Raw genomic sequence first — 57671 nt, forward strand, 5'->3', positions numbered from 1 at the left:
GCTCGACTTCTGGCGCGGCGAACTCGCCGACCTCCCCGATGAGCTCGCGTTGCCGCTGGACCGCCCGCGCCCGGCGGTGCGTACCCTCGCCGGTGGGACCGTGCCGGTGACCCTGGACGCGGGCACCCACGCCCGGCTCAGTGCGCTGGCCAGGGAGTCCGGAGCAACGCTGTTCATGGTCGTGCACACCGCGTTCGCGGCGCTGCTCGGTCGCCTCTCGGGCAGTGCGGACATCACCGTCGGCACCCCGGTCGCCGGGCGCGGCGAGGCCGCACTCGAGGACCTGATCGGCATGTTCGTGAACACGCTGGTCTTCCGTACCCGCCTGCGGGCGGGAGAGTCGTTCCAGCAGTTGCTGATTCGCCAGCGCGCGACCGACCTCGCCGTCTACGCCCATGCCGAGGTGCCGTTCGAACGTCTCGTCGAGGTGCTCGATCCGACGCGCTCCACCGCCCGGCATCCGCTGTTCCAGGTCGGCTTCTCGTTCCAGAACTTCGAGCGTGCCGAGCTGGCCCTGCCCGGGATCACCGTGTCGGGGCTGGACACCGAGAACGAGCTGTCGCAGTTCGATCTGCACCTCATCGTCAGCGACGAGTACGCGGGCGACGGCGCGGCCGCGGGCGTCACCGGCGTCCTCACCTACGCCCACGACGTGTTCGACACCGAGACCGCGGTGGCGATCGCCGGACGGCTCGAACGCCTGCTCACCGCTGTCGCCGCCTCGCCGCGCACACCGCTGGATTCCGTCGAGGTGCTCGAACCGGTCGAGCGCACCCGCATCCTCACCGAGTGGAATGCCACCACCCACGAGATCGACAGCGCCGCCACGCTACTCACCCCGTTCCGTGCGCGGGTTCGGGCGACCCCCGACGCGACAGCTCTCGTGTTCGAGGACACGGCCCTGACCTATGCCGAACTCGATATTCAGGTCAACCGCCTGGCCCGGTACCTGATCGAGGAAGGTGTCGGCCCCGACACACTGGTGGGGCTCGCCATCCGGCGCTCCACCGAACTCGTCGTCGCCCTGTACGCGGTCCTGTCCGCGGGCGGCGCCTATGTGCCGATCGACCCGGACCACCCGGCCGACCGGATCACCCAGATCCTCGACACCGCGCGGCCACACCTCGTCCTCACCACCGCCGCAGCCGAATTCGACAGGCAGGCGCCGGCTGACCGGCCGACCAGGGTTGTCGCGCTCGATGACGTCGACACCGCCCGCTACCCTGGTCATCCGGTCGCCGAGTCCGAACTTCTCGCCCCTGTGCGGGATTCGAACCTCGCCTACGTGCTGTTCACCTCCGGCTCGACGGGCAAGCCCAAGGGCGTGGCGATGAGTCGTGCCGGAGTTCGCAATCAGATCGCCTGGCTGATCGAGCAGTACCAGATCGACAGCGACGATGTGTACCTGCAGAAGTCCGCGGCCGGGTTCGACTTGTCGGTCTGGGGCTTCTTCGCACCGCTCGCGGCGGGCGCGACCCTGGTGCTCGCTACCCCGGACGGTCACCGCGACCCGCAATACCTCGCCGAACTGGTGGCCGCGTGGCGGATCACCGTCGTCGACTTCGTGCCGTCGATGCTGGCGATGTTCGCCGCGCACGCTGACGCCCAGCAGCTGACGAGTCTGCGGCTCGTCCTCGCGATCGGTGAAGCGCTCACCCCGGAGACGGTCGGCACGCTGCGTGCGAAATCGCCCGCGGCGGTGCACAACCTGTACGGGCCGACCGAGGCTGCCGTGTCGGTGACGGCGTGGCCCGCCGACGGTGCGACCGGGCAGACGGTGCCCATCGGTGTGCCCGCATGGAATTCGCGCGTGTACGTGCTCGACGAACGACTGCGCCCGGTCGCCCCGGGGGTCGCCGGTGAGCTGTATCTGGCGGGGGAACAGCTCGCTCGCGGGTACCTCGGCCGCGCCGACCTCACGGCGGACAGATTCGTCGCCGACCCGTTCGTCGGTGCGGACACTCGCGTCGGCGCGGACTCGGGTCTCGCCGCGCATCCCGTCGGTGACGGCCGCGACCACGGTCCCCGGGGCGCGCGCATGTATCGCACCGGAGACCTGGTGAAGTGGACTCGCGACGGTGTGCTGGTCTATCTGGCGCGCATCGACTTCCAGGTGAAGTTCCGTGGTCAGCGCATCGAGCTCGGGGAGATCGAAACCGCGCTCGGTGGTCTGGCCGGGGTCGGTCAGGCCGCGGCGGTGGTCTCGGCGAGTGCGACCGGTGACCAGCTCGTCGGCTATGTCGTGCCGACGCCGGGCGTCGCACTGGATCCGGCGGCCCTGCGGTCGGGCGTCGGCGCGGTGCTGCCGTCCTACATGGTGCCGTCGGTGATCGTGGTGCTCGACGCGTTCCCGCTCAACACCTCCGGCAAGCTCGACCGCAAGGCGCTGCCCGCACCGGAATTCGTGGCCAGGCCGTTCCGGGCACCGGTCAGCACGGCGCAGCGGGCGGTGGCCGAGGTGTTCGGTGACGTGCTCGGGCGCGAGCGGGTCGGGCTCGACGACGACTTCTTCGAACTCGGCGGCAACTCCCTCATCGCGACCAGGGTCGCCGCCCGCCTCGGCGCGGCATTGTCGACGCGGGTGCCCGTGCGGACCCTGTTCGAAGCGACCACCGTGGCCGACCTGGCCGCCGCGCTCGCGACCACGGCCGGCAGCGGTGCGGGGATCGCGTTGACATCCGGCGAACGACCGGCCCGGATACCGCTGTCTGCCGCCCAGCAGCGCATGTGGCTGCTCAACCGCCTCGACCCCGAGTCCGCTGCGTACAACATCCCGATCGCGGTGCGGCTCACCGGCGATGTCGATGCGGGCGCGCTGGCCGCCGCGGTCACCGATGTGCTCGACCGGCACGAGGTGCTGCGCACGGCCTACCCTGCCGTCGACGGGATCGGGCACCAGGCGGTGTGGGAGTTCGTGCCGACGCCGGTGGTGGAGACCGTGGACCCCATCGCGGTACCGGCGATCGTCGCGGCCGAGATCGGGCGCGGATTCGATGTCACCGTCGCGCCGCCGGTGCGGGTGCGGGTATTGCGCTGTGCGGCGGACGAAGTCGTGTTGGTCGTGGTGATCCATCACATCAGCGCCGACGGGTTCTCCGCCGGGCCGCTCCTGCGTGACACCACCGCCGCCTACCTCGCCCGTCGCGCGGGCAGCGATCCCGGATGGGCGCCGCTGCCGGTGCAGTACGCCGATTACACGCTGTGGCAGCGTGCGGTGCTGGGCAGCGAAGACGATGCCGAGTCGGTCGCCGCACGGCAGCTGCGATTCTGGCGCACCGAGCTGGCCGGACTGCCCGGGCTGCTCGAATTGCCCACCGACCGGCCGCGGCCCGCTGTCGCGTCGCATCGTGGCGCGAGCGTCGACACTGTGGTGCCGCAGCCGGTGTGGCAGCGGGTGGCGCGGTTGGCGCGTCGCGCCGACGTGAGCGAGTTCATGGTTGCCCACGCCGCGCTGGCCGCGTTGCTCGCGCGACTCGGTGGCGCCGGCGACATTGCGATCGGCACCCCGGTGGCGGGTCGCGGTGAGCAGGCCCTCGACGATCTCGTCGGCATGTTCGTCAACACGCTGGTGCTGCGTACCGGTGTCGACCCCGCCGCCTCGTTCAGCTCGCTGCTGCGCGAGACCCGGCGGGTGGATCTGGATGCCTTCGAGAACGCGCAGGTGCCGTTCGAACGGCTCGTCGACGTCCTCGACCCGACCCGCTCGACCGCGCACAGCCCGCTGTTCCAGGTGATGCTGGCCTTCCAGAACCTGGCCGCGAGCCCGGTCGAGGTGGTCCTGCCCGGCCTCACCGTGACCGGACTGGACGCCGACGCCGCCATCGCCAAGTTCGACCTGGACCTGGTCCTCGCCGACACCGCCGACGGTGGTTGCACGGTGAGCCTGACCTACGCCACCGACCTGTTCGACGCCGAGACGGCCGCACGCATCGCCGACGGCTATGTGCGAATCCTCGACGCGGTCACGGCGAACCCGGATGGGGCGGTCGGCGATATCGACCTGCTCACCGACGGCGACCGCCGGATGCTCGAGAACTGGTGCGACACCGCGCATCCGGCCGGCGATGCGTGGCGGGTCGCGGCGACCTCGGATGCGCGGTCGCTGTCGGGTGACGTCGCTCACGCCGGCGCGATCGGCGTTCTGCCGACAGCGTTCGATTGCCTAGCCGCGGCGACACCGGACGCTGTCGCGCTCATCGACGGTGACATCGTTCTCACCTACGCCGAATTCGCGGCTCGGGTGAACCGGCTCGCGCGCCATCTGATCGAACACGGTGTCGGGCCGGATCACGCGGTGGCGGTGGGAGTTCGGCGCTCGGCCGAGCTGCTGGTCGGCGTGTACGCGGTGCTGGCGGCGGGTGGCACCTACGTGCCGATCGATCCGGATCATCCGGCGGAGCGGATTACCCGCGTCCTGCGGATCGCCCAGCCGGTCTGCGTGCTCACCACCAGCGGCGATGCCACGGAGCTCCCGCTGCGCGGGCACGAGGTGATCACGCTGGACACCGTCGATCTCGCGGGTTTCCCGGCGTCCCCGATCGCCGATGCCGAGCGGGTGTCGCCGTTGCTCCCGGAGCACACCGCGTACGTGATCTTCACGTCCGGCTCGACCGGTCTGCCCAAGGGCGTCGGTGTTCCGCATCGCGCGATCGTCCACCAGCTCGATTGGCTGGCACAGCAGTTCGGGTTCGCCGCCGGTGACGCCGTGCTGCACAAGACGCCGATCACCTTCGACGCCTCGATCTGGGAGCTGTTGCTGCCGCAGCGGGTGGGCGCCCGCACTGTCATCGCCCGGCCCGGTGGACACGGGGACCCGGCCTACCTGGCCGCACTGATCGCCGAACAGCACATCGACACAGTGCAATTCGCCCCGACACTGCTCGCGGCCTATGTGGCGCATGTGCAGGAGGCGGCCGCCGCGGGCAACAATCTCGCGGGTGCGACGCTGCGGCGGGTGTTCGCGGGTGGCGAGGCCTTGCCCGCCGCGCTGGCACAGCAGGTGCGTGCGCTGACCGGCGCGCAGGTGGTGAACCTCTACGGGCCGACCGAGACCACGGTGCAGGTGAGTGCGCACCGGGTGACCGATGACGATGTCGTCACGGTGCCGATCGGTGCGCCGGTGTGGAATTCGGGGCTCTACGTGCTCGACGCCAGGATGCGCCCGGTGCCGCCGGGGGTGACCGGCGAGCTGTATGTCGGTGGCGCGCAACTCGCACACGGGTACATCGGGGGCGCCGAACTCACGGCTGAGCGGTTCGTCCCGGACCCGTTCGGTGTGTCCGGTGCTCGGATGTACCGCACCGGCGATCTCGTTCGCCTGCGGGGAAACGGCACTCCGGCACTGGAATACGTCGGGCGTGCCGACCTGCAGGTGAAGCTCAACGGCCAGCGCATCGAACTCGGTGAGGTGGAAGCCGCGCTGCAGCGGCAGCCGGGGGTGGCGCAGGCCGCGGCCGCCGTGGTGTCCGGGGTCGGCGCAGATCGGCTTGTCGCCTACGTGGTGGCGTCGCGAAACCAGGAGTCCGACGGTGCCACTGCCGTCGGCGCCGGCCCCGGTGCCCGAGTGGGCGCGGCGGCCGATTCCGCGATGGCACAGGGTAGCTCGGCATTCGACACGGCGGTGCTGCGGACGGCGCTGGCCACGGAACTACCCGGCTACCTGGTGCCCTCCGTGGTACTCGAGCTGGACGCGTTGCCGGTCAACACCTCCGGCAAACTCGACCGCGGCGCACTGCCGCGCCCGGAACTGCGCCAAGCGAGCTATCGGGCGCCGATCACCGGGACCGAGCAGCTCGTCGCGGGCGCGTTCGCCCGGGTGCTCGGACTCGACCGCATCGGCATGGACGACAACTTCTTCGACCTCGGCGGCAACTCCCTCACCGCGGTCCAGCTGTCGTCTCGACTGAGCGAAGCACTGGGCAGCCCGGTGCCGGTGGCGTGGTTGTTCACCGACCCCACGCCCGCGGTCGTCGTGGAACGGCTACGCGCCGACGATGATTCGGGCGATGACGCGTTCGCGGTCCTGCTCCCGCTGCGCGCGGGCGGCACCGGCGCGCCGCTGTTCTGCATCCACCCCGTCGGCGGTGTGTCCTGGTCGTTCGCCGGCCTGACCCGCCACCTCGACCCGCAGCGCCCGATCTACGGGTTGCAGTCGCCCGCGCTCACCGCCGACGAACCGCTGCCCGCGACGATCGAGGACTGGGCGCGCCGCTACATCGCCGCCATCCGCGAGGTGCAGCCGGAAGGGCCGTACCACCTGCTCGGCTGGTCGCTGGGCGGGCTGCTGGCCCACGCCGTCGCCATCGGCCTGCAAGCCGACGGCGAACAGGTGGCACAGCTGGCCATGATGGACAGCTGGCTCGGCGACGGACCGGAACAGACTCCGATGCCCACCGTCGGCGACCTGCTCGGCGGGCTCGCCGGTGACGATCTCGCGTTCGACACCGACGGTCTCGCCGCCGCGGCCGCGGGTATCGGCGGACCACTGGCGGCACTCGATCGCGACCGCATCGCCCGCATCATCGACGCCGCCACGGCCTCGATGCGGATGGTCGACGAATACCGGCCACGTCGCTTCGGCGGCGACCTCGTCTACTTCGCCGCCACCGTCGACGATCCGAGCGGATCGCGCGGCGCGGCGAGTTGGGCCACCGCCGTCGACGGCACGGTCCACCGGCACGGCATTCCCGCCACGCACTGGGCGATGGCGGGCGAGGCGGCGCTGGCCCGGATCGCGGACGTTCTCGACGGGAGCGGATCCGATACGCGCGGGTTCGCCGGCGAGGACCCGGCGACGAGGGCCGATGCGCGGGCGGGGGCGATGGGCGCATAGAATCGCGGAGCCGGCCGTCGTGCCTGCTGCCTGCACAATGAGGCATTACGCGCACGTCGCCAGCTCCCGTTCGAGAGGTTGAGGAACCATGCCAGCACAGCCGTCCGGTGGGATCGGGTGACGAAGCCGAAGTTGACCGAGTCGAATACCGAATCCGCTGACGATGTCTCCACCGGGGGAGTGCGCCGCACCGTGCTTCCCGGTGGCCTTCGCGTGGTCACCGAACACGTGCCCGGCGTGCGCTCCGCCTCCATCGGGGTGTGGGTAGGCGTCGGTTCGCGCGACGAGGGCCCCACCGTGGCCGGCGCCGCGCACTTTCTCGAACACCTGCTGTTCAAGGCGACGCCCACGCGCACCGCCCTCGACATCGCGCAGTCCATGGACGCGGTCGGCGGTGAGCTCAACGCGTTCACCGCCAAGGAACAGACCTGCTACTACGCCCACGTCATCGACGAGGACCTGCCGCTCGCGGTGGACCTCGTCTCGGATGTGGTGCTCAACGGTCTGTGCCGCGCGATCGACGTCGACGTGGAGCGCCAGGTGGTCCTGGAAGAGATCGCGATGCGCGACGACGACCCCGAAGACCTGGTCGCCGACTCCTTCCTCACCGCCATGTTCGGCGACCACCCGATCGGGCGCCCGGTGATCGGCAGCGTCGAATCCATCGAGAACATGCAGGCAACCCAGCTGCGCGGCTTCCATCAGCGCCGCTACCGGCCCGAGCGCATGGTCGTCGCGGTGGCGGGCAACGTGGAGCACGAACGCGTCGTGGAACTGGTGCACCTCGCGTTCGGGCCACACCTGGACACCGCCGCCGAGCCCGCGCCGCGCCGCGAAGGGAAGTTCCGCGCGCAGGGCGCACCCGGCCTGATCAGGATCAACCGCGACAGTGAACAGACCCACCTCGCCTTCGGCGTGCGGGCGTTCGGCAGGCACGAAGGCCAACAGCGCTGGCCGCTGTCGATCCTCAACACCATCGTCGGCGGCGGCCTGAGTTCGCGCCTGTTCCAGCACATCCGGGAAGAACGCGGCCTGGCCTACTCGGTGTACTCGAGCGTCGACACCTTCGCCGACACCGGCGCGTTCTCGGTCTCGCTCGGCTGCCAGCCCGAAAACCTCGGCCAGGTCGCGACATTGGCACGCGGCGTGCTCGACGAAGTCGCCGCCAACGGTGTCACCGATGCCGAATGCGCCAGGGCCAAGGGCTCTTTGCGCGGCGGACTGGTCTTGGGCCTCGAGGACTCGGCCTCCCGGATGAACCGCATCGGCCGCAGCGAACTCAGCTACGGCAACCACCGCAGCGTCTCGGCGACGCTGGCGCGCATCGACGCCGTCACCACCGACGAGGTCAGCGAGATCGCCCGAACCCTGCTCGCCCGTCCTTACGGTGCCGCGGTGTCCGGCCCGTACCAGCGCACCCGCGATCTGCCCGCCTCGGTGCGAAAGCTCGTCGAACGCTGAGCGATTCGGCTCCCGCTGTCCGGGCGATCAGCGCAAGGACCGCTCGTCGCGGTGGGTGGCATCCGCGTCCACGCGGTTGGCGGCGTCGACGATCGAGGGGAGCAGGCCGGGCAGGGCGTGCTCCACGGCGTCGGTGCGCAGTGTCTGGAAGGTCTGACCGTCGATGGTGAGCCGTTCGATCAGGCCCGCTTCGCGCAGGATCTTGAAGTGGTGGGTCGCGGTGGATTTGTTGATCGCGTCGTAGAGCGCCGCACAGCGGACGGGGGCGGCCGCGTTGCTCAGCCGACGGACCATCTCCAGGCGGACGGGGTCGTGGAGGGCGCCGAGGACGGTGGGGAGCGCGGCCACGGGTATGGTCGGCGCCGGGGTCAGATCTTTAGCCTGTGTCATGAGTTACCTCACTCGGGGGTTTGATAGTCATCATACTCGGCGTAGCCTGATCATCGTTCGATGGTTATCAAACTCTGCTGATGGGGGCTGCTGTGGCAGCGACAACGATGGCGCCGGTCGAGGCCGGGCAGCGCTGGGCGTACGGGCTAGTCTTGGCCGCGAGCGCGGTGGCGCTCGGGGTTTCCGGGGCGCCCGCTCCGCTCTACGGGATCTATGAGACCGAGTGGCATCTGTCCCCGCTGACCACGACGATGGTCTTCGCCGTCTATGCCTTCGCGGCGCTCGGCGCGGTGCTGGTCTCCGGCCGGATCTCCGATGTGGTCGGCCGCAAGCCGGTGATGATCGGCGCCTTCGCCACCATGATCCTCGGGCTGGTCGTCTTCCTGCTCGCCGATTCGGTGCCGATGTTGTTGCTGGCCAGGGCACTGCACGGGGCAGCCGTCGGCGCCACCGTCGTCGCGGGCGCGGCGGCGCTGCTGGATCTGCGGCCCGAGCGTGGTGCGCGATCCGGGCAGCTCAGTGGCGTGGCGTTCAACGTCGGCATCGCGGTGGCGGTCCTCGGCACCGCGGTCCTGGCGCAGTACGCGCCCTCGCCGCTGCGCACGCCGTACGTCGTGATCGCCGCGGTGTGCCTCGCCGCGGGGGCGGGCATCCTCGCGCTGCGTGAACCACACACCGCTCGCGTGAAGGCGCGCATCACCATCGCGAAACCGTCTGTCCCGCACGAGATCAGGGCCGACTTCTGGTTCTCCGCGATCGGCGTGATGGCCGCCTGGTCGGTGCTGGGCGTGCTGCTGTCGCTGTACCCGTCGCTGGCCGCGGCGGAGACCGGCATGCACAACCTGGTGTTCGGCGGCGTCGTCGTCGCGAGCACCGCGCTGTCCGCGGCCCTGGCGCAGCTGTTCGCCACCCGCATCCCCGCCCGGCGCGCCGCGGTGATCGGCGACCTCGGCATGGCCGCGTCGCTGCTGGCCACCATCCCGGCGCTGGCCACGAAACAGCCCGCCGTCGTGATCGTGGCGGGCCTGGTGCTCGGCGCCACGTTCGGGCTCGGATTCGGCGGCTCGCTGCGGCACCTCGCCGAAGTGGTTCCGCACGATCGCCGCGGCGAAACCATGTCGGCCTACTACCTGCTGGCCTATTCGGCGATGGCGCTGCCGACCCTCGCGGCGGGCTGGGCGGCGACGACCTGGGGGATCGCGACGGTGTTCCCGTGGTTCATCGTGATCGTCTCGGTGGCGTGTGTCTGCGCCGCGCTGCTCGGACTGCGCGGGACCAGGGCCGCCACGCGAACGGCGTAGAACGCAGGCCGGTCCCGAGGGAATCGGGACCGGCCTGGGCACTCACTCGGGCCAACCGCCGTACGGAACGGTGATCAGTTCCAGGAAGTGGCCGTTGGGGTCGAGGAAATAGACACCGCGACCACCGTCGTTGTGATTGATCTCGTTGACCCCGTGTTGCTGCGGGTCGGCCCAATGGTCCAGCTTGTAGCGCTGGATCTTGGCGTAGGCCGCGTCGAACTCGGCCTCGGAGACCAGGAACGCGTAGTGCTGCGGCTGGATCTCGGAAACGAAGGGCGGGACCTCGGCGAAGTCGAAGGCCGCACCGTGCTCGAGGGCGATCGGAATGAACGGCCCCCACTCTTTTCCTACGTCCAACCCGAGGATGTCCGCCCAGAACTCGGCGGTCTCCCGATTATCGCGGCATCCGACAATGGTGTGATTGAACTGCACTGACAGGGGATTTCTCCTTGTTCGTGATGGCGCCGACCCTGGGCACGGTACGAGGCGGCCGACAGGAGCACCATCACCGAGATCGAGGTTAGCGACAGATCCCGGAACCTGTAAAGGGCACTCGCGGTAGCGTCGCGAGCATGAAGATTCGTGGAGCCGTTCTGGAACGGATCGCCGATCCGGCGCCGTTCGCCGATTCGCAGCCCATCACGGTGTGTGACCTGGAATTGGCCGAACCGGGTCAGGGCGAATTGCTGGTGCGCATCGAAGCTGCCGGCCTGTGCCATTCGGATCTGTCTGTGGTGGACGGCAATCGGGTGCGTCCGGTGCCCATGCTGCTCGGCCACGAAGCCGCCGGCATCGTCGAATCGGTGGGCACCGGGGTCACCGATGTGGCCCCTGGGCAGCGGGTCGTGATGACATTCCTGCCGCGCTGCGGCGACTGCGCGGGCTGTGCGAGCAACGGACGCACCCCGTGCGGGCCGGGCAGTGTGGCCAACAACGCGGGCGAACTGCTCGGCGGCGGGCGACGGCTCACCCGCGACGGCGAGGTGGTGCAGCACCATCTCGGCGTCTCCGGCTTCGCCACGCACGCGGTGGTGGACCGGCGCTCGGTCGTCCCGGTCGACGACGACGTGCCGCCCGAAGTGGCGGCGGTGCTCGGCTGCGCGGTGCTCACCGGCGGCGGCGCTTTGCTCAACGCCGCGAAACCCGGTGCGGGCGACCGGATCATGGTGGTCGGGCTCGGTGGCGTCGGGATGGCGGCGGTGCTCGTCGCGGTATCGCTCGGTCTCGGTGAGGTGATCGCCGTCGACACGGTTCCCGAAAAGCTTTCGCTGGCCCGCGAATTCGGTGCGACCGTGGCCTGCACGCCGGGGGAGGTCGCCGAGCAGGGCGTGCAGGCCGACGTGGTGATCGAAGCGGCGGGCAACGTCCGCGCGTTCGAAACCGCCGTCGCCGCAACAGCACCCGGTGGCGTCACCGTGACGGTGGGACTGCCGGCCCCGACCGCCACCGCCACCATCTCGCCACTGGCGCTGGTGGCACAGGGCCGCACCATCATCGGCAGCTACCTCGGCTCGGCTGTTCCCGACCGTGACATCCCCGAATACGTGCGGCGGTGGCGCGAGGGCAAGCTGCCGCTGGAACGGCTCGTCTCGGCTCGCATCGGACTCGACCAGGTGAACCAGGCGATGGACGATCTCGCGGCGGGCGCGGCGCTACGACAGGTGATCGTCTTCGACTGACGCCTCCGCCTGCCCGATGGTGTGAGGTCGGCGCCGCGGCCCCACGGGCTGCTCGATAGGCTTCGACGAGCAAGCTGAGTCGAGGACGAGGAGATGCGGTGACCATTCGGGTCGGAGTGCTCGGAGCACGCGGCAAGGTCGGGCAGGCGATCTGCGCGGCGGTGGAGGCGGCGCCCGATCTGGAGCTGGTGGCGCAGGTCGACAAGGGTGACGCGCTCGAGACGTTCACCGAGGCGGGCACCCAGGTGGTCGTCGATTTCACCCACCCCGATGTGGTGATGGGCAACCTGAAGTTCCTGATCGAGAACGGCATCCACGCCGTCGTCGGCACCACCGGCTTCGACGAGGCCCGCCTCGCCGACGTGCGCGGGCAGCTGGCGCAGCGGCCCGAGGTGGGCGTGCTGATCGCGCCGAACTTCGCCATCGGCGCTGTGCTGTCGATGCGTTTCGCCGAGCAGGCGGCGCGGTTCTTCGACTCGGTCGAGGTCATCGAGCTGCACCACCCGAACAAGGCCGACGCCCCCTCGGGCACCGCCTACCGCACCGCCGCGGTGATCGCCGCGGCTCGCGCCGAGGCCGGGGTGGGGATCAGCCCCGACGCCACCACCACCGAACTCGAGGGTGCCCGCGGCGCCGATGTCGACGGTGTGCGCGTGCATTCGGTGCGTCTGGCCGGGCTCGTCGCCCACCAGGAGGTGCTGTTCGGCACCCAGGGCGAGACCCTGACCATCCGCCACGACTCCATCGACCGGTCCTCGTTCGCACCGGGCGTGCTGCTCGGGGTGCGCGAGATCGCCGGACGGCCGGGTCTGACCGTCGGGCTCGACCCGTTCCTGGATCTGTGAGCGACTCCGACGCGCAGCGACCCGATCGGCAGGTCCTGAAAACCGTTGCGGTCGTGGTGTTTCTGGTCATCGCGCTGCTGTTCTACTTCGTGCGGCTCGGCGGGCTCGCCATCGCCTACATCGCCGACGGCGGGTTCGCGGGTATCGCGATCGGCATCGGCATGCTGCTGCTGCCCGTCGTCGGTCTCTGGATCCTGTGGGCGACCTTGAGCGCGGCGTTCGCGCATCAACGGCTGGCCCGGCGTATCCACGAGGAAGGCCTGGAGGTCGACACCTCGCAACTGCCGCGCCGACCCTCGGGCCGGATCGAACGCGACGCGGCCGACGCCCTGTTCGCACAGATCAAGACCGAATGGGAAGCCGACCCGGACAACTGGCGCTCCTCCTACCGGCTGGCCCGCGCCTACGACTACGCAGGCGACCGGGGCCGCGCCCGCGACACCATGCGCCGCGCGGTGGCACTGGAAAAACTGGAACGCGACCCAGGAGAGTAGCGAGCCCATGGCCCGGTTGCTGATCATCCATCACACCCCGTCGCCGCACACCCAGGCGATGTTCGAAGCGGTCCTCGCCGGGGCGAGCGACCCGGAGATCGAGGGGGTCGAGGTGGTGCGCCGGGCCGCGCTGGCGGTGACCGCCGTCGACGTGCTCGACGCCGACGGCTACCTGCTCGGCACCCCGGCCAACCTCGGCTACATGAGCGGTGCCCTCAAACACGCCTTCGACACCATCTACTACCCGTGCCTCGACTCGACCGGCGGACGGCCCTACGGGCTCTACCTGCACGGCAACGAAGGCACCGAAGGCGCCGAGAGCAGCGTGGAGCGGATCACCACCGGGCTGGGCTGGCAGCGCGCCGCCGAGGCGGTCGTGGTCTCGGGACCGCCGAGCAAGGCCGATCTCGAGAAATGCTGGGAACTGGGCGCGACCATCGCCGCTGGTCTGATGGAATAGCTGATCGCGACAGCGGACCCGCCCCGAATTTTGGTGGGCTGACACGCGGGCTCGGGATGCGGTAGAACTCGACCGACGTGTTGCGGGCTGGCCGCGGTGGGTGTTCGAGGATGGGGAGTGGTCGGGTGAGCGAGTTGGCGCAGACGCGCACGGTGCGGCGGGTCGGTCTGGTGGAGGACCACGAGTCCGTGGCGATCGGGCTGGCGGCCATGCTCGGCCCCGAACCCGACCTGGAACTGGTGGCGGTGGCGGAGTCCGTCGCCGGGCTGCTGGCCGAGACCACCGATCTCGATCTCGTCGTCCTCGATCTGCGCCTGCCCGACGGCTCGACGCCCGAGGACAATGTCACCGCGCTGCGTGAACGCGACATCGAGGTGCTGGTGTTCACCGGCGCCGACAACGCCTTCCTGGTCCGCTCCGCCGCCAAAGCGGGCGTGCTCGGGGTCCTGCGCAAGTCCGAGAGTGTGGCGACCGTGGTCGAGGCGGTGCGCCGGGCCGCGTCGGGGGAGCAGGTGGTGACCACCGACTGGGCCGCCGCCATCGACGGCGATCCGAAGCTCTCCGACGTCGGGCTCAGCCCGCGTCAGGAGGAAGTGCTGATGCTGTACGCCTCGGGCGAGAAGGCCTCGCGGGTGGCCCGGCTGACCGGTCTGTCGGAACAGACCGTCAACGACTACCTCGGCCGCATCCGGCAGAAGTACGCCGACGCGGGCCGACCCGCGCCCACCAAGACCGATCTGTACAAACGGGCCGTCGAGGACGGATGGCTGCCCGTGCCGGAAAGGCAGCAGCGCACGTGACCGATCTCGCGGTCGCGACGGCGCCCGCACCGGTCGGCGACGTCGAATTCTCGCGCGCGGCGACCGACCAGATCCTGCGCAGGCTCGGGCTGGTGATCGGGACCGGCGCCACGATGGTGATGGTGCTGGAACTGCCCGCGGTGCTGGTGCAGCCGATCAATCAGTCGGTGTGGCCGGAACTGCATCTGATGTCGGCGTATCTGATGTTCGGTGTGCTGGCGATCGTGTCGGCGCGCGGCCCCGCCGCGGCGATCCGGCGCACCGCCGCCGCGGCCGCCCTGTGCTATCTCGCGGCCACCGTGGCGACGCCGCTGGTGTACTCGGTGGTGCACATCGGTTCGTTCGCTTCGTGGCCCTATCGAGGGCTCGCTGTCGGCGTGCTGGCCGCGGGTCTGGCGTGGCCGCGACGTGGTGCGGCCGCGTTCGCGGCCCTGCTCGCGGTGGTGACCAGTGTGTCGAATGCCCTTGTGGTGCCGGACAGTTCGATGTGGGCGTTGTTCGGCGACATCACCAGGGCGCTCGGCGTAGCCGCGCTGTTCCTGTGGTGCGTGGTGTACGCGCGTGCCGCCGCCGAACGTGTCGACCGGGAAGCGGTCCGGCAGCGCAGCCGGGCGGCGGCGGTCGCGGCGACCTCGGCCAGGGAACGCGAGGGCGCGCGTTTCGCGGCGCTCATCCACGACGCGGTGCTGTCGACGCTGCTGGAGGCCTCGCGGGCGCAGCAGTCCTCGCCGGTGCTGCGCAACCAGGCCGCGCGCACCCTCGAACAGCTCGAGCTGTCGCGGACCGCGCCCGAGATCGACCACCTCGACGCCGCCGCGGCGATCGAATTCCTGCGCGAGGCGGTGTGCGAGGTGGAATCGGAGATCCCGGTGCAGGTGTCCTCGCGGCGCGCGGCCGATCTGTGCCTGCCGATCGAGGCCGCGCAGGTGCTCGGGGCCGCGCTCTCGGAGGCGGTGCGCAACAGCGTGCGTCATGCCGACGTCCCCGGTCGGACGGTGCGGCGCGGCGTGTCGGTCACCATCGCGACCGGCGGCATCCGGGTGGTGCTGTCCGATGACGGCGCCGGGTTCGACCCAGCGCGGGTGTCGGCCGATCGGATGGGGATCGCGGGCAGCATCCTGGGCCGGATGCGCGCGCTCGCCGGTGGCGCGGCGTTCGTGGAATCGGCGCCGGGCGCGGGAACCGTGGTGACGCTGGTGTGGGGTAGCTGATGGTCGATCGGGATCTGCCGTTCGCGATGCGCGATCTGTTCGGCCTCAGCGACGGCACGGCGTGGCTGTTCGTGGTGATCTTCGAAGCCACCATCGTGATGTACCTGCGGGTGAATTTCGATATCGCCCCGCCGGCGGCCGCGGCCGCCGCGCTGGTGCTGATGGCAGTGGCCGCGCTGGTGGTGCTGGTGTTCCCCGTGGACCCGCTGCCGTGGCCCGCCACGATCTTCGTGGCGTGTGCCGGACCTGCGGCGATGGCGCTCACCGTGCCGTGGCTCGAGAGTTCGTCGGGATTCGCCCACCAGCTGTGGACCGCCTATCCGACGTCGTATCTGCTGGCGATGCTGGTGCTGCGCGGGCGGATCGTGTCGGCCTGGCTCGGCGTAGCGGCCGCCGCGACGGTGCTGGTGACGATGGGAGTGTTCACCAGTTGGCACCCCGAAACCGTGGTGCGCGCGCTGACGCCGGTCGCCACCGTCGGCGCGGTGACGGTGTTCATGTCGATCGTGCGGCCTACCCAGCGTTCGCTGCGGGAACTGCGCAGCGAGGCCAATCGACGCGCGGCGACCGAGGCCGCGCTGGCCGCGGCCAACGCCGAGCGTGATCGTCAGCTGGGAGCCCTCGACCGGGTGGCCGGGCCCCTGCTCGCCCGCATCGCAGCCGGGATCGAGCTCACCGACACCGAACGCGAACAGTGCAGGCTGCTCGAAGCCGAACTGCGCGACGGTCTCCGGGCGCCGCAGCTGGTCACCGATCGGCTCAGCGCCGCCGCTCGGGGGGCCCGATCGCGCGGCGTCGAGGTCACCCTGCTCGACGACGGCGGCTTCCTCGGGGTACCGGAATGGGTGCGCCACCACGTGATCGAGGCCGCGGTCGACGAACTCGACATGGCGCGAGCGGGCTCGGTGACCGTGCGCGTGCTGCCGGTCGGCAGACGCTGGGTGGCGACCGTGCTGGCCGCCGCGCCGGGCGGGGATCGGCGGACCGAGATCGACACCGCGGGCGAGGTCCGGGTCTCCACCTGAGCGCCGAAAACCTGTCGGACCCCTGTGTCAGGCTGAGCAGATGCAGCGGATGAATGCGGCGCAGGCCCGTCGAACGGCGCTGGCCGCGCAGGGCTTCGGCAAGCGAAGGCCGACCAACCCGAAGCGTCGGGCCGTGCTCGATGTGGTCGCCAGAACCCGTCTGCTGCAAATAGATTCGGTCTCCGCTGTGGTCCGTGCGCACTACGCGCCGGTGTTCAGCCGGATCGGCCCCTACGATCGCAGCCTGCTCGACGGCGCCGCCTGGAGCGACAGCGCCAAAGCGCGACGGGGGCTGGTGGAGTACTGGGCGCACGAGGCGGCACTGATCCCGGTCGCCGACTGGCCGCTGATGCGCTGGCGGATGCGGGAGTACCGGCACGGGCGCTGGTCGGGGATGCGCAAGATCGTCGAACGAAATCCCACGCTGGGCAAGGACATTCTCGATGTCGTGACCGAGGTGGGCGCGGCGAGCGCGGGAGAGATCGAACGTCATCTGGAACTGGACAAGCCGCGGCCGAAGGGGACCTGGTGGAACCTGAGCGACACGAAGATGATCTGCGAGCAGCTCTTCGCCGCCGGTGAGCTGTCCACCGCCCGCCGGGTAGGGTTCACCCGGCACTACGACCTCACCGAGCGGGTCGTCCCGGCCGATGTACGCGACCGGGAGATCGCCGAGGACGATGCCGCGCGCGAGCTGATCCGCCGGTCCAGCCGGGCCCTGGGGATCGGCACCGAGGCCGACCTGCGCGACTACTACCGCCTGGCCCGGCGCCAGAGCGCTCCGGCGATCGCCGACCTGGTCGACGCGGGCGAACTACTACCCGTTGATGTCGACGGCTGGGACGCGCCCGCCTACCTGCACCCGGAGGCCGCCACCCCGCGCCGGATCACCGGGACCGCGCTGCTGTGCCCGTTCGATCCGCTGATCTTCTTCCGCCCACGCACCCAGCGGGTCTTCGACTTCCACTACCGCATCGAGATCTACACCCCCGAACCCAAACGGGTGCACGGCTATTACGTCTTCCCCCTGCTCGTCGACGGCAAGCTCGTCGGCCGGGTGGATCTGCGCGCCGAACGCGCCACCGGCCGACTGCTCGCCCCCGGCGCGTTCGCCGAACCCGGCTACGCGACCGTCGAGACCGCCGAGGCCTTGCGTGGGGCCCTGCGGGAAATGGCCGACTGGCTCGAACTCGACGAAGTCGTTATCGGCGAACGCGGCGACCTGGCTCCACTGCTGTGATCTCGGACGCCGTCTACCAGCCCTTGCCGCCGTATCCGCGCATCTGATCCTTCAACGCGCCACTGACGGCACCGGAGAGCCAGGAGTTGAGCGACTGCCCGTTCTGCTGGGCCGCTTCCTCCGCGCGGGACTTGAGCTGTTCGACCAAGCGCAGGGTCACCCGGCTGATGTCGCCAGTCATTTCCTCGAAAGTCTGGGGTTCCTCCGCGCCCGGCGGCGTGTTCTTGCGCACGTCGGCCTTCGCCTCCGTACCTTCCAGGCGGACGTGCACGGTGCGGTCACCGAGTTCGGTACTGATCTCGGCGGCCAGTTCCGACAGCGCCGACAGCAGCACCAGGCGGCTCGAACTCTCCACCGCGGCGGCGAGGGCGGCGGCGGTGGCCTGCGTTTTCTCGTCGCCGAGCGCGGCGGCGGCGATCAGTTCCTCGCGCAAACGCGCGGTATGAGCATTCAGATCCATGACATCATTGTGACGTCATATGTGACATCACGCAAGGTGAAAAACACCCACCGGCAGCCGCTTCGGGCGCTAGGGTGTCGAGGCGCATCCGGCGACCGGGTAGCCTTTCTGACCATGACGAACGGTGAATCGACGCCAACGGAGCTGCGCGCGTCCGGCACGGTAGGTGTCGCGATGGTGACCCCCTTCAGCGCTGCGGGCAAGCTCGACGTCGATGCCGGTGTCGCACTGGCGGCACACCTGGTCGACCGTGGGGTCGACCTGCTGATCATCTCGGGTACCACCGGCGAATCGCCGACCACGACCGAAACCGAGAAGCACGATCTGCTGCGGGCGGTCGTCGACGGCGTCGGCGACCGGGCCACCGTGGTCGCGGGCGCGGGTACCTACGACACCGCGCACTCGATCGAACTGGCGCGTGCCGCGGAGAACGCGGGCGCGCACGGTCTGCTCGTGGTGACCCCGTACTACTCGCGGCCCACACAGGAGGGCCTGATCGCGCATTTCACCGCGGTCGCCGACGCCACCGCGCTGCCGATCACGCTCTACGACATTCCACCGAGGTCGGTGGTGCCTATCGCCATCGACACGATCCGGCGCCTTGCCGAGCATCCCAACATCGTCGCGGTGAAGGATGCCAAGGGCGATCTCGTCTCCGGAGCCGATCTCATCGCGACCACCGATCTGGATTTCTACTCCGGTGACGACGGACTGAATCTCCCCTGGCTCTCGGTCGGTGCGGTCGGATTCATCAGCGTCATCGGACACCTCGTGCCGGAGCGACTGCGCGAGATCCACCACGCCTACACCACCGGTGACGTGGCCAGGGCGCGAGAGATCAACGCGACACTACTGCCGCTGTACGCGGCCATGACCCGCCTGGGAGGTGTGGCGATGTGTAAGGGAGGACTCCGATTGCTCGGCATCGACGTAGGTGAGCCCCGATTGCCCCAGCTGATGCCGACGCAGGCACAGCTCGAGGAGCTGGCGCTGGACCTGCAGGCCGCGGGGGTGTCGGCATGACCGAACCCGTAGCCCGTAAGCCCCGACGCCGGTCGGCATCGCGTGCCGCCGGTGCGCCAGAGCCGACGCCGGTTGAGACCGCGCAAGCCGCGGTGCAGAAAGTGGTCGCGCCCGAGCAAGCCCCCGTGGCGCAGGAACCGGCGATCGCCGAACCGATCGCCGAGGTCACCGCGGAGGCGAACCTGGCCGGTAACGCCGAAGTGGGCACCGACCTGCTCGGCGTCGCCGAAGAGCGGGTGACCGCGAAGAAGACGGCGCCGCGACGCGCGAGGGCCAAGCCGGCTACCGAAGCCAAGGGCAAGCAGGCCGAGGCCAAGAGCAAGCCCGCCGCCGAGCAGTCCCGCGGCGGTGGCCGTGGCAGGCAGGGCGGTGGACGCGGTCGAGGTTCGGCGCCGGTCGCCGAGCCGCGCGAGAAGGCTGCCCACGACAAGCTGGGCCCGCCGCCGAAGCTGGTGAAGAACGGCCTTCGCCTGTTCGCCCTGGGCGGTATCGGCGAAATCGGCCGCAACATGACGGTGTTCGAATACGGCGGCAAGCTGCTGATCGTCGACTGCGGTGTGCTGTTCCCCGAGGACCAGCAGCCCGGTGTCGACCTGATCCTGCCGGACTTCGGGCCCATCGAGGACCGGATGGCCGACGTCGAGGCCATCGTGCTCACCCACGGCCACGAGGACCACATCGGTGCCGTGCCGTTCCTGCTGCGCCTGCGCCAGGACATCCCGGTGATCGGCGCCAAGTTCACCCTCGCGCTGGTCGCGGCCAAGGCTCGCGAGCACCGGTTGCAGCCCAAGCTGCGCGAGGTCGCCGAGGGCGAGACCACGGTGCACGGCCCGTTCGAGCTCGAGTACTTCGCGGTCAACCACTCGATTCCCGACGCGCTGGCCGTGGCCATCCGCACCGGTGCCGGCGTCGTTCTGCACACCGGCGACATCAAGCTCGACCAGCTGCCCCTCGACGGCCGCCTCACCGACCTGGCCGGTTTCTCCCGCCTCGGCGACGAAGGTGTCGACCTGTTCCTGGTCGACTCCACCAACGCCGAGGTTCCCGGCTTCGTCACCCCCGAGCGCGAGATCGGTGGCGTGCTCGACAATGTGATCGGCAAGGCCACCAACCGCGTCATCGTGGCGTCGTTCGCCAGCCACGTGCACCGCATCCAGCAGGTCGTCGACGTGGCGCAGAAGTACAACCGCAAGGTCTGCTTCGTCGGCCGCTCGATGGTCCGCAACATGGAGATCGCGCAGGACCTCGGCTACCTCACGGTGCCCGACAACGTCGTGGTCACCCTCGATCAGGCCGCGAACCTGCCCGGTAATCGCCTGGTGCTGATCTCCACCGGCTCCCAGGGCGAGCCGCTCTCGGCGCTGTCACGGATGGCACGAGGCGAGCACCGGCAGATCAACATCCGCGCCGACGACCTGGTCGTGCTGGCGTCCTCGCTGATCCCCGGCAACGAGAACTCGGTGTTCGCCGTGGTCAACGGCCTGGCCAGGCTCGGCGCGACCGTGATCACCCAGCAGAACGCGAAGGTGCACGTCTCCGGGCACGCTTCCGCCGGTGAGCTGCTGTATCTGTACAACGCGGTGCGCCCGACCAACGCCATGCCCGTGCACGGCGAATGGCGGCACCTGCGCGCCAACGCCGCGCTGGCCGTGGCGACCGGTGTGCCCGAGGAGCGGGTCATGCTGGCGGAGGACGGCGTGGTGGTCGACCTGGTCGACGGCATCGCCTCCATCGTCGGCCGTGTACCGGTCGGACACGTCTACGTCGACGGCCTCTCGGTCGGTGATGTCGGCGAATCGACCCTGTCGGACCGCCTGGTCCTGGGCGAGGGTGGGTTCATCTCGATCACCATCGTCATCGACTCCACCACCGGCAAGGCGGTGAGCACGCCCGAGCTCAACGGGCGCGGCTTCTCCGACGACCGGACCGCGCTCGACGGCGCGAACGAACTGGTCGAGGCGGAACTGCTGCGCCTGGCCGGTGAGGGCATCACCGACACCCACCGCATCGCCCAGGGCGTGCGCCGGGTGGTCGGCCGCTGGGTCGCCGACGTCTACCGTCGTCGTCCGATGATCGTGCCGACGGTCGTCGCCGTCTGATCGAGAGATCAACAGATCAACTGAAAACCGCTGGGCGACATTGTCGCCCAGCGGTTTTCTTGATATTCGGACCGATTCGGACCGATTCGGACCGATTCGGACCGGGTCTCAGGCCTGGCAGGCCGCGGAGTCGAGTTGCGCCGACTTCACGATGTTGCACGCGAACACGTGCGACACCTTCCAGGAATCGTCCTCGGCGACGAAGTCGACGAAGGCGTCCTTGACCGGGGCGCCGTCGATGGTGACATCGGCGTTCGCCTTGAGCTTGCCGTCGGCGGGGTCGCCGACGGTGGTGATGGCGACCTTGACGTTGTTCTGCTTGGCCGCCTCGACGAACTTGTCGACCAGCATCGGATCCTGGTCGGCGTCCTCGATATAGGTCTTCTTCTCGTCACCGGTGAGCTGACCCGCGAGGGCCTTGTTCAACCGGGCGTTCAGCTCGGCGGCGGTCGGCTTGGGCAGGTTGGGCACCGTGGTGGCCGCGGGCTCGCCGCCCTCTTCCTTGCCCGACTTGGCGTCGCCCGTTTCGAAGGCGCCGCCCTTGGCAGTGGTGGTTGCCGCGCCGGTGCTGGTCGAGTCGGCGTCGGAACTGCACGCGCTGAGGCCGAGCGCCGCGACGATCGCGACGATCGCGACGAGAACGGCAGCGGATTTCACTGGACGGTTGTTCACTACAACTCCCATGATCATGGTCGAAACGGTCGGGCTAGAGCTGGTAGCCGCTGGTGCAGTTCCAGTGCTTGATGTAGGCGTTGCCCGGATTGTTGTTCAGCGCTTCGCGTTTCGCGCCGCCGATCGTCGACGCGGAGCCGTAGCTCCACCACCCGCGCGAGATCGCGATGGCTCCACACCCGTTGCGGTAGGACACCTTCACGTCGCACCCGCCACCGCCACCGCCACGCAGGCAGGCCGACATGGCACCGGCCTCGGCATCGGCGTAGCTGCCGTAGTCGGTGGCGTATCCGTAAACCCCCGGTTTGACCGACACCGCGATGGCGCCGTAGTTGCCCGACTGCGCCTGGGCCGGTGCGATGTGCCCCGCGAACACTGCGGCTGCGGTGGCACCCAGCACGGCCGCGCTGGTGAGCATTCTCTTCACTTGTAGCGTCCCCTTCATCTGCACGGGTCGACGACCCGATAGAGCGCAGTCAACGTACCGAGGGTTACGGCGCCTGCGCCAGCCTCACGAGCCCGCGCACGCCCGAATCAGTGGCGATCGACAAGGATTCCGTAAGTTCGGGCCCGCGAAACGCGGTCCCCGGCGAGATTTCCCCACGCTGACCGGGGCGCTGCGACCTGCGCATCCACCCTGGATCACCGCGGCGAGCACGGTGGGACCAGTGTTGCGGATGGTCTCGGAGGTGTTCGAGCGGCTAGCCTGATGGTCATGGCAGGTAAGTCCCGCAGCACCACGACCTCTCGTGCGCGGGCGGGATCGACCAGGGGGCAGACGCCGGCGGCGCGGTCTCGTTCGGCGACCCCGCGAGCGACGGCGGCTCCGCGTGGGCGCACCACGCCCGTACGCAGGCCGGTCAAACGCGCCTCCAACACCGCACCGCTGGCGGTGATCAGCCGCGGGATCGGGAGCGGTTGGACCATGCTGGCGCGCGGCGTCGGCGCCACCACCCGCACGCTGAGCCGGGCGGGCGACCTGGACCACGGGCACCGGCGCGACGGCATCGGCCTGGCGCTCATCGCGTTGAGTGCGATCATCGCCGCCGCGATGTGGCTGTCGGCGGGCGGGCCGGTCGGCCGTTTCCTCGAAGACATCGTACGGGCGATCGCCGGTTCCGCGGCCGCGCTGGCGCCGATTCTGCTGGTCGCGCTCGCGGTGGTGCTGATGCGCACCGAACCACATCCGGAGATCCGGCCACGGCTGGTCCTCGGTGGGCTACTCGTCGTGCTTCCCGCTCTGGGGATCTGGCACCTGGCGGCTGGTTCCCCCACCGACGCGGACGGCCGCGCCACCGCGGCAGGCGCGCTCGGCTATGCGATCGGCGGACCGCTCGGCCAGGGCCTCACGCCGTGGCTCGCGCTGCCGATCCTGTTGCTGGCCATGATGTTCGGCGTCTTGCTGCTCACCGGAACCACGGTGCGCGAGGTGCCTGCCAAGCTGCGCGAATACTTCGGCCTCGGCGAATACGCCGACGACAGCGACCCCTACGACCCGGCCAACTACGACGCCGACGGATTCCCGGTGCACCGCAACCGAACCCGTCGCCGCGGCCGCAACCCCGACGACAACTACCCGCCCGACGAGTTCGGCGGCTCCGACGCGGTCACCGAATCACTGGGCGAACCGCCGCTGCGCGATGCCAAGCCGATCGAGGAACCGCCCGCGCCCGCACCGAAACCGGCGCGCAAGCGGCCGGTGGTCAAGCCGGTCGATCAGACCCCGCCGCCGCCACCGGAACCGGAGTTCGTCACCGATCGGGTCGTCGACGGCGACTACACGCTGCCCCCGCTGACACTGCTGCTCGACGGCGACCCGCCCAAGAAGCGTTCCGCGGCCAACGAATCGATGATCGAGGCGATCACCGAAGTCCTGGTGCAGTTCAAGATCGACGCCGCGGTCACCGGGTTCGTGCGTGGCCCCACCGTCACTCGCTACGAGGTGGAGCTCGGTCCCGGCGTCAAGGTCGAGAAGATCACCGCGCTGGCCCGCAACCTCGCCTACGCCGTCGCCACCGAGAACGTCCGCCTGCTCGCGCCCATCCCCGGTAAGTCGGCCGTGGGCATCGAAGTGCCCAACGCCGACCGCGAATTGGTGCGCCTGGCCGACGTCCTGAAGTCGCCGCACACCCGCAACGATCACCATCCGCTGGTGATCGGTCTCGGCAAGAACATCGAGGGCGAGTTCGTCTCGGCGAACCTGGCCAAGATGCCGCACTTGCTGGTGGCCGGTTCCACCGGTTCGGGTAAGTCGAGTTTCGTGAACTCGATGCTGATCTCGCTGCTGCACCGGGCCACCCCCGAGGAGGTCAGGATGATCCTGATCGACCCGAAGATGGTGGAGCTCACGCCGTACGAGGGCATTCCGCACCTGATCACGCCCATCATCACCCAGCCGAAGAAGGCCGCCGCCGCGCTGGCCTGGCTGGTCGAGGAGATGGAGCAGCGCTACCAGGACATGCAGGCCAACAAGGTCCGCCACATCGACGACTTCAACAAGAACGTGCGATCGGGCAAGATCACCGCGCCGCTGGGCAGTGAGCGCGTCTACCGGCCCTACCCGTACATCCTGGCCATCGTCGACGAGCTGGCCGACCTGATGATGACCGCACCGCGTGACGTCGAGGACGCGATCGTGCGGATCACCCAGAAGGCGCGTGCCGCCGGTATCCACCTGGTGCTGGCCACCCAGCGGCCCTCGGTGGACGTGGTGACCGGTCTGATCAAGACCAATGTGCCCTCGCGGCTGGCGTTCGCCACCTCCTCGCTCACCGACTCGCGCGTCATCCTGGACCAGCCGGGCGCGGAGAAACTGATCGGCATGGGCGACGGGCTGTTCCTGCCGATGGGTCAGGGCAAGCCCACCCGTTTGCAGGGCGCGTTCATCTCCGACGAGGAGATCCAGGCCGTCGTCGAGTTCAGCAAGACCCAGGCCGAACCCGAATATCAGGAGGGCGTCACCGCGGCCAAGGCCGGCGAGGTCAAGGACGTCGACCCCGATATCGGCGACGACATGGACGTGCTGCTGCAAGCGGTGGAGCTGGTGGTCACCTCACAGTTCGGTTCGACCTCCATGCTGCAGCGCAAGCTGCGCGTCGGCTTCGCCAAGGCGGGCCGGTTGATGGACCTGATGGAAACGCGCGGCGTGGTCGGGCCCAGCGAGGGCTCCAAGGCGCGCGACGTACTCATCAAGCCCGACGAATTGGACGGGTTGCTGTGGTCGATCCGTGGCGGTGATCCCGGTGCGTCCGAGGACGAGTGACGCCGTTCCCGGTTTGCTCTGACCGCGCCGGAAGCAGGCGGCGACGAACGAGGAGGGACCTGGCACGGCTCATGGTCGGAAACGGCCCGGGGTCGGGCGAAAATCGCCTGTCAGGCGATGAAGCGGGCGCGCGCGAGGCGGGTACCCGGCTTCACGGCACCGGGGCTGTGCCGGTGCATCGCGGTGGGGCGCTGGTTCTGCGCGGTGGATTCGTACACGGCTGGCTCCTCTCGGGGCTGTGGTCGGGATATGCGGTGACGGTAGCAGCGGTAGCGAACCGGGCGAAAGCGCTTTTCCGTGTGCGCGGCGGGTGCGTCGGCCGCCGATGTGTGTGAAATCATGACGGGCAATCGTTCCGCAAAGCCGACTGAAACGGACAATTCGGGCATGATGGGCGACATGAACTTCATCGATCGGACCACCACATGCAGGTGACCACGCTCGAGTGGGTGATCACCGGACTGGTGATCCTCGGCCTGTTCGTCTTCGACTTCTTCGCCCACGTGCGCACCCCGCACGAGCCCACCTTCAAGGAATCGGGCATCTGGTCGGCCGTCTACATCAGCTTGGCGCTGCTGTTCGGCCTGTTCGTCGCCTGGAAATGGGGCGGCACGTTCTCGGGGGAGTACTACGCGGGCTTCGTGACCGAGAAAGCGCTCTCGGTCGACAACCTGTTCATCTTCCTCATCATCATGAGTACCTTCGCCGTGCCGCGGATCTACCAGCAGAAGGTGCTGCTGATCGGCATCGTGCTGGCGCTGGCGATGCGCGGTGTGTTCATCGCGGTCGGCGCGGCCGCGATCAGCGCGTACAGCTGGGTGTTCTACCTGTTCGGCGCGTTCCTGATCTACACCGCGATCAACCTGCTGCGCGAGAGCGGGCACGAGGTCGAACACGAGAAGAAGCGCGACAGCTACATCGTCTCGCTGGCCAAACGGATCCTGCCCACCACCGACGAGTACGACGGCGACAAGCTCGTCACCCGGATCAACGGTAAACGCGTGGTGACGCCGCTGCTGCTCGCACTGCTGGCGATCGGTTTCGCCGACCTGCTGTTCGCGCTGGACTCGATTCCGGCGATCTACGGTCTCACCGAGGAGCCGTACCTGGTGTTCACCGCCAACGCCTTCGCGTTGATGGGTCTGCGTCAGCTGTACTTCCTCATCGGCGGACTGCTCGACCGCCTGGTGTACCTGTCCTACGGCCTGGCCGCGATTCTGGCGTTCATCGGCGTGAAGCTGGTGCTGCACGCGCTGCACGAGAACACGCTGTCGTTCATCAACGGCGGTGAGCACGTGAGCGTCCCGGAGATCTCCACGGCGGTCTCGCTGAGCGTGATCATCGGCATTCTGATCATCGCGACAGTGGCGAGCCTGCTGCGTACCCGCCGCACCAACGCCTGACACAAGCCGACGAACAGCACTGCCCGGAACCGCAGGGTTCCGGGCAGTGCTGTATCCGGGTGTCGGCTACTCGGCGAAGGCGCCCATCACGGGCAGCCACTCGACCGCACGGACGGCGTCGATCAGCCCCAGTTTCGCGAACGGATCGTTGGTCAGCAGCTCGGTCAGCGAGGGGGCGTCCTCGGCGCGGAACAGCAGCAGCGCGCCCGAACCGTCGGGGTAGGGCCCGCTACTGAGCACCGTGCCCGCGTCGACGAGCGCGTTCAGCCAGCCGCGATGCTCGGGTCGGTTGGTCGCGCGGTCGGCCGCCGTCGCATCGGAGTAGGTGTAGTGGACAGCGAAGATCGGCACAGTCGATCACTTTCTCGCGAGGGATTCTCTACAGGGTCAGCAGCATGCGGGTATTGCCGAGGGTGTTCGGCTTGACGAAGCTCAGGTCGAGGAATTCGGCGACACCGGTGTCGTAGGAGCGGCACATCTCCGCGTACACCTCGGCGGTGACGGGCGTGCCGTCGATCTCGACGAACCCGTGCCTGCCGAAGAAGTCCACCTCGAAAGTGAGCACGAACACACGCTGCAACTGCAGTTCGCGGGCGACGGTGACCAGATGCTCGACCACCGCGCCGCCGACTCCGCGCCCCTTGACGACGGGATCGACTGCGACAGTGCGTACTTCGCCCAGATCGGCCCATAGGACGTGCAACGCGCCACAGCCGACGACCTGCCCGTCGAGCTCGGCGACCCAGAACTCCTGCACCGATTCGTACAGGGTGACCAGGTTCTTCTCGAGCAGGATGCGGCCCGCGTACTCGTCGACGAGGCGCTTGATCTCGGGGACATCGGAGGTTCGCGCTCGTCGGACGACCACGCCGGAAACAGGCGCCACAGTGGGCGCGGCAGGATGCGCGTCGCTGGTCGAACCGCTCAAGGGTCCCCGTGAGGTCATGGGTGCACAGTAGTCGGCCGGGTTACCGATAGTCTGAACATGTGCCGCACATCCTGTCGTTCCGCTCCTCGCATCGCGCCGGGCTCGACGACCGGATCGCGCGGCACCGATCGTGCGAGCAAACAGCTCGCGAAACCGTTGGATTTCGGCGCAGTGCCGGTGAGTGCCGAGAGGGCAGCGCATGAACGGTCAGCGCATGGAGGCGGTAGCTCGAGTGGTCACGCGAGGCGCCCGGTCATGCCACGAGGACAGGGCATGAGCGTGCGACCCGAAGAGATCGATCGTGGGTCGAGTGCGGTGACGCCGATGCACGGGGTGGTGGAGAGCCAGGTTCCGCTGCTCAATATCGCCAACGTGCTGACCATCGCGCGCATCGTGCTGGTGCCGCTGTTCGTGCTGGCGCTGTTCGCCGAGGGTGGGCACGACACCCGTTGGCGGGTCATCGCCGCGGCGGTCTTCGGCCTGGCCGCGATCACCGACCGCTTCGACGGGCAACTGGCCCGCAAATACGGATTGGTCACCGATTTCGGCAAGCTCGCCGACCCCATCGCGGACAAGGCGCTGATCGGCGCCGCGCTGATCGGGCTCTCGGTGCTCGGTGACTTGCCGTGGTGGATCACCCTGGTCATCTGCGGCCGCGAAATCGGCATCACGCTGCTGCGGCTGGCGGTCGTGCGGCGCGGGGTGATCCCGGCCGGACGCGGCGGCAAGCTCAAAACGCTGGTGCAGTCGGTGGCGATCGCGCTGCTGGTGCTGCCGCTGTCGGGTGTCTTCGCCACCGCGGGCATGTGGCTGATGTACCTGGCCGTGGCGCTGACGGTGGTCACCGGTGTGGACTATGTGGGGCAGGCGGCCAGGGTGTGGCTGGCGGGTGGACGGTCACGCTCGTGAGTGATCCGCTCGTCGACGGTGCGCCGGTCGCCGAACTGGTCGAGGCCCTGAACACGGCGGGTCAGACCGTCGCCACTGCCGAATCGCTCACCGCGGGTCTGCTCGCGGCGACGGTGGCGGGAGTTCCCGGTGCGAGCGCGGTGCTGCGGGGCGGCTTGATCGTCTACGCCACCGACCTCAAGAGCCGTCTGGCCCGCGTCGACGACGAGCTGCTCCGCACCGATGGACCGGTCGCCGCCTCGACCGCCGAACAGCTCGCTGTGGGGGCGCGCGAGCAGTGTGGCGCGGACTGGGGTCTGGGATTGACCGGGGTCGCCGGACCCGATTCCCAGGACGGGCATCCCGTCGGCACGGTATACCTCGGGTTGGCCGGTCCACATCACAGTGAAGTGGTCCGGTTGAAACTGCACGGTGACCGGTGGACGATCAGACTCGGTGCGGTGCACAGTGCGGTGCGGGAGTTGCTGCGCTGTGTCAGTGTGAAGTAGCCCGGTTCGGGAACCACCGGTCCATGCTCGACGTTGTGCCAGAAAGAGGTGAGCACCGCTACGGCGGTGACACGAGGTGGAGGAGAACGAGATGACGCTGCTGCGGGAGGCAATCGGGGACAGTCTGCGGCGTGCGCGTCTCGCCCAGCATCGAACGCTGCGCGAGGTGTCGACCTCGGCGCGCGTGAGCCTCGGCTATCTGTCGGAAGTGGAGCGCGGCCGCAAGGAAGCCTCCAGTGAACTGCTCGCCAGCATCTGCGAGGCACTCGACGTGCCGCTCTCGCGCGTGCTCTGGGACGTGAGCACCCTGATGGCGGGCGCGGACGGCTCCGCGCCGCGCGAACCCGCGCTGACCGGCCCCGCCGCCGAGCGCGAGCCCGCCGAAGCCGAGCCTGCCACCCTGCCCGAACCCGCTGCGGGCGAGGCTTCCGCCTCCGCGAGCGCGGCGGCCGAGCAGGGCGCGCGCATCGGCATCGCCGAAGACACCCGCATCGTCATCCCGGCCCCGAGGGCCGAGATGCTGGTACTGGTGAAGGGAATGTGACGCGGCGAACCCTGCGCCCGGCGCGCGAGACGCTGCACACCGCTGGTGAGAACGGATAGATTCTCATCAGGCGTCGAACGGTCCGGCCACTGCCGGTCCGGGTGCCGCATGGTGAAGGATAAGCACGTATCTGGTGCGTGACGGTCGCGTACCACCAGTCGCACGAGCGACGCACAGATGGAGGCGGGATCAATCGATGGCTAATCCGTTCGTGAAGGCCTGGAAGTACATGATGGCCCTCTTCGACTCCAAGATCGAAGAGCATGCGGATCCGAAGGTCCAGATTCAGCAGGCTATCGAGGAGGCGCAGCGTCAGCATCAGGCGCTGTCGCAGCAGGCGGCGTCGGTGATCGGTAACCAGCGTCAGCTGGAGATGAAGCTGAACCGCCAGCTCGACGAGGTCGAGAAGCTCAACGCCAACGCCCGTCAGGCCGTCACCCTGGCCGATCAGGCACAGGCGGCGGGCGACACCGAGAAGGCGATCCAGTACACCAACGCCGCCGAGGCGTTCGCCGCCCAGCTGGTCACCGCCGAGCAGTCGGTGGAAGACCTCAAGGTGTTGCACGATCAGTCCCTGCAGGCCGCCGCACAGGCCAAGAAGGCGGTCGAGCAGAACGCGATGATGTTGCAGCAGAAGGTCGCCGAGCGCACCAAGCTGCTCAGCCAGCTCGAGCAGGCCAAGATGCAGGAGCAGGTCTCGGCCTCGCTGCAGCAGATGGATTCCACCCTGTCCGCGCCGGGCTCCACGCCCAGCCTGGACGCCGTGCGCGACAAGATCGAGCGCCGCTACGCCAACGCGCTCGGCTCGGCCGAGCTGGCGCAGAACACGGTGCAGGGTCGCATGATGGAGGTGCAGCAGGCCAGCGTCCAGATGGCCGGGCACAGCAAGCTCGAGCAGATCCGCGCCTCCATGCGCGGTGACGCGTTGCCCACCGGCAACAACAACTCGGCGATCAACCCGGCCGCACCGGCACCGAACATCGACAAGGGCCAGGCGGCTCAGCAGTAGTACGTGATCCGGCGACGGCGCGGAAACCGGCGGCAACGCCCGTGGCCGCGCCATCAACGGTGTGGCGTGACGACCGGCATACGGGGGAAGGACACCGATGAGCGGGAAAATGCGGCGCGACCGTGCCGAGATCGTGGATCCGGCGGCGATCGCGCAGGCCGCGATGGCAGGTTCGGTGCCCGCGACCCTGCGTGGGGTCGGTGAACAGGCACTGGTCGCGGTGCGACGCTGGGCCGATCCGCGCGAGCGTGAGCTGCGCCGTCGGCGCCGGGTGCGCAGGCGCAGTTTTCAGCTCGGCACCGCCTCCGGTATCACCACGGTCGGCGCGGTCGGCTTGGCCGTGATCTCCGCGCCCGCCTGGGCGGTCGTGGTGATCGGTGGTGGCGCCATCGCCTTCGTCACCGGTACCGCTCTCAGCGCGCGCCGCTACCTGGAGTTGCGCAACAAGCCTTTGCCCCAGGCGGCTTTCGTCGCCCGCAAGTCGCCCGGCCTGCGATCGGCCGCGCGCGCCCCCATCCAGCGCCTGATCCGTGCTGAACGGGCGCTCTACGACCTCGGCGCCCAGATCGCGCGCACCCGCCGTCTCCCCGAAGACGAACTGCGCGACCTGCTCGAGACGGCCCGCTCCGGCGCGGCCGCCCTGCACGCGCTCGCCACCGACGTCGTCGCTATGGAACAGGCCGCCGACACCGTCGGCCGCGCCAACCCCGACACCGTCGCGGCACTGAAAACCACCGTCGCCGGCGTGCTCACCCGCCTGGAGACCGGCGTGGTCGAGTACGAACAGCTCGTCGCCGCCGCGGCCCGCATCCTCGCGGTTCCCGAGGACTCGGTCCTGGCATACCAGTTCAACGGCATCGTCGCCGATCTTCGTGAAGCCGCCGACCGCCTCGACGGCTGGGCCCAAGCCCTCACCGAGATGGCCGACCAGGGCCCCGACTTGTTCGCCGGCGGAACGGATTCCGTCCGCTAGCCCCTCTCGGACCACCGCGACTTTTGATCGGCACGCCGGTCCGGGACGCGGCGTGCCGGCCGAATGGTCAGGCTGGGGCGATGGCCTTGCGCAGTGCCGCGAGTTCGGTGGCGCGGGGATCGGTGACGGTGACGGACTCGGGGTTGTCGAAGATCCGGACATTCTTCTCGTCGGTCGTGAATGGGGCCCAGCCGGTGGTGCCGTCGATGGCGAAAGCAACCCAGGCGGCGTGGATTTCGTCGGCCAGTGCCTGGGGCGGGGTGGGCCCGGTGAGGGTATGGGCGTCGTCGATGGTGTCGAAGACGAACGGAACTTCCAGGACGTGGCAGGCGCCGAGGCCGGGAAGGCCGGTGGGCCACGCGAATTCGTACACATGGGCGGGGGCGGTGGCGGCGCAGGCCTCGGCGAAGTCATAGGTGCCGGAGCGGAAGCTCATGTCGGTGAGGACGGCGTTGAAGATCTCGGCGGGGGTGGCATCCGGGCGCTCTGTCGAATAGACCTGGGCGACAGCGGGATCGATGCCGTAGCGGGTGAGGACGAACGGCAGGGTGTCGGTGGTGATGGCGGCGGCGAGCCCGGCCGGGACGGTGAAGAAGCGGAACTCGTCGGCGGTGGTGCCCGCGATGAGGGGGACCGCGCGATCGGGATGGGCGCGCAGCACCTCCGTCGGCGGGCCCTCGACGATGTCGTTGTCGATCACCGGGAACAGGCTCATGATGCCGCCGCCCAGCTGGATCACCGAGTCGCCCCAACGCTGCGGATCGGGGTCGGTCATCACGGCCAGCGCGACGGCGTTCTGCGCGGTACGCAACTCGTCCGGGCCCAGCTTTCCGAAATCCTCCGCGGTAGGCGATATTTCGAGCTCGGCGGCCAGCGCGGCGGACACCTTGCGCGCGTCCTCGGGATCGGCGGCGACCGCACCGTTGCCGCTCTGCATGATCGCCCGGCGGAACAGCCCGGCCGTGTGCGGTGCGGCGATCAGCGCCGCGACACTCATTCCGCCGGCGGACTCACCGAAGATCGTCACATTGTCCGGGTCGCCACCGAAGGCGGCGATGTTCTCGCGCACCCAGCGCAAGGCGAAGATCTGGTCGTGCAGACCGCGATTCGACGGTGCGCCTTCGATCTCGGCGAAACCCGACACACCGAGCCGGTAGTTGATCCCCACCATCACCACGCCGTCGCGCGCGAACGCCGACCCGTCGTAGATTGCCCGGGCGTTGGACCCGCGGACGAACGCGCCACCGTGAATCCACACCAGCACCGGTAGACCCGATGCGGCGGAGTCGGGCGTCCACACGTTCGCGTTGAGGTACTCGTCGCCAGGGATGCCGTCACTGCCGATGAGGGCGTGGATCGGTGCGGGATACGGCGTCTGTGCGCAGGTGGCGCCCATTTCGGTCGCGTCTCGCACGCCTTCCCAGGCCGGCGCGGCCTCGGGGAGCTGGAAACGTTTCGGCCCGACCGGCGCCGCCGCGTACGGCACCCCGAGAAAGCGGGTGATCCCGGCCTCGGTGTGGCCGCGGATCGCGCCGCTCGTGGTCGTGACGATGGGTTCCATGACAAGTCCTCCTACGCGCGGTGAGCCCCGATTATGGGCGCTTGTCCGGTTCGCCGTCAGTCGTTTGCCTACGGAACGAGCGGTCCGGCCAGTACTCGTTCGCCCGCCGCGCGGTCGCCGTCCCAGGTGAACTCCGTGTCGTCGCCGGATTTGCGCCCCCACAGGGCCAGGAGCAGGTCCGACGCGGTACCCGCCAGCTCCGCCACCGGCTCGCCCGGACCGTAGGTCCAGGTGCCGCCGGTATCGGTGGCCCGCAGCCGCAGCGCCACCTCGGGTTCGACCGCCAGGCCGCGGTGGATCATCCGGGGCGCGAACAGTGTGAAGACCTCGTCGATGCCGTCGACGGCGAGATCGGGGTCGAACGCGTCGGCCTTGCCGAGCGCGTTCTGACCGTCCCACAGGTGCATGAGGGTCTCGTGGGCGCGGCGCCGCCGCCAGAAACCCACCGTGCGCGGCATGGACCGGGTGAAGGTCCAGGCCTCCTGGTTCTCGTCCGCGGACAGCGAGCTCACCATGGCGTCGGCGGTCGACTCGTACCACTCGCGCAGGGCCGCGGGATCTCTCGGCGCGGGCTCGCCCTCGAAATCGCCGCGCAGCTCGGCCACCGCGGTGACCACCCAGAGGTTGCCGCGCCCCACGTGGTCGACGAGGTCGTAGAACGCCCAGTCGCCGCAGGACGGCACCGGCGCGGCCAGATCGGTGTCGGGAGTGATGAGCTCACCGAAGGCGGTGAGCTTCGCACAGAGCAACGCCAAGTAGTCCATGTCGATCACGGTAGCCCGGCTGCGCCCGCGATCTCGGGGTGAACCCTGATCTACACCCGGATATCGGTGCTGACCTGGTGATCTATTGCTCGCCGGGTGGGAGGATCGAAGGTGTCGGATCGCTGGACGGCGGTCGCAGAGGTGAAGGAGTCGTCATGGTCTTGAAAGTCATCGGCATCGTCGTGGTCGCGGTGATCGCGTTCTGGATTCTCGGCGCGCTGATCGAGGCGCTGATGCCCATCCTGGTGATCGGGGCGATCGGCACCGGCGTGTACCTGCTGTACAAGGCGATGTCGGGGAGCGACAAGACCCCGATCAGTTAGTCGTCTGTGGTTAGCATGGCGGGGTGGAACAGGTACCCGAGGACTGGCAACGCGGACTGGTGATCGTCGCGCACCCCGACGACATCGAATACGGCGCCGCGGCGGCGGTCGCGCGATGGACGGGGCAGGGCAAGGACATTCGCTACCTGCTCGTCACGCGCGGCGAGGCGGGGATCGCCGGGATGCCACCCGCGCAGGCCGCGCCGTTGCGGGAGATCGAGGAGATCTCGGGCGCCCGTGAGGTCGGCGTGCACAGCGTCGAGTTCCTCGACCATCCCGACGGCCGCATCGAGGAAGGTCTGCCGCTGCGAAGGGAACTCGCCGCCGCGCTGCGCAGGCATCGCCCGGAGATGGTGGTGCTGTTCAACTTCGGCGACACCTGGGCGCCCGGCGTGGTCAACAGTGCCGATCACCGGGCTGTCGGCCGATCGGCGATGGACGCGATCTCCGACGCGGGCAACGAGTGGATCTTCCCCGAAATCGCTGATCTGCCACCGTGGTCGGCGCGGTGGGCTGCCGTGGTCGGTCCGGTGGCCACCCATGCTGTCGACGTGAGCGCTCAGCTGGAGCAGGCGCGCGCGTCGTTGTCGGCGCATCGGCGTTATCTGCAGGTGCTGAGCCCGGTGCCGGTGGAGGAGCAGGTGCGCGAGATCGTCAGCTTCGCCACGGGTCCCAAGGAAGGGTTCCCCGCCGAACACGCCGTCGGGTTCGAACTGTTCACCTTCGGCGGCTGATCAGCGAACACTCTCGATGATGTTGCGGTGCAGGAGCGATGGGTGGCGTCGGCATCAGAGCCGTCGGGCCGCGACGCGCTCGACCAGTGGCCGCCAGTCCTGAAGCGGGGCGACTCGGAGGCCGACCACCTTGCCCGCGTCATCAGCCCTGCGCAGCGCCAGGGCCGCGGTGAAGTCGGGGTCCGCGCAGAACGCCTCGGTCTCGGCGGGTGTCATCGTCCCGCCCTGCGCGATGAGCGTGCGCCGACTCGATGCCGACAAACCGGCGGCGTGGGTGGAATCCGTTGCCACCAGAAAGCGTTTCGCGCTCACGTGTAGTTCGATCAGGCGCGCTACCCGGGGGCCGAGCAGCGCGCGCACCGCGTCGGCTCCGTGCCTGCCGTGGCCCGCGTCGTCACCGGGGAGAAGTACGTGGCCGATGTCGTGCAGCAGACCCGCGACCTGGAGCTCTTCGTCATCGGGGAAGTCGCGGCGGAGCAACTGTGCGCACTGGCGATCGTGATCGAGGATGTCGACCGGATCGCCGGTCCGGTCCGCGGTGTCCCAGGCGTCGGCGCACCGCTCGAGCAGCGCGAACAGGTCGTCGACGGTGTCGATACCGGGGTGTCGCACGTGCTCGCTCCTGGTGGTGTCGCTGGGACGGATCGGTCTCGCGGCGGTCAAGATAGCGCAGAAATCGTCGATCGGTCGTCCGAGGTGGGCGGGGCCTGGAGGTATGGCAGGGTGGGCGGATGCGAATAGCTGTGGTGGCCGGGCCCGATCCAGGGCATGCGTTTCCCGCGATCGCGTTGTGTCTGCGATTGCTGGCCGCGGGCGACGAACCCGTGTTGTTCACCGGGCCGAGATGGCTGGATCAGGCACGCTCGGCGGGGATCAGCGTGCGCAAGCTCAAGGGTCTCGCGCCGCGCCCCACCGACGACGACACCGACGCGGGCGCCCGGATCCACGAGCGCGCCGCCCATATCGCCACCGAGAACCTGCCCGAACTCAGCGCGATGCTGCCCGACCTGATCGTCTCCGACGTCCTCACCGCCGGCGGCGGGATGGCGGCCGAGCGGCTGGGTCTGCCGTGGGTCGAGTTGTCACCGCACCCGCTCTACCTGCCGTCGAAAGCCTTGCCGCCCATCGGTAGTGGCCTGGCACCGGGGGAGGGTGTGCGTGGCCGGATGCGCGACGGTGTCCTGCGCACGATGACCGCGCGCGCGGTCCGCGCCGGACATCGTCAGCGTTCGGCGGCCCGCGAAACCATCGGCCTGCCCGCCGAGGACCCCGGCCCCGCCGCCCGCCTGGTCGCCACCCTGCCCGCGCTGGAGATGGACCGCCCGGACTGGCCCGCCGACACCCACGTCGTCGGGCCGCTGCTGTGGGAACCGACCGATGCCGTACTTCCACTGCCTCCCGGCGATGCGCCGTTGGTGATGGTGGCGCCGTCGACCGCGCACACCGGCGTCGCCGACATGGCCGGCGTCGTCTTGTCCGGTCTGGCCGGACTCGGTGTGCGCGCTGCGATCTCGACCCTGGACACCCCACCGGCGGACCTGCCGGAGTGGGCCACCGCCGGCCTCGGCCGTCAGGACGAACTGCTCACGCACGCCGCGGTCGTCGTCGGCGGTGGTGGCCACGGCCTGCTCGCCAAATCCCTGTCCGCGGGCGTGCCGGTGGTGACCGTCCCCGGCGGTGGTGACCAGTGGGAGCTCGCCAATCGCGCGGTGCGGCAGGGCAGTTCGGTGCTGGTGCGTCCGCTCACGCCCGAGGCGGTCGGCGCCGCGGTGCGGCAGGTGCTCGACGGTCCCGCCTATGCCGAAGCGGCTCGTCACGCCGCCCTCGGTCTGGCCGAGGTCGAGGACCCGGTCCAGATCTGCCACGACGCAGCGAAGCGGTAGCGGCCCGTCGGGCGTCGGCCGGGTAGGCCCGCGGCTCATGGTGGGCCGAGCGGGCCCTGTCGGCGTTCGCCGAGCGCGAGTATCTTGGGCAACGTGCGATTGACCGAATTCCAGGAGCTGATGCACACCGAGTTCGGCGTGGCGCGCGCCGACGCCATGCTGACCGATCACGTGATACCCCAGCTGGGGCGCACGGGCGCGGTGGCGATCGACAACGGCGTCGACCCACGCGAGGTGTGGCGGGCGCTGTGTGCCGACTTCGACGTACCTCCGAACCGGTGGTGACCAGGCCATGGCCGTGACAGCGCAGAACTCGGACACGCGACCGTATCGGTTCGACGAGCGGCTGCGGATGATCCCGGTCGACGCCGAGACGCTCGCGGCCAGGGTCGCCCTCGCCGACCCGCACGATTTTCCCGGCCTGCGCAGGCTCGGCATCGCGCTGATGCTGCTGGGGCGCTACGACGAAGCCCTCGACCGGCTCGATCAAGCCCTCGAACTGGCCGACACCGAGCGGCGCCGGATCACCGTCTGGATCAACCTGGCCGATGTCTACCGGTATCACGGCGAGCCGGGGCACGCCGAGATCCTCTACCGCCGGGCGCTGCACGCCAGCCGCGCGCTCGACCCCGAACTCGTCTCCTTCGCCGCCCACCACCTGGGCAAGTCACTGGCCGAACAGCACCGTCCGCTGGAGGCGCGCGAGCTGCTCAACGAGGCCATGCGGCTGCGGGTGGCCGACGGTGATTCCGAACTCATCGAGTCCACCCGCGCGGCCCTCGACCATCTCGACGAGCTGGCCGTGCCGCTGCCGCCGGTGATCGAGGAGCTGCTCGGGCCGGTGCCGGAGTGGTCCGACGATCACGAGGGCTGCGACGGGAACCTGGTGCGGTCGGGTGGGTACTGGATCAAGCGTGGTCCGCGGGCGGTGGCCGAGCACGCCCGGCTGACCTGGTTGCGCGACAACGGGATCGCGGTGCCGGACGTGGTCGCGTTCGCCGAGGACGTTCTCGTTCTCGCGGATGCGGGTGGTTCGCTCGCCGGACAGACCGATCCGGCCGAAGTCGGTGCCCAGATGGGCCGCGCCCTGCGGTCGTTGCACGACCTCCCGGTGCCGAGCTGCCCCTTCGAGGGTGGTCTGGATCTCAGCCTCGCCCGCGCCCACCGCCATGTGGTCGAGGGGTTCGTCGACCCCACGGATTTCGACGACGATCATCGCGACCTCGCACCTGCCGCGATACTCGAGCATCTGCGGGAGCGGCGCCCGGCCACCGAGGATCTGGTCGTCACGCACGGCGATTTCACGCCGGGCAATGTGCTCACCGGCGGCCTGCTCATCGATGTCGCGACGCTGGGCGCCGGCGACCGCTATCGCGATCTGGCGCTGGCCGAGCGCGACCTGGCCGGGGACTTCGGCGTCGCGGCGGTCACGGCGTTCTACGCCGCCTACGGCCTGAGCGAACCCGATCGCGCCAAGCTCGACTACTACCGGCTGCTCGACGAGCTGTTCTGACGAGGCGCTGCTCAGCTGGTCTTGGCGTAGTGGCGCGCGGCCTTGGTGCGGTTGCCGCAGGTCGCCATCGAATGCCAGCGGCGGGTGCCGTTCTTGGACGTGTCGTAGAAGAACAACACACAGTCGGGGTGCGCGCATTGGCGGATCCGCTGCGGTGCCTGCGCGATCAGGTGCAGCAGATTGTCGGCGGCGAGCCAGCCGGGTAGCCACGCCGGGTCGTCGACCTCGGGGATGTCTCGTGGCCCCTCGTCGGTCAGTTCACGGCGGATCCGCCCGTGGTCGAGGACCTTGTTCAGTGCGGTGTGGTCGGCGCGAGTGACGGCGTCGTGGACGGCTGCGCGTGCGGTGTGCAGCGCGGTGAGGGAGTGGTCGTCGGCGGGTACGCGATCGGCGAGCCCGATGAGCTCCAGCCAGGTGCGCAGCCCGTCGAGATCGGCGAGCAGATCGCCGGGTTCGGCGCCGGCCCACCGGGTGTTGAGCAGGTCGAGAGCAGGGGGTTCGCCGGTGTGCGGACGGGGATCGCGCATGCCCGAGGTTATCAACACGCCCCTCCTAACTGTCTAAAAGTCTTTCAAGGGTTGACGAAGCGGTGAGCTCATTCTATGTTCTAACTGTTCAACAACCGATAGGCAGTTAACCATTCCGGGAGGAAACCATGACCACCGTCGCCGCACCTGTGCTCACCACCGGTCATATCGGACTCAACGTCGCCGATCTCGACCGTTCCGTCGACTTCTACCGCCGTGGCCTCGGCTTCGAACAGCTCGGCACCGGCGCCGACGGCGAGCAGCGCTGGGCCTTCCTCGGTCGGGGCGGTGCGCTGGTGCTCACGCTGTGGCAGCAGAGCACCGGCGCATTCTCCACCAGCACACCGGGCCTGCATCACCTGTCGTTCCAGGTCGACGATGTCGACACGGTGCGTGTCGTGGAGTCGGCGCTGCGCGAAGTCGATGCCGAGTTCTTCCACGACGGGGTGGTCGCTCACGGTGAGGGCGCGTCCTCCGGTGGCATCTTCTTCGCCGATCCCGACGGCATCCGGCTCGAGGTGTACGCGCCGCTGGGTGCCGACACCGCTCCCGCGCCGGCCGGGCCTGCCCCGACGTGCGGATTCTTCTGACCCCCGGGCAATTCACGTCGTAGACAGGAAGGGCGAGGATGTTTCACTCCGGAGAGCTGGCCGTGCAGCGACGCATGGGGCAGTCCGACACGGCTGCTCGCGTCGGCCGTTCGATCCGAACCGGGATTCCGGCGGTCGCCGCGTCCTTCCTGGCCGAGCAGTCGATGGTGGTGCTCGGCGCCGCCGATCCGGCGGGGCGGCTGTGGGCGAGCCCGCTCACCGGTCCCGCCGGGTTCGTGCACGCGATCGATGACGTGACCATCGACATCGACACGCTGCCCGAGACGGCTGATCCGCTCTCGGCGGCACTGGCGGGCGACGTCGAGGTCGGGCTGATCGCCCTGCAGCCGCAGCGCCGCAGGCGAATGCGCGTCAACGGCACGTCGGCGGTACGCGACGGCGGAATGCGGATCACCACCGAGCAGGTCTACGCGAACTGCCCGAAGTACATCTCGCGCAGGCAGATCCGGGAGGTGTCCGCCGCCGGAGAGCCCGGCCCGGTGTGGCGCGGCACGGCGCTCACGCCCGCCGCGGTCGAGATGGTGGGCGCCGCCGACACCTTCTTCGTCGCCACCGCCGATGGTGACGGGCACGCCGACGCCTCGCACCGCGGCGGCAATCCCGGTTTCCTGCAGGTGCTGTCGCCGGCGCGGCTGCGCTGGCCGGACTATCGCGGCAACTCGATGTTCATGACGCTGGGCAACCTCGCCGTACAACCGCGCTGCGGGCTGCTCGTCGCCGATTGGTCGACCGGCGCGCTGCTCCAGCTCACCGGCCGCGCCGAATTGATCTGGGACAGCGCGGCATTCACAATCGGTGCGCAGTGCGCCGTCGACTTCACCGTCGAGGAGGCGATCGAACGGCCCGGTGCGCTCGCTGTGCGCTGGGGGCCGCCCGAGCTCTCCCCGAACAACCCCTGATCACACCGAAAGGCCTTCCATGCGTCCACCATTGCCACCCTTCGACCTCGACTCCGCGCGCGCGAAGGTGCTCGCCGCCGAAAATGCCTGGAACACCCGGGATCCCGAACGCGTCGCCGCCGCGTACACCGAGGATTCGAGCTGGCGTAACCGCGACGAGTTCTTCACCGGCCGTGCCGCGATCGTCGACTTCCTCACCCGCAAGTGGTCGGCCGAGAACGGCTACGCGCTGCGCAAGGATCTGTGGGCTTTCCACGACAACCACATCGCCGTGCGCTTCCAGTACGAGTGGCACGACGCGTCGGGGCAGTGGTGGCGCAGCTACGGCAACGAGCAGTGGGAGTTCGCGGCGGACGGGCGGATGGCGCGGCGTGAGGCCAGCATCAACGACGTGCGCATCGAACAGTCGCAGCGGCGGATCTTCGGGCCACGCGCCGAGGGCGACGACTCGGTGCTACCGCAGCACTGAGGACCGGTTTCGCTCCCGGATTGCTGGTCGGAGCGGCTGCTTCGCGTGTTGGTGGGCGCGTCGCTTGACTCGAATGGGTGTTCGACTAACCTGGGCGCCAGAACTTGTCGGTGCCGGCCTCTACTGTGGGCGCCAACCAGAGAGACACTCACCTCGAGAAGGGGCACACATCATGGCACCGCAGGCCTACGATCGCGACAAAGCGCTGGAACTGGCACTGGCGCAGGTGGAGAAGAGCTTCGGTAAGGGCGCGGTCATGCGCCTGGGCGAGGAGACCCGCCAGCCGATCGCGGTCATCCCGACCGGCTCCATCGCGCTCGACGTCGCGCTCGGGATCGGCGGGTTGCCGCGCGGTCGCGTCGTGGAGATCTACGGCCCGGAATCCTCGGGTAAGACCACCGTCGCGCTGCACGCCGTCGCCAACGCCCAGGCCGCGGGCGGTGTCGCCGCCTTCATCGACGCCGAGCACGCCCTCGACCCCGACTACGCCCGCAAGCTGGGCGTCGACACCGACGCACTGCTGGTCTCCCAGCCGGATACCGGTGAGCAGGCCCTGGAGATCGCCGACATGCTGGTGCGCTCCGGCGCCATCGACATCCTCGTCATCGACTCCGTCGCCGCCCTGGTGCCGCGCGCGGAAATCGAAGGCGAGATGGGCGACAGCCACGTCGGCCTGCAGGCCCGCCTCATGAGCCAGGCGCTGCGCAAGATGACCGGTGCGCTCAGTAACTCCGGCACCACCGCCATCTTCATCAACCAGCTGCGCGAGAAGATCGGCGTCATGTTCGGCTCCCCGGAGACCACCACCGGTGGTAAGGCGCTGAAGTTCTACGCCTCGGTCCGCCTGGACGTGCGCCGCATCGAGACCCTCAAGGACGGCAGCGACGCGGTCGGCAACCGTACTCGCGTGAAAGTGGTCAAGAACAAGGTCGCGCCGCCGTTCAAGCAGGCCGAGTTCGACATCCTCTACGGCCAGGGCATCTCCAAGGAGGGCTCGCTCATCGACATGGGTGTCGAGCACGGCTTCATCCGCAAGTCCGGCTCCTGGTACACCTACGAGGGCGACCAGCTGGGTCAGGGCAAGGAGAACGCCCGCAAGTTCCTGCTGGAGAACACCGACGTGCGCGACGAGGTCGAGAAGAAGATCAAGGAGAAGCTGGGCATCGGCGCCGTCCTGACCGCCGAGGCCGACGCGCCCGCCGACTTCTGAGCCGATGACCACGCCGAGCCCCGGCGGCCACCGCGATTCGGCCGACCCGGTCGAACAGATGCGCAGGCAGCTGGCTCGCCTCGGAATCGAGGTCGAGCCGGAGCCGGTCACAGCGCCCGCGGTGGGGCGCGGCAGGGGCACGGCCGATGGACTCGTCCGGTCGGCTCGTGACACACGGGCCGACCTGGACGCGGAGAGGATTCGGTCGGGTGCGGGCGATCCGCAGCGCGCGCACCCGACCGGATTCACCGATGGGGACAAACCACCGCATTTCGCTGCGCGGGTTGGTGATGATCATGAAGAGTGGGGGAGTGCGGGTCGGCGACGACCCCGCGGCGCACGACGCGAACGCAAGTCCGCGCGGCGCGACGAAGTCTCCCTGTCGACCGTCGTCGGTGGTGACGACGGACGGCAGGCGGATCCGGTGGCGGCCGGATCCCAGCCGGGAGAGCCCGACAGGCGGGCCGGCGCACGCCGGCTCGCCCCGGGCGACCGTCCCGATGCGACTCTGGAGCAGGCCAAGGACGTGTGCCTGCGATTGCTCTCGGTGCGTGCTCGCAGCCGCGCTGAACTGGAGAAACGCCTCGGCGAGAAGGGGTTCCGCGTCGAGGTGACCGAGGCCGCTCTCGAACGGTTCACCGAAATCGGTCTGATCAACGACGCCTCGTTCGCTGAACAGTGGGTCCACGAACGACACACCTACTCCGGCCGGGGTAAGAAGGCACTCCAACGTGAGCTGCGCGAGAAGGGCGTCGCCCCGGGCGACGCGGAAGAGGCGTTGTCGATGGTCACCGACGACGCCGAAAACGCTCGCGCCGCCGACCTGGTCCGCCGAAAACTGCGCACCCTTCCCCGGGAGATAGAACGCGACAAGGCGGTCCGCCGCCTCGTCGGCATGCTCGCCCGCCGCGGCTACGACCAATCCACCGCCTTCGCCGTCGTCACCGCCGAGTTGGACGAAGCGGGGTTCGAACGCACCGCGCCCCGGCCCACCCGTGCTGCCGGCGCGGGCGAGCAGGCGCCGCCTGCCGACGCGGCAGGTGGCTCGTGGCAGACACGCCGTTCGCCGCCGCGCGGTGCTGGTCTTTCGGGCGCCGACGAAACCGTCGAAGAGACCGACGAAGCGGACAGCGCCCGCCCTTCGCGCCCGACTCCCGGCGACGAACAGGCCGCGATCGACCTGGTTCGGCGCAAACTCCGTTCCATGCCCGCCGATCTGGACCGCACCAAGGCGACGCGACGCCTGGTCGACATGCTCGCCCGCCGCGGCTACAGCGCGTCGACGGCCTTCGCGGTGGTGAAAGCGGAACTGTCGCAGGCGGATCAGTGAGGCCCGCATGGACGCGGCACTACGCGCCGACCCGTTCCAAAAGTATCGCGGAGGCTCGGAGTAGGCCGTGGTGCGACAAGGTTTTCGACTGCGGAGACAAGCGCCGAACTGCCGCGAGGGCTGTACGCGGCGCGTAAGATGATCACGCTTGGCGAAACCTGGTTCAGCGCAGGCTGATTCGCCGCATCGGTGACGATGCGGATGTGGGGACGGGATGTTTCACCCGGTTCGGGGTGGGAAATCCGGGGAGCAGGGCCGTAGGCGGCCGCCGAACGACGGGGAGGTGGACCCTGGACGCGTTGTGGTCGTTCGTGGTGAACCGGCGGGAGCAATTGCTGGTCGATTCCTATCTGCATGTGTCGGCGGTGGTGCAGTCGCTGGTGCTGGCGACCGTGATCGCCGTGGCACTCGGGATACTCGTGTATCGAAGTCCGCTCGGGTCAGCTGCCGCTACCGCGATGGCGGGGGCGATTCTGACGGTGCCCTCGTTCGCGTTGCTCGGGTTGCTGATTCCGTTTCTCGGGCTCGGTGTCGGGCCGACGATCGTGGCCCTGGTGCTCTACGCGCTGTTGCCGATCCTGCGGAACACGGTGCTCGGGTTGTCGTCGGTGGATCCGGCGGTGACCGATGCCGCGCGCGGTGTCGGGATGAACCGGTTGCGCCTGCTGACCAAGATCGAACTGCCGCTGGCCTGGCCGTCCATTCTCACCGGAATGCGGGTCAGCACCCAGATGATCATGGGCATCCTGGCGCTGGCGGCCTACGCGAAGGGGCCCGGCCTCGGCAACGTGATCTTCTCCGGACTCTCCCGCCTCGGCAGCCCGAACGCGGTGCCGCAGGCACTCACCGGCACCGTCCTCATCGTCGTGCTCGCACTCGCACTCGACGGCGTCCTGGTTCTGCTCGGACGGCTCACTATTCCGAGGGGAATTCGTGACTGACATCGAAACCACCAAGGCGGCAAGCGCTTCCGCGGACTCCGGGGTCGAGATCGTCCTCGACCGGGTCACCAAACGCTATCCCGAACAGCCCGAACCCGCGGTCGAGGAGGTCTCCATGACCATCCCGGCCGGGGAGATCGTGGTGCTGGTCGGCCCGTCCGGCTGCGGTAAGACCACCACCATGCGGATGATCAACCGGCTGATCGAACCCACCTCGGGCACCGTCACCATCGGCGGCCGCGACGCGGGCGCGATCGACGCCGACGAATTGCGTCGCGGCATCGGCTATTCGATCCAGCAGGCCGGGCTGTTCCCGCACATGACCGTCGCCAAGAACATCGCCACGGTGCCCGGCCTGCTCGGCTGGGACCGCCGCCGCACCGCCGAGCGCACCGACGAGATGCTCACCCTCGTCGGCCTCGACCCCGACACCTACCGCAACCGCTACCCTCGCCAGCTCTCCGGTGGACAGCAGCAGCGCGTCGGCGTGGCCAGGGCGCTGGCGGCCGACCCGCCCGTGCTGCTCATGGACGAACCCTTCGGTGCGGTCGATCCGATCACCCGGGGGCTCCTGCAGGACGAATTGCTCCGTCTGCAAAGCGAACTCGGCAAGACCATCGTCTTCGTCACCCACGACTTCGGGGAAGCGGTGAAGCTGGGCGATCGCATCGCCGTCCTCGGCGACCGATCCCGCATCCTGCAATACGACACCCCCGCCGCGATCCTGGCGGCCCCCGCCGACGAGACGGTCGCCGGGTTCGTCGGCGCGACCGCCACCATCGACCGCCTCGGCCTCACCGTCCTCGCCGACCTCGACCTGGACCAGGGCATCACCGCCACCGACGACACCACCCCCGCGGTCTTCACCGCCGCCCTGCGTGACGCGGACCGCACCTGGGGCATCGTCCTCGACGCCCAGCGCCGCCCGCTTCGGCGCGTGACGACCGGCGAACTCGCCCGCGCGGATTCGCCGCGCGACCTCGGCACCCCGATCGGCACCACCCTCCCCGCCGACGCCACTCTGCAAGACGCGCTGGCCGCGCTGCTCACCGAACGCACCGCCTCCGCCGTCGTCGTCGACAACACCGGGACCTACGCCGGAACAGTCACCGTCGACACCCTCATCAACCACCTCGCCGCCACCGAATCGGCGCCGGCATGACGACCGCATCGCATCGGCCGGCCTCCTACGAACCTGCGGTGCCCGCGGGCTGTGCCGCGCACGATCGTGGTCCACACAGGGTGTGCCTGGTTCTCGCTGGTTCGGTGTCGGCGAGCCGAACCAACCAGATCCCGGGTGTCCGTAATGTCGGAGCACAGTGGTCAGCGCTACGGTCACTGGTCGAATCGGACCGGGTGAGGAGATCGATATCGTGACGAATTCTGTTGCCACCTCTTCACGTTCGATCGTCGACGTCCCCGCCGCGACCGCTGCCCCCGCTACCCAGCGGCGCGCGGAATACCTCCGCCTGCTGGCTCAGCCGGTGCTCGTGCTGATCCTCACCGTGGGGGTGCTGGTCTGGGCGTTCCGGCGCGATCTCACCGTCACCCAGCAGGCCAGCATCAGCGTGAGCAATGTCGCCCAGGTGACCTGGCAGCACATCTTGATCACGGCGGCGGTCGTGCTCATCGTCGTGGTGCTGGCCGTGCCGCTCGGGACAGTGCTCACCAGGTCCCGATTCCGCCGTCTGGCACCAATTTTCGTCGGCATCGCCAATATCGGCGCATCGGCTCCGGCGATCGGGCTGATCGTGCTGTGCTACCTGGTCACCCGCACCACCGGGTTCTGGGTGGGTGTCGCGCCGATCGCGTTCTGCTCGCTGCTGCCGGTGCTGCGCAATACGATCCTGGGCTACCAGGAGGTCGACCCCGCCCTGATCGATGCGGGCCGGGGGCAGGGCATGTCGGCGGGACTCGTGTTGCGCCGCATCGAGTTCCCGCTCGCGGTGCCCTACATCCTGGCGGGCCTGCGGACGTCGTTGGTGCTGGCCGTCGGCACCGCCACCCTGTCGTTCATGGTGAGCGCGGGTGGACTCGGCATTCTCATCGACACCGGCTACAAACTGCGCGACACCGTGACCCTGACGCTCGGCGCGGTGCTCGCCGTCGCGCTGGCGCTGTTCGTCGACTGGCTGGGCGCACTGGCCGAACAGTTCCTCGGTCCGAGGGGGTTGCGGTGAGATTCACCGGATTGTTGCGCGGGCTGGCCCCGGTCCTGAGCGTGCTGGTGCTCGCGAGCTGTGGTCTGCAGTCGGGCGGTTCGGTGCCGCTGCCCGTGGGACCGGGCAGTATCGAGCCGGTGCCAGAACTCGACGGTGTCGCGGTGACGGTGGGCTCCAAGGACTTCACCGAGGCCAACATCCTCGGCTTCATGATCGAATTCGCCTTGACGGCCGCGGGCGCGAATGTGCGTGACCTGACCAATATCCAAGGCTCCAACAGCCTGCGCGACGCGCAACTGAACGGCCAGATCGACATCGCCTACGACTACACCGGCACCGGCTGGATCAACTACCTCGGCAAGGAGAAGCCGATCCCGACCGAGGCGGCGCAGTTCGACGCGGTCCGTGACGCCGACCTGGCCGAACACAACATGGTCTGGGCGGCGATGGCGCCGATGAACAACACCTACGCCCTCGTCACGAGCAAGGGCACCGCCGAGGAAACCGGCGTGCGCACGCTCTCGGACTACGCGAAACTCCTCGCGAAAGATCCAGGCGCGGCGGCCACCTGTGTCGGCACCGAGTTCAACGTCCGCCCGGACGGCTATCCCGGTCTGGCCGCCGCCTATGGGATCGACCAGGGCAAGGCCCAGCGCCAGATCGTCCAGGACGCGCTCGTCTACCAGGCCACTGCCGACGCGAAGCAGTGCCGCTTCGGCTCGGTCGCCGCCACCGACGGCCGCATCCCCGCGCTCGAACTGGTGCTCCTCGAAGACGACAAGGCCTTCTTCCCGAAGTACAACGCGTCGCTGGTCATGCACCGCGATTTCGCCGACGCGCACCCCCAGGTTGTGCGGGTGATGGCGCCGATCTCCGCCCGCCTCACCAACGAGGTGATCACCGAACTCAACCGTCAGGTCGACATCGACGGTCGCGAACCCGCCGATGTCGCCCGTGACTGGATGGTCGCCGAGGGCCTCGTCACCGCCGGCTGACCCACCGCGCCGGTTTGCCGAACTGTTACCAGCATCTGCCCGAGATGTCCGGAACGCGTGGGTCGCTCACACCAACGCCTCAGCTTCTCGGGCCATGATGGACGGCGGTAGAGACACCGGAAACCAGGACGCGCAGCGGTGGGGGTGCCCGCGTCCAGACTGGGAGGCTGACGCATGACCATCGAATTCCGCAAGGTGACAGTCCTCGGGACGGGGGTGCTCGGATCCCAGATCGCCTTCCAGACCGCCTTCCACGGGTTCGACGTCACCGCCTACGACATCGACGACGCGGCGCTCACCGCCGCACGCACCCGATTCGATGGACTCGCCGCGGTGTATCAGCAGGACGTGGCAGGCGCCGATGCGAGCAACACCGCGGCGACCGCGGCGCGCATCACCCTGACCACCGACCTGGCCACCGCGGCGGCCGAGGCGGACCTCATCATCGAGGCGGTGCCGGAGGTACTCGAGATCAAGCGCGACCTGTACGGCAAGCTCGGTGCGCTCGCGCCCGAACGCACCGTGTTCGCGACGAATTCCTCGACGCTGCTGCCCAGCGACATCGTCGACTACACCGGGCGCCCCGATCGGTTCCTGGCGCTGCACTTCGCCAACCACGTCTGGAAGTTCAACACCGCCGAGGTGATGGGCACCGAACGGACCGATCCGGCGGTGTTCGCCGCCGTGGTCGAGTTCGCGAAGGCCATCGGCATGGTGCCGATCGAATTGCACAAGGAGAAGGCGGGTTACGTTCTCAACTCGCTGCTGGTGCCGTTCCTGAATTCCGGAATCGAGCTCGCCGCGGGCGGATACGCCGAACCCGCCGCGGTCGACGAGACCTGGCGCATCGCCACCGGCGCGCCCATGGGCCCGTTCCAGATCCTCGACATCGTCGGCCTGACCACTCCGTACAACATCCTGATCAACGGCAGCGACGCCCACAAGAAGCTCGCGGCCTGGCTCAAGGAGAACTACATCGACAAGGGCAAGCTCGGTGCCGCCACAGGAGAGGGGTTCTACCGCTACAGCGAATAGTCCCGCTCGACTTTCCGGAACGGACAGAGGAGACGGATGTACTACAGCAGTGGCAATTACGAAGCGTTCGCCCGGCCGCGCAAACCCGAAGGGGTGGACCGCAAATCGGCCTGGTTCGTCGGTGCCGGGCTGGCCTCGCTCTCCGGCGCGGCATTCCTCATCAGGGACGGGCAGCTGGCGGCCGACAAGATCACCGTGCTGGAGCGGCTGGCCTTGCCCGGTGGCGCGCTCGACGGCATCAGGGAACCGAAGAAGGGTTTCGTCATTCGCGGCGGACGCGAGATGGAGAACCACTTCGAATGCCTGTGGGACCTCTATCGTTCGGTGCCGTCGATCGAGATCGAGGGCGCCAGCGTGCTCGACGAGTTCTACTGGCTCAACAAGGACGACCCGAACTTCTCCCTGCAGCGGGCCACCGTGAAACGGGGCCAGGACGCGCATACCGACGGCTTGTTCACCCTCACCGATCGCGCGCAGAAGGACATCGTGAAGGTGTTCCTCGCCACCCGCGAACAGATGGAGAACAAGCGCATCGACGAGGTGTTCGGCCCGGACTTCCTGGCGAGCAACTTCTGGCTGTACTGGCGCACCATGTTCGCGTTCGAGGAATGGCACAGCGCGCTGGAGATGAAGCTGTACCTGCACCGGTTCATCCACCACATCGGCGGCCTGCCCGACTTCTCCGCGTTGAAGTTCACCAAATACAACCAGTACGAGTCGCTGGTGCTGCCGCTGTACCGGTGGCTGCTCGACCAGGGTGTGCGATTCCGCTTCGACACCGAGGTCACCGATGTCGACTTCGACATCAGCGGGCCGCGCAAGCAGGCCACCCGGCTGCACTGGGTGTCCGAAGGGGTCGAGGGCGGGGTCGACCTGACCGGGGACGACCTGCTGTTCGTCACCATCGGCTCGCTCACCGAGAACTCGAACGAGGGCGATCAGCACACTCCCGCCCGGCTCGACGAGGGACCTGCCCCGGCCTGGGATCTGTGGCGGCGCATCGCCGCCAAGGACCCCGCGTTCGGCCATCCGGAGGTCTTCGGCGGCCACATCCCGGAGACCAAATGGGAGTCGGCCACGGTCACCACCCTCGATGACCGTATTCCCCGCTACATCCAGAAGATCTGCAAGCGAGACCCGTTCAGCGGCAACGTGGTCACCGGCGGCATCGTGACGGCGAAGGACTCGTCCTGGCTGATGAGCTGGACGGTGAACCGGCAGCCGCACTTCAAGCAGCAGCCCGCCGACCAGATCGTGGTGTGGGTGTACGCGCTGTTCGTCGACCGTCCCGGCGATTTCGTGAAGAAGTCGATGCAGGACTGCACGGGTGCGGAGATCACCCAGGAATGGCTGTACCACCTGGGTGTTCCCGAAGCCGAGATCCCGGAGATGGCCGCGGACGCCGCGACGTGCGTCCCGGTGATGATGCCGTATGTCACCGCGTTCTTCATGCCGCGCCAGGCCGGTGACCGCCCCGATGTGGTGCCCGCGGGCGCGGTGAACTTCGCCTTCATCGGCCAGTTCGCGGAGACCACCCGCGACTGCATCTTCACCACCGAGTACTCGGTGCGCACCGGTATGGAGGCGGCCTACACGCTGCTCGGTGTCGAGCGGGGCGTGCCGGAGGTCTTCGGCTCCACCTACGACATCCGCTCGCTCCTGGCGGCGACCAGCAAGTTGCGCGACGGCGAGGAGATGAGCCTGCCCGGACCGGAGTTCGTCCGCAATCGACTGCTGAAGAAGCTCGACGACACCGAGATCGGGCCGCTGCTGCGCGAATTCGGCCTCATCGGCGAGGACTAGGAAACGACAATCGGGGCCCGATCCGGACGGATCGGGCCCCGATTGTCGTGTGTGGGACTACTTCTTGGTGATGTCCACGCCGGGCGCGGCGTCGGCGAGGATCGAGTCGGCGGCCAGCACCGCGCCACCGCTCTTCTTCCGCGACCGCAACCGCTTTTCCAGTGTGGTGGCCAGGAAGCTCAGCGCCATGTTGAGCGAGATCATGATCAGCGCGATGACGATCAGCGCGGGGATCGTGTTCTGCAACGACGCGCCTTCTTGCTGACCCGACCGCACCAGCTCCACGTAGGTGATCTGGTAGCCCAGCGCGGTGTCCTTGAGGACAACGACCATCTGCGAGACCAGTGCGGGCAGCATGGCCGTGATGGCCTGCGGCAGCAGGATCAGCCGCATGAGCTGGTTCTTGCGCAGACCCAGCGCCACGGCGGCTTCGGTTTGTCCCTTGGGCAGGGACTTGATGCCCGCGCGCACGATCTCGGCGATGACCGCGGAGTTGTAGATGATCAGCGCGATGACCACCGCGGCCAGCGCCAGCTGATCGGACGGGAACAGGTCGTAGTCGCCGAACACCGCGAACAGGAAGATCATCAGGATCAGCACCGGGATCGCCCTGGCGAGCTCGACGATCGTGCCCGCGACCCAGCGCACCCACGCGTGGTCCGACAGGCGCAGGATCCCGAAGATCATGCCGAAGAACACCGAGCCGATGATCGAGATCACGGCGGCGGTGAGGGTGCCTTCCAGACCGGGCAGGAGATAGGTTTCCCAGATCTCGGACTCGAGGAACGGCTTCCATTTGGCCGCGGTGAACTGGCCCTTGTCGGCGAACGCGTCGTAGAGCCACCAGCCCGCGCCCACCAGCACGACGACGACCAGAACCGAGTACAGGTTGTGACGCAGCCGCGCGCGGGGTCCCGGAGCGTCGAACAGAACCGAAGCGCCGCTCATCGTGCCACCTCGTATCGCTTGGCCAGCCAGCCGAACAACAGCCCGGTCGGCAGGGTGAGGACGACGAAGCCGAGCGCGAAGATCGCACCGATGGTGAGAATGGCGGCTTCGTTCTCGATCATCGCGCCCATCAGGTACGCGGCTTCGGCGACGCCGATGACGGAGGCGACCGTGGAATTCTTGGTCAGCGCGATCAGCACACTGCCCAGGGGCGCGATGACGGCCCGGAAGGCTTGGGGCAGCACGATCAGCCGCAGGTTCTGGGCGAATCCGAAGCCCAGTGACCGGCCCGCTTCGGACTGGCCGAGCGCGACGGTGTTGATGCCCGAACGCAGCGATTCGCAGACGAAGGCGGCGGTGTAGACGCTCAGCCCGATGATCGCCCAGCGATAGTTGATGACCTTGATCTCGTCACTGCCGAGTTTCCACCCGAGGGTGCTGTACAGGCCGAGCGAGGTGAATACCAGGATCAGGGTGAGCGGAGTGTTGCGGAAGACCGCCACATACGCCGCGCCGACCCAGCGCGCGACCGGAATCGGGGATACGCGCATGCCGGCGACGACGGTACCGATGACGAGCGCACCGATCGCCGAGAAGAAGGTGAGTTTGATGGTTACCCAGAACGCATCGAGGATTTGGTTGTCATACCTCGAGATCAGGTCGAACACGGACGCGCGTCCTCCGATCGGTGTGAAAGCCAGCAGGACAACACCGCATCGGTGACCCGGGAAACCCCGGGCCACCGATGGTCAGTGGTTGATCAGTAGCGGTCGATGGTCGGCGGTGCGGGCACCGCGATACCGGTACCCGCGAAGTTCTTCTCCTGCGCGGCCTTCCACGAACCGTCATCGATCATCGCCTGGATGGCGTCGTTGACCTTGCCGCGCAGCTCCGAATCGCCCTTCTTCAGGCCGATGCCGTACTTCTCGGTGGTGAAGGTCTTGTTCACCAGCTTGAAGGTGCCCGGCGACTGCGCCGCGTAACCGGCGAGGATGACGTTGTCGGTGGTGACCGCGTCGATCGCGCCGCTACGCATCGCCTCGATGCACAGCGAATAGGTGTCGTAGGTCTGCAGCTGCGCCTGCGGGTAGTTCTTCTCGATGTTCTGGGCCGGGGTGGAGCCCTTCACCGAGCAGACCTTCTTGCCCGCGAGGGAGTCGGGGCCGGTGATGTCGGTGTTGGCGGCGGGCACCAGCAGGTCCTGGCCCGCGATGTAGTACGGACCGCCGAAATCGACCTTCTCCTTGCGCTTGTCGTTGATCGAGTAGGTGGCCACGACGAGGTCGACCTGGCCGTTCTCGATCAGCGTCTCGCGCTGCGCCGACGGCGATTCCTTGAAGGTGACGTTCTCCGGCTTCACCCCGAGCTTGTCGGCGACGTACTTGGCGACGTCGACGTCGAAGCCGCTGTAGGTGCCGTCGGTGTTGCGCAGACCCAGACCCGGCTGATCGAACTTGATGCCGATGGTCAGCTTGCCGTCCTGGGCGTTCTCGAGGGCGGACTTGTCGCTACCGCCACCACAACCCGCGGTGACGGTGGCTGCCAATGCCAGTGCCGCTGCGCCGATTCCGACGCGCATCGCACGATTGATCCTCATGGGGTTTCCTTCTCCTTGTGACAATGGTGCTGCGAGTCAGTGGCTGAGAATCTTGCCCAGGAAGTCCCTGGCGCGTTCGGATTTCGGTGCGGTGAAGAATGTTTCGGGCGCGGCGTCTTCGACGATCTCACCGTCGGCCATGAACAGCACGCGGTCGCCCGCTCGGCGCGCGAAGCCCATCTCGTGGGTGACCACGAGCATGGTCATGCCTTCCTTGGCGAGGGCCACCATCACGTCGAGCACCTCGTTGACCATCTCGGGGTCCAGCGCCGAGGTCGGCTCGTCGAACAGCATGACCTTGGGATCCATGGCCAGTGAGCGGGCGATCGCCACGCGCTGCTGCTGGCCGCCCGAGAGCTGGGCCGGGTACTTGTCGGCCTGGTTGGCGATGCCGACCCGCTCGAGCAGGGCGAGGGCGTGCTTGCGCGCCTCGTCCTTCTTCTTCCCACGGACCTTCGTCGGCGCCAGCATCACGTTCTCGAGGATGGTCTTGTGCGCGAACAGGTTGAACGACTGGAACACCATGCCCACCTCGGCGCGCAGCGCGGCGAGAGCTTTGCCCTCGTCGGGCAGTGCGACGCCGTCGATGGCGATGTCACCGGAGTCGATCGGTTCGAGGCGATTGATCGTGCGGCACAGGGTGGATTTCCCCGAACCCGACGGGCCCAGGACGATCACGACCTGCCCACGGGGCACTTCGAGGTGGATATCGCGCAGGACATGGAGCTCACCGAAGTGTTTGTCCACGTTGCGCATCGAGATCATCGGCGGAGCAGCGGTGGTGGCTGCGGCGTCGGCGTTCCCGTTCGCGGGTGCGGCGTCGTCGGTCATGGTCAGAAACCTTATGTCCATTCTGGAGAATTGCCCGGCTTTCGAAGACATGCCGTGACGGCACGCCGAAACGACACCTGCTGGTAACCCGGCGGCTGCCCGTTACCTTTGCGTATTATCGTGCGAACGCAACCGTGACGCGCATCACACTCGGGGCTGCCCGTACCCTGGACAGGTGGATTCGACGGTTCAGGACGCGACTGAGGGCGCGACGCAGCACAGCTCTGTGGCGCAGCGCAGCTATGAGGTTCGCACATTCGGCTGCCAGATGAACGTGCACGACTCCGAACGCCTGTCCGGGCTGCTCGAGGACGCGGGCTATATCAAGGCCGCCACCGGCGAGACGCCCGATCTGATGGTGTTCAACACCTGCGCGGTGCGCGAGAACGCCGACAACAAGCTCTACGGCACCCTCGGTCAGCTGGTCCCGGTCAAGCAGGGGCGCCCCGGCATGCAGATCGCCGTCGGCGGCTGCCTGGCGCAGAAGGACCGCGAGACCGTGGTGCGCAAGGCGCCGTGGGTCGACGTGGTGTTCGGCACCCACAACATCGGTTCGCTGCCGGTGCTGCTCGAGCGGGCCCGCCACAACGAGCAGGCGCAGGTGGAGATCCTCGAATCGCTCGAGGCGTTCCCCTCGACGCTGCCCGCCAAGCGGGAGTCGGCGTACGCGGGCTGGGTGTCGATCTCGGTGGGCTGCAACAACACCTGCACGTTCTGCATCGTGCCCTCGTTGCGCGGCAAGGAAGTGGATCGCCGTCCGGGAGACGTGCTCGCCGAGGTGCAGGCGCTGGTCGACCAGGGTGTGCTGGAAGTGACCCTGCTCGGACAGAACGTCAATTCCTATGGCGTGAACTTCGTCGATCCCGAGCAGCCGCGCGACCGCGGCGCGTTCGCGCAGCTGCTGCGCGCGACCGGACAGATCGAGGGCCTCGAACGCGTGCGGTTCACCTCCCCGCATCCCGCGGAGTTCACCGACGATGTCATCGAGGCGATGGCGGCCACCCCGAACGTCTGCCCGCAGCTGCACATGCCGCTGCAATCGGGTTCGGATCGGGTGCTGAAAGCGATGCGCCGTTCCTACCGCAAGGAGCGTTTCCTCGGCATCATCGACAAGGTGCGCGCCGCGATGCCGCACGCGTCGATCACCACCGACATCATCGTGGGCTTCCCTGGCGAGACCGAGGAGGACTTCCTCGAGACCCTCGACGTGGTCCGCCGGGCCCGCTTCACCAGCGCCTACACCTTCCAGTACTCCAAGCGTCCCGGAACTCCGGCCGCCGACCTGCCCGACCAGCTGCCCAAGCAGGTCGTGCAGGAACGCTTCGAACGCCTGATCGCCTTGCAGGACCAGGTCTCCTGGGAGAACAACCAGGCGCTCATCGGCACCGAGGTGGAACTGCTCGTCGCCGAGGGCGCGGGCAAGAAGAACGCGGTGACCGCGCGGATGAGCGGTCGTGCGCGCGACGGCAGGCTGGTGCACTTCCGGCCCGGCGACGTGACCGGCATCCGGCCGGGCGACGTCGTCACCGTCGACATCACCGAGGCGGCGCCCCACCATCTCATCGCCGACAGCGCGGTGAAGTCGCATCGGCGCACTGCCGCCGGTGACGCGCACGAACGTGGAATCACGCCCAAAACGGCGCCGATCGGTGTCGGGCTCGGGTTGCCCCGGATCGGCGCACCGGTCATCGAGACGGTCGAGAGCGGCTGTTCGACGGGGTGCTCGTCGTGAGCGACGACGAATCTACTACCGGTCGTAGTGGGTCGGATGCGAACGGCGCGTCCGGTGATGGCACAGTGGGACCCGCCAACGACCAGCCTGTGGACAGGAGCGGACACGCGGTGAACCCGGCGCGCAACGACGAGGATTTCGAACAATTCCGCGGTGAACTCGACGCGGTCGAGCGCCGCATCGCCGGTGAGATCGACCCCGGCGCGCGAGCGCTGGTGGTGGCGGGCGCGGTCTTCGCGCTGCTGATCTCGCTGGTCCTACCGACCGCGGGTACGGCGCGCGGCTTCGACGTGCTGCTCGACACCGACGCGGCGGGGGTCGAACACATCGGCTTGCCGTCGCGGATCTTCGTGTGGCTGGTCATCGTCTTCGGTGTCGGCTTCTCGCTGCTGGCGCTGACCACCCGTCGCTGGATACTGGCCTGGGTCGCCTGCGCGGGGTCGGCCGTCGGCTCGGTGTTCGGTGTGCTCTCGATCTGGCACCGCCAGACCCCCGGTCTCGGCAACTATCAGGGCGCGGGTCCGGGGATCGGCCTGATCCTGGGCACCCTCGCGATCATGGTGCTCACCTTCCACTGGGTTCGTGTGGTGTGGAGTCGCACCGCCGTGCAACTCGCCGCGGAGGAACAGCGCCGCACGGCGGCCCGCGAAGCCGAAGTTCGCGACCGCAAGCGACTCAGCGGCGAATAGTCCTGCGAGACAAGAAAACCCCCGACCGGATCGGTCGGGGGTTTCTTTCTGTCTCACTCAGAGATTGCTGACCGCGCCCTCTGCTGCTTCGGCCCATTCGCGCCACTGCTGTGCCTGCTCGAGCGCCTTCTCCGCATCGCGCTTCTTGCCCGCCGCGGTGGCCTTGGCGGCCTGCTCCTCGAACTGGGCCACCCGCTCACGGAACTGCGCGGCTCGCGCGACGGCCTCGGGATCGGAACGACGCCACTGCTGATCGGCCGCGTCGCGAACCCGCTTCTCGATGGCGCGCAGCTTGGCTTCGAGCTCCTGCATGCGCTCGCGGGGGACCTTGCCGATGGCGTCCCACTTGTCCTGCAGCTCGCGCAGCACGTTGCGGGCGGCGTCCACACCGTTGGCCGGGTCGATGTGCTCGTAGGCGGCCAGCAGTTCCAGCTTGGCGGCGGCGTTGTGATCGAACTCGGCGTCGCGCTCGCTGACCGCCGCGTTGCGGGCGGCGAAGAACACATCCTGGGCGCTCTTGAACCGTCGCCACAGCGACTCGTCGGCCTCGCGCGGTGCCCGGCCCGCGGCCTTCCACTCGGTGAGCAGGTCGCGGAACACCGCGGCGGTGCCGGTCCAGTCGGTGGAGTCGGCCAGCTCCTCGGCGCGCACGCACAGCTCTTCCTTGCGCGTCTTGGCGGTGGCGCGTTCGCGGTCGAGGTCGGCGAAGTGGGCGCCGCGCCGGCGGTTGAACGCCTCACGGGCCTTGGAATAGCGCTTCCACAGCGCGTCGTCGACCTTGCGGTCGACCCCGCGGATCGACTTCCACTCGTCGAGGATCTCGCGCAGCCGGTCGCCCGCGGCCTTCCACTGGGTGGATTCGGCGGCGATCTGCTCGGCCTCGGCGGCGAGGGCTTCCTTGCGCTCGGTGTGCTCGTGGCGGGCGCGGTCCTTCTCCTCCTTGGCGTGCGCGGCAGCTTCCTCGGAGTGTTCGGTGATGACCTGTAGCCGGGCGGCGAGGCCGTCGATATCGCCGATGACGGCCGCCGTCGGCAGCGTCTCGGCCAGTGCCAGCGCGGCGGCCTTGGTCTTGCGGGCGTCGGCCCCCGCGGCCAGCCTGGCCTCGAGCAGCGCGACCTCGGTCGCCAGATCGTCGAAGCGGCGGCCGAAGTGCGCCAAGCCCTCGGCGACGTCGCCCGCCTGCCAGGAGCCGACGATCCGTTCGCCCTCCGCGGTCCGCACCCACGCGGTGCCGTCTTCGTCGACCCGGCCCCACTTGCTCGGGTCGGTGGCACTCGGCACGATCACGGCGTGCGGATGCGGTTGATCGGGGCCCGGCGCCGGTTTCACGGCATGGGGTTTCGGCGGACGCGGAGCATTCCCGCCGGGCTTGGGGGTACCGGACGGTCGCGGGGCCGGACCTGGGGTGGGCTTCGCGGTTCCGTTGCTGTCGGTCATTGCTCTCCGTCCCTGCCGCGCGTCACGGCTGCCTGGTTACGCCCTAGCACATCCCATTGAACCCGGTTCGAGCCGCGGAAACCATCGATCCGGAGGATCGAATAGCGGATTTCCTGGGATTTCGTCCCGGACGACGTGGGTAGTCGCACCTGAAAACACTAGCAATCTC

The 57671-nt window shown here is 68.7% G+C and carries 53 protein-coding genes and 2 pseudogenes (1 of these 55 running past the window's edge); 39 read left to right on the forward strand and 16 right to left on the reverse strand.

Annotated features, from left to right (window positions below; genetic code table 11):
* Together ACFULV_RS10560 and ACFULV_RS10565 are read left to right on the forward strand one after the other, a co-directional pair.
* Positions 1-6832: the 3' end of a non-ribosomal peptide synthase/polyketide synthase gene (locus ACFULV_RS10560; protein WP_378655336.1), read on the forward strand. It extends 16277 nt beyond the left edge of the window; only the last 6832 of its 23109 coding nucleotides appear in the window; its start codon lies beyond the left edge, outside the window; its stop codon occupies positions 6830-6832.
* Positions 6833-6949: 117 nt separating this feature from the next.
* Positions 6950-8293 carry a M16 family metallopeptidase gene (locus tag ACFULV_RS10565; RefSeq protein ID WP_378655339.1) on the forward strand — a complete coding sequence of 448 codons (1344 nt, stop codon included), beginning with the start codon at positions 6950-6952 and terminating at the stop codon, positions 8291-8293.
* Positions 8294-8320: 27 nt separating this feature from the next.
* Here ACFULV_RS10565 and ACFULV_RS10570 read toward each other — a convergent pair whose 3' ends face one another.
* Positions 8321-8683 carry an ArsR/SmtB family transcription factor gene (locus tag ACFULV_RS10570; RefSeq protein ID WP_378626545.1) on the reverse strand — a complete coding sequence of 121 codons (363 nt, stop codon included), beginning with the start codon at positions 8681-8683 and terminating at the stop codon, positions 8321-8323.
* Positions 8684-8790: 107 nt separating this feature from the next.
* On the opposite strand from ACFULV_RS10570, the gene ACFULV_RS10575 reads away from it, so the two are divergent.
* Entirely contained in the window at positions 8791-9984 is a 1194-nt protein-coding gene (locus ACFULV_RS10575) for an MFS transporter (RefSeq protein WP_378628261.1), read from the forward strand.
* Between the two features lie 42 nt (positions 9985-10026).
* Here ACFULV_RS10575 and ACFULV_RS10580 read toward each other — a convergent pair whose 3' ends face one another.
* Positions 10027-10422, reverse strand: coding sequence for a VOC family protein (locus ACFULV_RS10580; RefSeq protein ID WP_378655479.1), 396 nt, complete (start codon positions 10420-10422; stop codon positions 10027-10029).
* A gap of 134 nt (positions 10423-10556) precedes the next feature.
* Here ACFULV_RS10580 and ACFULV_RS10585 point away from each other — a divergent pair, with 134 nt between their 5' ends.
* The 8 genes from ACFULV_RS10585 (at position 10557) to ACFULV_RS10620 (ending at position 17738) form a co-directional block, all read left to right on the forward strand.
* The gene (locus ACFULV_RS10585) at positions 10557-11663 is read left to right on the forward strand and encodes an alcohol dehydrogenase catalytic domain-containing protein (protein ID WP_378655341.1); all 1107 of its coding nucleotides are present in this window, start codon (positions 10557-10559) and stop codon (positions 11661-11663) included.
* A 98-nt stretch (positions 11664-11761) separates the two neighbouring features.
* Positions 11762-12508 (forward strand): 4-hydroxy-tetrahydrodipicolinate reductase, encoded by a 747-nt coding sequence (dapB, locus tag ACFULV_RS10590; protein WP_378655345.1) that lies wholly within the window; start codon positions 11762-11764, stop codon positions 12506-12508.
* Positions 12505-13002 (forward strand): hypothetical protein, encoded by a 498-nt coding sequence (locus ACFULV_RS10595; protein WP_378655348.1) that lies wholly within the window; start codon positions 12505-12507, stop codon positions 13000-13002. Before dapB ends, ACFULV_RS10595 begins: the two co-directional genes overlap by 4 nt.
* A gap of 7 nt (positions 13003-13009) precedes the next feature.
* Positions 13010-13462 carry a flavodoxin family protein gene (locus tag ACFULV_RS10600; RefSeq protein WP_378655351.1) on the forward strand — a complete coding sequence of 151 codons (453 nt, stop codon included), beginning with the start codon at positions 13010-13012 and terminating at the stop codon, positions 13460-13462.
* 110 nt (positions 13463-13572) lie between these two features.
* Positions 13573-14262, forward strand: a complete 690-nt coding sequence (locus tag ACFULV_RS10605; RefSeq protein WP_378626553.1) for a response regulator — start codon at positions 13573-13575, stop codon at positions 14260-14262.
* Positions 14259-15473 (forward strand): sensor histidine kinase, encoded by a 1215-nt coding sequence (locus tag ACFULV_RS10610; RefSeq protein WP_378655353.1) that lies wholly within the window; start codon positions 14259-14261, stop codon positions 15471-15473. The genes ACFULV_RS10605 and ACFULV_RS10610 overlap by 4 nt, the downstream gene beginning before the upstream one ends.
* The gene (locus ACFULV_RS10615) at positions 15473-16498 is read left to right on the forward strand and encodes a hypothetical protein (protein ID WP_378655356.1); all 1026 of its coding nucleotides are present in this window, start codon (positions 15473-15475) and stop codon (positions 16496-16498) included. Before ACFULV_RS10610 ends, ACFULV_RS10615 begins: the two co-directional genes overlap by 1 nt.
* A 40-nt stretch (positions 16499-16538) precedes the next feature.
* On the forward strand, positions 16539-17738 hold the full coding sequence (locus ACFULV_RS10620; RefSeq protein ID WP_378655358.1) for a winged helix-turn-helix domain-containing protein: 1200 nt from the start codon (positions 16539-16541) through the stop codon (positions 17736-17738).
* Positions 17739-17751: 13 nt separating this feature from the next.
* On the opposite strand, the gene ACFULV_RS10625 is transcribed toward ACFULV_RS10620, so the two are convergent.
* A complete protein-coding gene (locus ACFULV_RS10625) occupies positions 17752-18198 on the reverse strand; it encodes a hypothetical protein (RefSeq protein WP_056811459.1) in 447 nt (148 codons plus the stop codon).
* Between the two features lie 114 nt (positions 18199-18312).
* On the opposite strand from ACFULV_RS10625, the gene dapA reads away from it, so the two are divergent.
* On the forward strand, positions 18313-19221 hold the full coding sequence (gene dapA / locus ACFULV_RS10630; RefSeq protein WP_358062402.1) for a 4-hydroxy-tetrahydrodipicolinate synthase: 909 nt from the start codon (positions 18313-18315) through the stop codon (positions 19219-19221).
* Entirely contained in the window at positions 19218-21320 is a 2103-nt protein-coding gene (locus ACFULV_RS10635; RefSeq protein WP_378655361.1) for an RNase J family beta-CASP ribonuclease, read from the forward strand. The genes dapA and ACFULV_RS10635 overlap by 4 nt, the downstream gene beginning before the upstream one ends.
* 108 nt (positions 21321-21428) lie before the next feature.
* Here ACFULV_RS10635 and ACFULV_RS10640 read toward each other — a convergent pair whose 3' ends face one another.
* Positions 21429-21992, reverse strand: coding sequence for a hypothetical protein (locus ACFULV_RS10640; RefSeq protein ID WP_378655364.1), 564 nt, complete (start codon positions 21990-21992; stop codon positions 21429-21431).
* A gap of 34 nt (positions 21993-22026) precedes the next feature.
* On the reverse strand, positions 22027-22410 hold the full coding sequence (locus ACFULV_RS10645) for a DUF4189 domain-containing protein (protein ID WP_378628262.1): 384 nt from the start codon (positions 22408-22410) through the stop codon (positions 22027-22029).
* A 297-nt stretch (positions 22411-22707) separates the two neighbouring features.
* On the opposite strand from ACFULV_RS10645, the gene ACFULV_RS10650 reads away from it, so the two are divergent.
* Entirely contained in the window at positions 22708-25254 is a 2547-nt protein-coding gene (locus ACFULV_RS10650) for a DNA translocase FtsK (protein WP_378626562.1), read from the forward strand.
* A gap of 425 nt (positions 25255-25679) precedes the next feature.
* Positions 25680-26657, forward strand: a complete 978-nt coding sequence (locus ACFULV_RS10655) for a TerC family protein (RefSeq protein ID WP_378655367.1) — start codon at positions 25680-25682, stop codon at positions 26655-26657.
* 66 nt (positions 26658-26723) lie between these two features.
* On the opposite strand, the gene ACFULV_RS10660 is transcribed toward ACFULV_RS10655, so the two are convergent.
* Positions 26724-27008 carry a YciI family protein gene (locus ACFULV_RS10660; RefSeq protein ID WP_378626567.1) on the reverse strand — a complete coding sequence of 95 codons (285 nt, stop codon included), beginning with the start codon at positions 27006-27008 and terminating at the stop codon, positions 26724-26726.
* A 28-nt stretch (positions 27009-27036) separates the two neighbouring features.
* Positions 27037-27603 (reverse strand): amino-acid N-acetyltransferase, encoded by a 567-nt coding sequence (locus ACFULV_RS10665; protein ID WP_378626568.1) that lies wholly within the window; start codon positions 27601-27603, stop codon positions 27037-27039.
* 306 nt (positions 27604-27909) lie between these two features.
* Here ACFULV_RS10665 and pgsA point away from each other — a divergent pair, with 306 nt between their 5' ends.
* From pgsA to ACFULV_RS10690, 5 genes are all read left to right on the forward strand, one after another.
* Entirely contained in the window at positions 27910-28494 is a 585-nt protein-coding gene (gene pgsA, locus ACFULV_RS10670) for a CDP-diacylglycerol--glycerol-3-phosphate 3-phosphatidyltransferase (RefSeq protein WP_378655481.1), read from the forward strand.
* On the forward strand, positions 28491-28982 hold the full coding sequence (locus ACFULV_RS10675) for a CinA family protein (RefSeq protein WP_378626571.1): 492 nt from the start codon (positions 28491-28493) through the stop codon (positions 28980-28982). Before pgsA ends, ACFULV_RS10675 begins: the two co-directional genes overlap by 4 nt.
* Before the next feature lie 91 nt (positions 28983-29073).
* Positions 29074-29526, forward strand: a complete 453-nt coding sequence (locus ACFULV_RS10680; protein ID WP_378626573.1) for a helix-turn-helix domain-containing protein — start codon at positions 29074-29076, stop codon at positions 29524-29526.
* A gap of 196 nt (positions 29527-29722) precedes the next feature.
* Entirely contained in the window at positions 29723-30535 is an 813-nt protein-coding gene (pspA, locus tag ACFULV_RS10685; RefSeq protein WP_378626574.1) for a phage shock protein PspA, read from the forward strand.
* 97 nt (positions 30536-30632) lie between these two features.
* Positions 30633-31508 (forward strand): hypothetical protein, encoded by an 876-nt coding sequence (locus ACFULV_RS10690; protein WP_378655371.1) that lies wholly within the window; start codon positions 30633-30635, stop codon positions 31506-31508.
* A 67-nt stretch (positions 31509-31575) separates the two neighbouring features.
* Here the strand turns inward: ACFULV_RS10690 and ACFULV_RS10695 are convergent, their stop codons facing one another.
* Both ACFULV_RS10695 and ACFULV_RS10700 read right to left on the reverse strand, forming a co-directional pair.
* Positions 31576-33069 carry a carboxylesterase/lipase family protein gene (locus ACFULV_RS10695; protein ID WP_378655374.1) on the reverse strand — a complete coding sequence of 498 codons (1494 nt, stop codon included), beginning with the start codon at positions 33067-33069 and terminating at the stop codon, positions 31576-31578.
* A 68-nt stretch (positions 33070-33137) separates the two neighbouring features.
* Positions 33138-33833 carry a maleylpyruvate isomerase family mycothiol-dependent enzyme gene (locus ACFULV_RS10700; RefSeq protein ID WP_378655376.1) on the reverse strand — a complete coding sequence of 232 codons (696 nt, stop codon included), beginning with the start codon at positions 33831-33833 and terminating at the stop codon, positions 33138-33140.
* 155 nt (positions 33834-33988) lie between these two features.
* Here ACFULV_RS10700 and ACFULV_RS10705 point away from each other — a divergent pair, with 155 nt between their 5' ends.
* Positions 33989-34156 carry a hypothetical protein gene (locus ACFULV_RS10705; protein WP_378626590.1) on the forward strand — a complete coding sequence of 56 codons (168 nt, stop codon included), beginning with the start codon at positions 33989-33991 and terminating at the stop codon, positions 34154-34156.
* Positions 34157-34179: 23 nt separating this feature from the next.
* Positions 34180-34890 (forward strand): PIG-L deacetylase family protein, encoded by a 711-nt coding sequence (locus ACFULV_RS10710; RefSeq protein ID WP_378655379.1) that lies wholly within the window; start codon positions 34180-34182, stop codon positions 34888-34890.
* Between the two features lie 54 nt (positions 34891-34944).
* Here the strand turns inward: ACFULV_RS10710 and ACFULV_RS10715 are convergent, their stop codons facing one another.
* Complete coding sequence (locus ACFULV_RS10715) at positions 34945-35502, reverse strand: HD domain-containing protein (RefSeq protein WP_378655381.1); 558 nt, start codon at positions 35500-35502, stop codon at positions 34945-34947.
* 119 nt (positions 35503-35621) lie between these two features.
* On the opposite strand from ACFULV_RS10715, the gene ACFULV_RS10720 reads away from it, so the two are divergent.
* From ACFULV_RS10720 to ACFULV_RS10730, 3 genes are all read left to right on the forward strand, one after another.
* Positions 35622-36773, forward strand: coding sequence for a glycosyltransferase (locus ACFULV_RS10720; protein WP_378626593.1), 1152 nt, complete (start codon positions 35622-35624; stop codon positions 36771-36773).
* A 93-nt stretch (positions 36774-36866) separates the two neighbouring features.
* The gene (locus ACFULV_RS10725; protein WP_378655384.1) at positions 36867-37058 is read left to right on the forward strand and encodes a DUF3046 domain-containing protein; all 192 of its coding nucleotides are present in this window, start codon (positions 36867-36869) and stop codon (positions 37056-37058) included.
* 7 nt (positions 37059-37065) lie between these two features.
* Complete coding sequence (locus ACFULV_RS10730; RefSeq protein WP_378655386.1) at positions 37066-38286, forward strand: phosphotransferase; 1221 nt, start codon at positions 37066-37068, stop codon at positions 38284-38286.
* Positions 38287-38297: 11 nt separating this feature from the next.
* Here ACFULV_RS10730 and ACFULV_RS10735 read toward each other — a convergent pair whose 3' ends face one another.
* Complete coding sequence (locus ACFULV_RS10735) at positions 38298-38813, reverse strand: CGNR zinc finger domain-containing protein (RefSeq protein WP_378628264.1); 516 nt, start codon at positions 38811-38813, stop codon at positions 38298-38300.
* Positions 38814-38941: 128 nt separating this feature from the next.
* On the opposite strand from ACFULV_RS10735, the gene ACFULV_RS10740 reads away from it, so the two are divergent.
* The 12 genes and pseudogenes from ACFULV_RS10740 (at position 38942) to ACFULV_RS10795 (ending at position 50268) form a co-directional block, all read left to right on the forward strand.
* Entirely contained in the window at positions 38942-39403 is a 462-nt protein-coding gene (locus ACFULV_RS10740) for a VOC family protein (RefSeq protein WP_378655389.1), read from the forward strand.
* A 38-nt stretch (positions 39404-39441) separates the two neighbouring features.
* Positions 39442-40323 carry a pyridoxamine 5'-phosphate oxidase family protein gene (locus ACFULV_RS10745; protein ID WP_378655391.1) on the forward strand — a complete coding sequence of 294 codons (882 nt, stop codon included), beginning with the start codon at positions 39442-39444 and terminating at the stop codon, positions 40321-40323.
* A gap of 19 nt (positions 40324-40342) precedes the next feature.
* Complete coding sequence (locus ACFULV_RS10750) at positions 40343-40792, forward strand: nuclear transport factor 2 family protein (protein ID WP_378655394.1); 450 nt, start codon at positions 40343-40345, stop codon at positions 40790-40792.
* A gap of 172 nt (positions 40793-40964) precedes the next feature.
* Entirely contained in the window at positions 40965-42002 is a 1038-nt protein-coding gene (recA, locus tag ACFULV_RS10755) for a recombinase RecA (RefSeq protein WP_067460620.1), read from the forward strand.
* Positions 42003-42426: 424 nt separating this feature from the next.
* Positions 42427-42969 (forward strand): annotated as a pseudogene (locus ACFULV_RS10760) (regulatory protein RecX); the annotation flags it as partial.
* A 204-nt stretch (positions 42970-43173) separates the two neighbouring features.
* Positions 43174-43332 (forward strand): annotated as a pseudogene (locus ACFULV_RS10765) (recombination regulator RecX); the annotation flags it as partial.
* Positions 43333-43622: 290 nt separating this feature from the next.
* Positions 43623-44273, forward strand: a complete 651-nt coding sequence (locus ACFULV_RS10770) for an ABC transporter permease (RefSeq protein ID WP_378628265.1) — start codon at positions 43623-43625, stop codon at positions 44271-44273.
* A complete protein-coding gene (locus ACFULV_RS10775) occupies positions 44266-45435 on the forward strand; it encodes an ABC transporter ATP-binding protein (RefSeq protein ID WP_378655398.1) in 1170 nt (389 codons plus the stop codon). The genes ACFULV_RS10770 and ACFULV_RS10775 overlap by 8 nt, the downstream gene beginning before the upstream one ends.
* Before the next feature lie 244 nt (positions 45436-45679).
* Positions 45680-46453, forward strand: coding sequence for an ABC transporter permease (locus ACFULV_RS10780; RefSeq protein WP_378655483.1), 774 nt, complete (start codon positions 45680-45682; stop codon positions 46451-46453).
* The gene (locus ACFULV_RS10785) at positions 46450-47430 is read left to right on the forward strand and encodes a glycine betaine ABC transporter substrate-binding protein (RefSeq protein WP_378655400.1); all 981 of its coding nucleotides are present in this window, start codon (positions 46450-46452) and stop codon (positions 47428-47430) included. The genes ACFULV_RS10780 and ACFULV_RS10785 overlap by 4 nt, the downstream gene beginning before the upstream one ends.
* 174 nt (positions 47431-47604) lie before the next feature.
* The gene (locus ACFULV_RS10790; protein ID WP_378626605.1) at positions 47605-48465 is read left to right on the forward strand and encodes a 3-hydroxyacyl-CoA dehydrogenase; all 861 of its coding nucleotides are present in this window, start codon (positions 47605-47607) and stop codon (positions 48463-48465) included.
* Between the two features lie 36 nt (positions 48466-48501).
* Positions 48502-50268, forward strand: coding sequence for an oleate hydratase (locus ACFULV_RS10795; protein ID WP_378655403.1), 1767 nt, complete (start codon positions 48502-48504; stop codon positions 50266-50268).
* A 57-nt stretch (positions 50269-50325) separates the two neighbouring features.
* On the opposite strand, the gene ACFULV_RS10800 is transcribed toward ACFULV_RS10795, so the two are convergent.
* From ACFULV_RS10800 to ACFULV_RS10815, 4 genes are all read right to left on the reverse strand, one after another.
* A complete protein-coding gene (locus ACFULV_RS10800; RefSeq protein ID WP_378655406.1) occupies positions 50326-51216 on the reverse strand; it encodes an amino acid ABC transporter permease in 891 nt (296 codons plus the stop codon).
* On the reverse strand, positions 51213-51884 hold the full coding sequence (locus tag ACFULV_RS10805) for an amino acid ABC transporter permease (RefSeq protein WP_378626608.1): 672 nt from the start codon (positions 51882-51884) through the stop codon (positions 51213-51215). Before ACFULV_RS10805 ends, ACFULV_RS10800 begins: the two co-directional genes overlap by 4 nt.
* Before the next feature lie 92 nt (positions 51885-51976).
* The gene (locus ACFULV_RS10810) at positions 51977-52813 is read right to left on the reverse strand and encodes a glutamate ABC transporter substrate-binding protein (protein WP_378626610.1); all 837 of its coding nucleotides are present in this window, start codon (positions 52811-52813) and stop codon (positions 51977-51979) included.
* Positions 52814-52849: 36 nt separating this feature from the next.
* Positions 52850-53578 (reverse strand): amino acid ABC transporter ATP-binding protein, encoded by a 729-nt coding sequence (locus ACFULV_RS10815; RefSeq protein ID WP_378655486.1) that lies wholly within the window; start codon positions 53576-53578, stop codon positions 52850-52852.
* 241 nt (positions 53579-53819) lie between these two features.
* Here ACFULV_RS10815 and miaB point away from each other — a divergent pair, with 241 nt between their 5' ends.
* Together miaB and ACFULV_RS10825 are read left to right on the forward strand one after the other, a co-directional pair.
* Complete coding sequence (miaB, locus tag ACFULV_RS10820; RefSeq protein ID WP_378655408.1) at positions 53820-55376, forward strand: tRNA (N6-isopentenyl adenosine(37)-C2)-methylthiotransferase MiaB; 1557 nt, start codon at positions 53820-53822, stop codon at positions 55374-55376.
* Between the two features lie 89 nt (positions 55377-55465).
* Positions 55466-56065: a hypothetical protein gene (locus ACFULV_RS10825; RefSeq protein ID WP_378655411.1), complete on the forward strand. Its 600-nt coding sequence runs from the start codon at positions 55466-55468 to the stop codon at positions 56063-56065.
* A gap of 57 nt (positions 56066-56122) precedes the next feature.
* On the opposite strand, the gene ACFULV_RS10830 is transcribed toward ACFULV_RS10825, so the two are convergent.
* Positions 56123-57502, reverse strand: a complete 1380-nt coding sequence (locus ACFULV_RS10830) for a DUF349 domain-containing protein (RefSeq protein WP_378655413.1) — start codon at positions 57500-57502, stop codon at positions 56123-56125.
* Between the last annotated feature and the right edge of the window lie 169 nt (positions 57503-57671).

This window comes from Nocardia sp. NPDC057272, assembly GCF_042668615.1.
Lineage (GTDB): Bacteria > Actinomycetota > Actinomycetes > Mycobacteriales > Mycobacteriaceae > Nocardia.

Excerpts from the sequence above, each read along its gene's own strand:
- ACFULV_RS10570 (WP_378626545.1), bottom strand. The coding sequence starts at position 8,683 with ATGACACAGGCTAAAGATCTGACCCCGGCGCCGACCATACCCGTGGCC.
- ACFULV_RS10575 (WP_378628261.1), top strand. The coding sequence starts at position 8,791 with ATGGCGCCGGTCGAGGCCGGGCAGCGCTGGGCGTACGGGCTAGTCTTG.
- ACFULV_RS10585 (WP_378655341.1), top strand. The coding sequence starts at position 10,557 with ATGAAGATTCGTGGAGCCGTTCTGGAACGGATCGCCGATCCGGCGCCG.
- ACFULV_RS10600 (WP_378655351.1), top strand. The coding sequence starts at position 13,010 with ATGGCCCGGTTGCTGATCATCCATCACACCCCGTCGCCGCACACCCAG.
- ACFULV_RS10605 (WP_378626553.1), top strand. The coding sequence starts at position 13,573 with ATGGGGAGTGGTCGGGTGAGCGAGTTGGCGCAGACGCGCACGGTGCGG.
- ACFULV_RS10615 (WP_378655356.1), top strand. The coding sequence starts at position 15,473 with ATGGTCGATCGGGATCTGCCGTTCGCGATGCGCGATCTGTTCGGCCTC.
- ACFULV_RS10620 (WP_378655358.1), top strand. The coding sequence starts at position 16,539 with ATGCAGCGGATGAATGCGGCGCAGGCCCGTCGAACGGCGCTGGCCGCG.
- ACFULV_RS10625 (WP_056811459.1), bottom strand. The coding sequence starts at position 18,198 with ATGGATCTGAATGCTCATACCGCGCGTTTGCGCGAGGAACTGATCGCC.
- dapA (WP_358062402.1), top strand. The coding sequence starts at position 18,313 with ATGACGAACGGTGAATCGACGCCAACGGAGCTGCGCGCGTCCGGCACG.
- ACFULV_RS10635 (WP_378655361.1), top strand. The coding sequence starts at position 19,218 with ATGACCGAACCCGTAGCCCGTAAGCCCCGACGCCGGTCGGCATCGCGT.
- ACFULV_RS10645 (WP_378628262.1), bottom strand. The coding sequence starts at position 22,410 with ATGCTCACCAGCGCGGCCGTGCTGGGTGCCACCGCAGCCGCAGTGTTC.
- ACFULV_RS10650 (WP_378626562.1), top strand. The coding sequence starts at position 22,708 with ATGGCAGGTAAGTCCCGCAGCACCACGACCTCTCGTGCGCGGGCGGGA.
- ACFULV_RS10655 (WP_378655367.1), top strand. The coding sequence starts at position 25,680 with ATGCAGGTGACCACGCTCGAGTGGGTGATCACCGGACTGGTGATCCTC.
- ACFULV_RS10665 (WP_378626568.1), bottom strand. The coding sequence starts at position 27,603 with ATGACCTCACGGGGACCCTTGAGCGGTTCGACCAGCGACGCGCATCCT.
- pgsA (WP_378655481.1), top strand. The coding sequence starts at position 27,910 with ATGCACGGGGTGGTGGAGAGCCAGGTTCCGCTGCTCAATATCGCCAAC.
- ACFULV_RS10680 (WP_378626573.1), top strand. The coding sequence starts at position 29,074 with ATGACGCTGCTGCGGGAGGCAATCGGGGACAGTCTGCGGCGTGCGCGT.
- pspA (WP_378626574.1), top strand. The coding sequence starts at position 29,723 with ATGGCTAATCCGTTCGTGAAGGCCTGGAAGTACATGATGGCCCTCTTC.
- ACFULV_RS10690 (WP_378655371.1), top strand. The coding sequence starts at position 30,633 with ATGAGCGGGAAAATGCGGCGCGACCGTGCCGAGATCGTGGATCCGGCG.
- ACFULV_RS10695 (WP_378655374.1), bottom strand. The coding sequence starts at position 33,069 with ATGGAACCCATCGTCACGACCACGAGCGGCGCGATCCGCGGCCACACC.
- ACFULV_RS10700 (WP_378655376.1), bottom strand. The coding sequence starts at position 33,833 with ATGGACTACTTGGCGTTGCTCTGTGCGAAGCTCACCGCCTTCGGTGAG.
- ACFULV_RS10705 (WP_378626590.1), top strand. The coding sequence starts at position 33,989 with ATGGTCTTGAAAGTCATCGGCATCGTCGTGGTCGCGGTGATCGCGTTC.
- ACFULV_RS10720 (WP_378626593.1), top strand. The coding sequence starts at position 35,622 with ATGCGAATAGCTGTGGTGGCCGGGCCCGATCCAGGGCATGCGTTTCCC.
- ACFULV_RS10730 (WP_378655386.1), top strand. The coding sequence starts at position 37,066 with ATGGCCGTGACAGCGCAGAACTCGGACACGCGACCGTATCGGTTCGAC.
- ACFULV_RS10735 (WP_378628264.1), bottom strand. The coding sequence starts at position 38,813 with ATGCGCGATCCCCGTCCGCACACCGGCGAACCCCCTGCTCTCGACCTG.
- ACFULV_RS10740 (WP_378655389.1), top strand. The coding sequence starts at position 38,942 with ATGACCACCGTCGCCGCACCTGTGCTCACCACCGGTCATATCGGACTC.
- ACFULV_RS10745 (WP_378655391.1), top strand. The coding sequence starts at position 39,442 with ATGTTTCACTCCGGAGAGCTGGCCGTGCAGCGACGCATGGGGCAGTCC.
- ACFULV_RS10750 (WP_378655394.1), top strand. The coding sequence starts at position 40,343 with ATGCGTCCACCATTGCCACCCTTCGACCTCGACTCCGCGCGCGCGAAG.
- recA (WP_067460620.1), top strand. The coding sequence starts at position 40,965 with ATGGCACCGCAGGCCTACGATCGCGACAAAGCGCTGGAACTGGCACTG.
- ACFULV_RS10790 (WP_378626605.1), top strand. The coding sequence starts at position 47,605 with ATGACCATCGAATTCCGCAAGGTGACAGTCCTCGGGACGGGGGTGCTC.
- ACFULV_RS10795 (WP_378655403.1), top strand. The coding sequence starts at position 48,502 with ATGTACTACAGCAGTGGCAATTACGAAGCGTTCGCCCGGCCGCGCAAA.
- ACFULV_RS10800 (WP_378655406.1), bottom strand. The coding sequence starts at position 51,216 with ATGAGCGGCGCTTCGGTTCTGTTCGACGCTCCGGGACCCCGCGCGCGG.
- ACFULV_RS10810 (WP_378626610.1), bottom strand. The coding sequence starts at position 52,813 with ATGAGGATCAATCGTGCGATGCGCGTCGGAATCGGCGCAGCGGCACTG.
- ACFULV_RS10815 (WP_378655486.1), bottom strand. The coding sequence starts at position 53,578 with ATGATCTCGATGCGCAACGTGGACAAACACTTCGGTGAGCTCCATGTC.
- ACFULV_RS10830 (WP_378655413.1), bottom strand. The coding sequence starts at position 57,502 with ATGACCGACAGCAACGGAACCGCGAAGCCCACCCCAGGTCCGGCCCCG.